At 45.9% G+C, this 57,671-nt stretch carries 34 protein-coding genes (1 of these 34 only partly in view); 23 read left to right on the forward strand and 11 right to left on the reverse strand.

Going from position 1 to position 57,671, the window contains the following annotated elements; translation table 11 throughout:
* Nucleotides 1-309: 309 nt before the first annotated feature.
* From AC07NA_RS10860 to AC07NA_RS10885, 6 genes are all read left to right on the forward strand, one after another.
* Nucleotides 310-3,402 carry a SusC/RagA family TonB-linked outer membrane protein gene (locus AC07NA_RS10860; protein ID WP_494897591.1) on the forward strand — a complete coding sequence of 1,031 codons (3,093 nt, stop codon included), beginning with the start codon at nt 310-312 and terminating at the stop codon, nt 3,400-3,402.
* Between the two features lie 17 nt (nt 3,403-3,419).
* Nucleotides 3,420-4,931 (forward strand): RagB/SusD family nutrient uptake outer membrane protein, encoded by a 1,512-nt coding sequence (locus tag AC07NA_RS10865; protein WP_494897592.1) that lies wholly within the window; start codon nt 3,420-3,422, stop codon nt 4,929-4,931.
* Nucleotides 4,932-5,016: 85 nt separating this feature from the next.
* Entirely contained in the window at nt 5,017-6,477 is a 1,461-nt protein-coding gene (locus AC07NA_RS10870; RefSeq protein WP_494897593.1) for a GH39 family glycosyl hydrolase, read from the forward strand.
* Nucleotides 6,478-6,482: 5 nt separating this feature from the next.
* Nucleotides 6,483-6,797: an L-rhamnose mutarotase gene (rhaM, locus tag AC07NA_RS10875; RefSeq protein ID WP_494897594.1), complete on the forward strand. Its 315-nt coding sequence runs from the start codon at nt 6,483-6,485 to the stop codon at nt 6,795-6,797.
* A 32-nt stretch (nt 6,798-6,829) separates the two neighbouring features.
* Nucleotides 6,830-9,820, forward strand: a complete 2,991-nt coding sequence (locus AC07NA_RS10880; protein ID WP_494897595.1) for a glycosyl hydrolase — start codon at nt 6,830-6,832, stop codon at nt 9,818-9,820.
* Between the two features lie 7 nt (nt 9,821-9,827).
* Nucleotides 9,828-11,261 (forward strand): arabinose isomerase, encoded by a 1,434-nt coding sequence (locus tag AC07NA_RS10885; RefSeq protein ID WP_494897596.1) that lies wholly within the window; start codon nt 9,828-9,830, stop codon nt 11,259-11,261.
* A 406-nt stretch (nt 11,262-11,667) separates the two neighbouring features.
* Here AC07NA_RS10885 and AC07NA_RS10890 read toward each other — a convergent pair whose 3' ends face one another.
* Entirely contained in the window at nt 11,668-12,609 is a 942-nt protein-coding gene (locus AC07NA_RS10890; RefSeq protein ID WP_494897597.1) for a helix-turn-helix transcriptional regulator, read from the reverse strand.
* A gap of 95 nt (nt 12,610-12,704) precedes the next feature.
* On the opposite strand from AC07NA_RS10890, the gene AC07NA_RS10895 reads away from it, so the two are divergent.
* From AC07NA_RS10895 to AC07NA_RS10915, 5 genes are all read left to right on the forward strand, one after another.
* Entirely contained in the window at nt 12,705-14,963 is a 2,259-nt protein-coding gene (locus AC07NA_RS10895; protein WP_494897598.1) for a TonB-dependent receptor, read from the forward strand.
* A gap of 46 nt (nt 14,964-15,009) precedes the next feature.
* Entirely contained in the window at nt 15,010-16,377 is a 1,368-nt protein-coding gene (locus tag AC07NA_RS10900) for an HmuY family protein (RefSeq protein ID WP_494897599.1), read from the forward strand.
* Nucleotides 16,378-16,604: 227 nt separating this feature from the next.
* Nucleotides 16,605-18,338 (forward strand): alkaline phosphatase D family protein, encoded by a 1,734-nt coding sequence (locus AC07NA_RS10905; protein ID WP_345210356.1) that lies wholly within the window; start codon nt 16,605-16,607, stop codon nt 18,336-18,338.
* A gap of 198 nt (nt 18,339-18,536) precedes the next feature.
* Entirely contained in the window at nt 18,537-22,004 is a 3,468-nt protein-coding gene (locus tag AC07NA_RS10910; RefSeq protein ID WP_494897600.1) for a discoidin domain-containing protein, read from the forward strand.
* A gap of 351 nt (nt 22,005-22,355) precedes the next feature.
* Complete coding sequence (locus AC07NA_RS10915) at nt 22,356-24,884, forward strand: hypothetical protein (RefSeq protein WP_494897601.1); 2,529 nt, start codon at nt 22,356-22,358, stop codon at nt 24,882-24,884.
* A 134-nt stretch (nt 24,885-25,018) separates the two neighbouring features.
* Here the strand turns inward: AC07NA_RS10915 and AC07NA_RS10920 are convergent, their stop codons facing one another.
* Nucleotides 25,019-25,477, reverse strand: a complete 459-nt coding sequence (locus AC07NA_RS10920; RefSeq protein ID WP_494897602.1) for a hypothetical protein — start codon at nt 25,475-25,477, stop codon at nt 25,019-25,021.
* A gap of 206 nt (nt 25,478-25,683) precedes the next feature.
* On the opposite strand from AC07NA_RS10920, the gene AC07NA_RS10925 reads away from it, so the two are divergent.
* Both AC07NA_RS10925 and AC07NA_RS10930 read left to right on the forward strand, forming a co-directional pair.
* Nucleotides 25,684-26,904, forward strand: a complete 1,221-nt coding sequence (locus tag AC07NA_RS10925; protein WP_345210359.1) for a BamA/TamA family outer membrane protein — start codon at nt 25,684-25,686, stop codon at nt 26,902-26,904.
* Between the two features lie 91 nt (nt 26,905-26,995).
* Complete coding sequence (locus tag AC07NA_RS10930; protein WP_494897603.1) at nt 26,996-27,805, forward strand: lysophospholipid acyltransferase family protein; 810 nt, start codon at nt 26,996-26,998, stop codon at nt 27,803-27,805.
* Between the two features lie 31 nt (nt 27,806-27,836).
* Here AC07NA_RS10930 and AC07NA_RS10935 read toward each other — a convergent pair whose 3' ends face one another.
* From AC07NA_RS10935 to AC07NA_RS10950, 4 genes are all read right to left on the reverse strand, one after another.
* Complete coding sequence (locus tag AC07NA_RS10935) at nt 27,837-28,022, reverse strand: hypothetical protein (protein ID WP_494897604.1); 186 nt, start codon at nt 28,020-28,022, stop codon at nt 27,837-27,839.
* A gap of 264 nt (nt 28,023-28,286) precedes the next feature.
* Nucleotides 28,287-29,108, reverse strand: a complete 822-nt coding sequence (locus AC07NA_RS10940) for a universal stress protein (protein ID WP_345210362.1) — start codon at nt 29,106-29,108, stop codon at nt 28,287-28,289.
* Nucleotides 29,109-29,117: 9 nt separating this feature from the next.
* Complete coding sequence (locus AC07NA_RS10945) at nt 29,118-30,533, reverse strand: inorganic phosphate transporter (protein ID WP_345210363.1); 1,416 nt, start codon at nt 30,531-30,533, stop codon at nt 29,118-29,120.
* A 102-nt stretch (nt 30,534-30,635) separates the two neighbouring features.
* Nucleotides 30,636-31,766: a metallophosphoesterase family protein gene (locus AC07NA_RS10950; protein WP_345210364.1), complete on the reverse strand. Its 1,131-nt coding sequence runs from the start codon at nt 31,764-31,766 to the stop codon at nt 30,636-30,638.
* 180 nt (nt 31,767-31,946) lie between these two features.
* Between AC07NA_RS10950 and AC07NA_RS10955 the strand changes: the two genes are divergently transcribed.
* Nucleotides 31,947-33,044: a zinc-binding metallopeptidase family protein gene (locus AC07NA_RS10955; protein WP_345210365.1), complete on the forward strand. Its 1,098-nt coding sequence runs from the start codon at nt 31,947-31,949 to the stop codon at nt 33,042-33,044.
* 29 nt (nt 33,045-33,073) lie between these two features.
* On the opposite strand, the gene AC07NA_RS10960 is transcribed toward AC07NA_RS10955, so the two are convergent.
* From AC07NA_RS10960 to AC07NA_RS10970, 3 genes are read right to left on the reverse strand one after another with little or no spacing between them, the layout of a single operon-like run.
* Nucleotides 33,074-33,946: a transglutaminase family protein gene (locus AC07NA_RS10960; RefSeq protein WP_494897605.1), complete on the reverse strand. Its 873-nt coding sequence runs from the start codon at nt 33,944-33,946 to the stop codon at nt 33,074-33,076.
* 37 nt (nt 33,947-33,983) lie between these two features.
* Complete coding sequence (locus AC07NA_RS10965) at nt 33,984-36,536, reverse strand: circularly permuted type 2 ATP-grasp protein (protein ID WP_494897606.1); 2,553 nt, start codon at nt 36,534-36,536, stop codon at nt 33,984-33,986.
* 23 nt (nt 36,537-36,559) lie between these two features.
* Complete coding sequence (locus AC07NA_RS10970; protein WP_494897607.1) at nt 36,560-39,904, reverse strand: transglutaminase family protein; 3,345 nt, start codon at nt 39,902-39,904, stop codon at nt 36,560-36,562.
* A 385-nt stretch (nt 39,905-40,289) separates the two neighbouring features.
* Between AC07NA_RS10970 and AC07NA_RS10975 the strand changes: the two genes are divergently transcribed.
* The 4 genes from AC07NA_RS10975 (at nt 40,290) to treY (ending at nt 49,260) form a co-directional block, all read left to right on the forward strand.
* On the forward strand, nt 40,290-40,922 hold the full coding sequence (locus AC07NA_RS10975; RefSeq protein WP_494897608.1) for a hypothetical protein: 633 nt from the start codon (nt 40,290-40,292) through the stop codon (nt 40,920-40,922).
* 158 nt (nt 40,923-41,080) lie between these two features.
* Nucleotides 41,081-43,222: a glycogen debranching protein GlgX gene (gene glgX, locus AC07NA_RS10980; RefSeq protein WP_494897609.1), complete on the forward strand. Its 2,142-nt coding sequence runs from the start codon at nt 41,081-41,083 to the stop codon at nt 43,220-43,222.
* On the forward strand, nt 43,206-45,053 hold the full coding sequence (treZ, locus tag AC07NA_RS10985) for a malto-oligosyltrehalose trehalohydrolase (RefSeq protein WP_494897610.1): 1,848 nt from the start codon (nt 43,206-43,208) through the stop codon (nt 45,051-45,053). Before glgX ends, treZ begins: the two co-directional genes overlap by 17 nt.
* Nucleotides 45,046-49,260 carry a malto-oligosyltrehalose synthase gene (gene treY, locus AC07NA_RS10990; protein WP_494897611.1) on the forward strand — a complete coding sequence of 1,405 codons (4,215 nt, stop codon included), beginning with the start codon at nt 45,046-45,048 and terminating at the stop codon, nt 49,258-49,260. Before treZ ends, treY begins: the two co-directional genes overlap by 8 nt.
* Nucleotides 49,261-49,275: 15 nt before the next feature.
* On the opposite strand, the gene AC07NA_RS10995 is transcribed toward treY, so the two are convergent.
* Nucleotides 49,276-49,773, reverse strand: coding sequence for a hypothetical protein (locus AC07NA_RS10995; RefSeq protein WP_494897612.1), 498 nt, complete (start codon nt 49,771-49,773; stop codon nt 49,276-49,278).
* Nucleotides 49,774-49,910: 137 nt separating this feature from the next.
* Nucleotides 49,911-51,296: a serine hydrolase domain-containing protein gene (locus tag AC07NA_RS11000; protein ID WP_494897613.1), complete on the reverse strand. Its 1,386-nt coding sequence runs from the start codon at nt 51,294-51,296 to the stop codon at nt 49,911-49,913.
* Between the two features lie 170 nt (nt 51,297-51,466).
* Here AC07NA_RS11000 and AC07NA_RS11005 point away from each other — a divergent pair, with 170 nt between their 5' ends.
* The 5 genes from AC07NA_RS11005 to AC07NA_RS11025 form a co-directional block, all read left to right on the forward strand.
* The gene (locus AC07NA_RS11005) at nt 51,467-52,216 is read left to right on the forward strand and encodes an SDR family NAD(P)-dependent oxidoreductase (protein ID WP_494897614.1); all 750 of its coding nucleotides are present in this window, start codon (nt 51,467-51,469) and stop codon (nt 52,214-52,216) included.
* 65 nt (nt 52,217-52,281) lie between these two features.
* Nucleotides 52,282-52,863, forward strand: a complete 582-nt coding sequence (locus AC07NA_RS11010; RefSeq protein WP_494897615.1) for a TetR/AcrR family transcriptional regulator — start codon at nt 52,282-52,284, stop codon at nt 52,861-52,863.
* Between the two features lie 470 nt (nt 52,864-53,333).
* Nucleotides 53,334-55,712: a TonB-dependent receptor plug domain-containing protein gene (locus AC07NA_RS11015; RefSeq protein ID WP_494897616.1), complete on the forward strand. Its 2,379-nt coding sequence runs from the start codon at nt 53,334-53,336 to the stop codon at nt 55,710-55,712.
* Between the two features lie 26 nt (nt 55,713-55,738).
* A complete protein-coding gene (locus tag AC07NA_RS11020; RefSeq protein ID WP_494897617.1) occupies nt 55,739-57,028 on the forward strand; it encodes a RagB/SusD family nutrient uptake outer membrane protein in 1,290 nt (429 codons plus the stop codon).
* A gap of 5 nt (nt 57,029-57,033) precedes the next feature.
* Nucleotides 57,034-57,671, forward strand: partial view of a SusC/RagA family TonB-linked outer membrane protein gene (locus tag AC07NA_RS11025; RefSeq protein ID WP_494897618.1) — the 5' end (the start) only. Its footprint extends 2,428 nt past the window's final position; 638 of the gene's 3,066 nt are visible here — the first part of the coding sequence; it begins with the start codon at nt 57,034-57,036; its stop codon lies off the right edge, out of view.

Raw genomic sequence — 57,671 nt, forward strand, 5'->3', positions numbered from 1 at the left:
TATCAAATTGTTAATTTTTTTATGGCGGCTTGTGCCTTCCTTATTATATAGTTGCATCTGGTATAATGTATTGAAAATAAGCTATTTGGTGTCGAATCAAAATCTACAGCTGTTTTGTCAAATCCTCCATTTTTAGCGGCTTGCCATTCAAATACTTTTGGCAGTACCAATTAGCCAAATAAACAGCTACTGCCTTTTGGGCAACCCAATTTGTAAATAAAAAAATAGTAACGCCTATGGTGAAATTACCAGTGCTTCAATATTTCAGTACCTAAAAACGATAACCAATTTTCAAAAAACCAATAATTTATGAACAGTAAAGCTTTACTTGATAGTGCGGGCCGAATGCTTGCAACTTTAGTGATACTACTATGGTTTTGTGCGCCTTCAATAGCGCAAACAACATCAGCAATTTCCGGAACAGTAACTGATTCAGTGGACGCGCAGCCCATTATAGGGGCAACGGTAACAGTGGTGGGCACTACCGGCGGAACCCAAACAGACGTTAACGGGCACTTTTCTATCAGCGCCGCCAGAGGCGCTGTACTTTCGGTACGCTACATTGGCTACAACGAACGCCGTGTAAGTGTAGGTGCCGATACTAAGATCAATATTAAAATGAGCACCTCTATGCAGGGCCTCAAAGAAGTGGTGGTACTTGCTTACGGTTCGCAGCGCAAGGCGGATATCACGGGTGCGGTATCGCAGGTTGATCTGTCGAAATCGCAGGGAATACCGGCTTCAAACGTGGGGCGATTATTACAGGGGCAGGCACCGGGCGTGGTAGCCAAGCAAACCAGCGGGCAGCCGGGGCAGGAGCTACAGGTTGAAATACGTGGTAACAGCTCATTGGGCGCAAACAGCGATCCGCTTTATGTGGTAGATGGTTTCCCGGTAGGTACCAATGTGGGTAACTCCTTAAACTCAAATGATATTGAGAGTATTACCATTTTAAAGGATGCCGCCTCAACTTCGGTTTACGGATCGAGAGGTGCCAACGGGGTTGTGTTAATCACTACCAAGAGCGGTAAAAAAGAGGGCAGTAAATTGAGCGTAACAACCAATAATGGTTTTGCCAACGTGCCCGATTCGCGCCGTGTGCATGTACTCAACGGACAGCAATTCGCGCAGTTTCAAAAGGATGTGTTTTCTGACAAGATCAGGTATTTTCAAAAGCGCGAACCTTTAGAAAGCGAGATCCCCGAGGATTTCAGATTTCCGGATCAAACCAAAACATCAACCGACTGGTACAAAGAGATATTGAACCAAAATGCCCCGTTTAGCGATTACAATGTATCGTTAACCAATGGCGGCGAAAAATCAAGTTCGTATATCTCACTGGGCTATCTTAGCCAGAGTGGCGCGCTTATCAATACCGGCTTTAACAGGGTTACCGCACGTGCCAATTTAGATGGCAGGCCGAGCAAATACATTAACCTTGGTTTGCACCTTTCGGGTGCTTATTCATGGGCAAAAAACAGTGATGCCATTGCAGGCGGCTTCGGCAGCAACATTGTTGACCAGGCCTTGCTGATGGATCCGCGCGAACCGGTATACAACGAAGACGGTACTTACAATAGCTACATTGGCGGGCACGATAATATCTTCGGTTTCCCTAACCCGGTACAGCGCCTCAAGGAGGAATTGCATAAACAATATAAAAGCAACCTTACGGCTAATGCCTATATCGATGTTAAGCCAATAAAAGGAATCTCTATCAGAACCAACATTAACGGGATGATAGATGATATGCGTAACCACGATTTTACGCCGTCAACCATCGCGGGCTTTAACAGTCCGCCACCACGCCAGGCAAGAGGCGGCGAGTATTTCTATAACGGGTTAAACTACGGGATGGATAACCTTGTAACCTACACACCCGAACTTAAAGATCATAAACTGGAAGTTACCGTAGGACACATCTTTCAAAAAAATACGCTTAACACAGGCAATGCTACCGGCAACCAGTACCCTGATGATTTGGTAGAATACGTATCGGCCGCGGCGCAGCGCGATGGCAGTTCGGGTATGTCGGCATTTACTATCGAGAGTTTCCTGTCGCGTATCAACTATTCTTACAAAGATAAATACCTGTTCACCGCGGCGTTTAACCGCGAGGCAAGCTCCCGTTTCGGCAGTAATAACCGCTGGGGTAGTTTCCCGTCGGCATCAGTGGGCTGGCGTTTATCGCAGGAGAACTTCTTCCCTAAATTTACCTGGCTGGATGACTTTAAGCTAAGGGCCAGTTATGGTATCACCGGGAATAATAACATCGGTAATTATACGTCACAGGCTAATATCAACACCAGTAATTATGTGTTTGGCAATACCGTGGTGCCGGGCGCTACCATCGGTTCGTTCCCTAATACCAATTTGGGCTGGGAGCAATCAAAACAACTGGATATTGGTGTGGATGTAAGCGTGCTGCAAGGTAAAATAAGCCTGAATGCCGAGTACTACAAAAAGCTGACCACCAATATGCTGCTTGGTGTAGAGATACCTGCTGTAGCCGGTTTCGGTAACATTATCACCAACATAGGTAAGCTGCAAAATAAGGGTGTGGAACTGGGTATCAACTACCGCGATAAATACGGTAAGGTAACCTTTAACACCGGTTTCAATATCTCCTTTAACCGCAATAAGGTGCTCGAAATTGACGGCGACAGGAACGCCCTTTTAACCGGCGCTTTTTACGATGGTTATAACATCAGCGAAGTTGGGCAGCCAATTGGTATGTTCTATGGTTTTAAAGTGCTGGGCATTTACCAAAACCAGGCGCAAATTGACGGCTCGCCGCATAACCCTAACCACATACCCGGTACCTACCAGTACTTTGATGGCAACGGCGATGGCGTGATCAGCTATGATACGCAGGATATGGTGGTGATAGGCAACCCTAACCCTAAGTTTACCTGGGGCTGGAACTGGAATGTTGGCTACAAAGGTTTCGATTTGAGCATGTTGCTTAACGGCTCGTATGGTAGCCAGATTTACCGTGCGGTTGAAATGAATTTGGCCAATATTGATGGGGTGTTTAACGTGTTAACAGATGTGCAAAACCGCTGGCGTTCCGAGCAAAATCCGGGTTCGGGTAAATGGCCGGGTTCAAATACCTATTATTTCACCCGCGAATCAAATTCTAAATATGTATACAGCGGTAACTATATGTGGATCAAAAATATCACGCTGGGCTATACCATTCCGCGGATTAAGAATTTCTTTGATGCCAAGGTTTTCGTGAGTGTGGATAACGCGTTTTTGTTCACCAAATATCCGGGTAATAACCCCGAGATCAACGCTGCCCGTACCAATAACGGTAACGATGTGATCAGTCCCGGCCGCGATGGCGAATCGTACCCGGTGCCAAGAACCATATCCATAGGAACCAGAATCAATTTCTAATTCAAAAACCTGACACGATGAAAAATCTACATAAAATAGTGATGCTGATGGGCTTTTTGGCTGCTGCGTCATCATGTAAAAAATCATTCCTGGATCTGTCTGATCCTACCCGTAAAACGGCCGATAAGTTCTATCAAACCGAAGAGCAGATAAAGCAGGCGGTAAGCGGCGCGTACAGTTCCCTGCAAGACCACGTGAACAGCCAATACGTATTTGCCGAAATGTCGTCGGATAATACCACCATACAGCTCAACCCTTCGGACAGGGGCCAAACCGACCGGGTGGAAGCCTTTGAGTTTTGGAATGTAACGGCAACCAACGTAAACATTGCCGATCTGTACAATCAATCGTACAACGCGCTGTACAATGTCAACTTCGCGCTGTCGCGTATTGATGGCGTAGCTGCTATAAGCGCTCAAAAAAAGGCGCAGTACAAAGGCGAACTGCAATTTATCCGTGCCTATTATTACTTTAATTTGGTGCGCTATTTTGGTCCGGTAGTATTAATTACCGAACCATTGGCCAGCTCGTCAGATGCTTTTCAAACAGCACGCAGCAGCGAGGCCGATGTGTACGCGCAAATAATTAAAGACCTTACCGATGCATCAACCAACCTGCCGTTAAAAAGCGAGTATGGCGCGGCAGATGCAGGCAGGGCGTCAAAAGGCTCGGCATTGGGCTTGCTGGGCAAGGTATACCTCACCATGAAAGATTACCCGAAAGCCGAAACCACCTTGAGGCAGGTATTGGGCCTGGGTTATTCGCTGGTCCCCATATATGCCAATGTGTTTGCCATCAACAATAAAAACAACAGCGAATCATTATTCGAGATACAGTACCAGGGTGGCAACGCGTTGGGCGAGTGGAGTAGTTTTCTGTATGCCTTTGCGCCGCGAAACTCGGCAGGCGCGGTAACCGGTTTCCCTACCAGTAACCCGCAGGGTTGGAACATCCCTACCAAAAACCTCATCAGCGAATTTGAGGCCGGTGACGAACGAAAAAGTGTAGCTTTAAAAGAAGGTTATACCAATGCCGCCGGTACATTTGTGCCTATCCCTTTTGTAAACAAATACAACCACCCGCATACCATTGAAGGCCGTACCGATGATAACTGGCCGGTGCTAAGGTATTCGGATGTGCTGCTGATGCTGGCCGAAGCAATAAACGAACAAAACGGGCCGGGTAACGCGTATACCTATATTAACCAGGTAAGGAAAAGAGCTGGTTTAGGTGAAATCTCGGGCCTAAGCCAGGAAGCTTTCCGTACCGCCATCAGGCATGAGCGCCGGGTTGAGCTGGCTTTTGAGAACGACCGCTGGTTCGACCTGAAACGCGCTTATACCAACGCGCAAATGGTTACCTTGTTAAACGCCCATGGCCAGGCCGAAAAAGCTTCGCCAACGGTAGACAGGGGCGGGGTGCCGTTTACCGGCAACGATTATAAATTTGATGGGTACGAAGCGCTGTATCCTATCCCCGACAGGCAACTGTTTTTGGATAAGAACTTGACGCAAAACCCGGGTTATTAACATAAATTGAATTGTTTGGTTCAAGGAAGGGAGTTGCCGATGGGGGTCGGCGCTTCCTACCTTTTAATAGCTACAACATCTACCTATGAAATTACTTTTTACATCAGCTTTTTTAATTGCAGGCCTTGCATGTGGGGCGCAATCGCTCCGGGTTGATTGGAACGCCACCGGTACTGTCACCAAATCAACTGCTACTTTACAAGTGGTGGGCAACCCTATGCTGCGACCAAAAGGAGCCATGCACGATGGGGCGTTTGCCGCTTTACGCAGTTTAAATGCCGACTATGTGCGCTATGTGCCCTGGTTCCCTTACCCTAAACTGGCTGTGGCCGAACTGGAGCCGCCAACAGCAACCAAAACCTCGTGGGATTTTAGTCTGATAGACCCCATGACCATTGATTTTTTAGAGAATACCAAGGGGCATTCGGTAATGATGAATTTTAGTACCATACCGCAATGGATGTTTAAAACCGATAATCTGGTAACTTATCCTGCCGACCCAAACCAGGTAAGCTGGGGTTATGGCGGCGGTACCGAACTGCGCGACCCAACCTTAAAAGAACTAACCGATTATTATGTGCGCCTAATTAGCTGGTACACCAAAGGTGGCTTTACCGATGAGCTGGGTAAATACCATAAATCGGGCTATCATTATAAGTTTGATTACTGGGAGGTACTCAACGAGCCTGACCTGGAACATAGCATGTCGCCCCAAACCTATACTAAAATATATGATGCCATAGTTACCGCCCTTAAGCCCATAATGCCTGCAACCAGGTTTGTGGGCATGGCGGTAGCTCTTGAAAAGCCCGAATGGTTTGAGTACTTCCTTAACCCGGCCAACCATAAGTCGGGCATCCCGATAGATATGATCTCGTACCATTGCTATGCCGCGGCCAATCCTAACCAAAAGTTTGATGCCTATGAATACAGTGTATTTGACAAGGCCGAAAGCTTTGTAAACTCGGTTGGCTACATCGAAAACATTCGCAAACGCTTAGCGCCAAATACCCGTACCGATATTAATGAGCTGGGTACTTTTGTGAGCGAAGAAATGCGCAACAAACCTATTGATCCGGCTTTCTGGAATTTATCTGCCGGGGTATACGCTTATTTCTTTATCGAGCTGTCAAAGGCGGGTATTGATGTGATCGGCGAATCGCAACTGGTGGGTTTCCCTACGCAATTCCCGGATGTGAGTATGATCAACCATGAAAACAATAAGCCCAATGCCCGTTACTGGGTTTTAAAACTGATAAAAGATAACATTAAACCGGGCAGCACCATGATAAAAACAGGTGTTGACGGCGACGGCGGAGCCGATATGCTGGCGCAGGCCTATTTAGCAGGTGGCGAAAAGAAGGTGCTGCTGCTCAACAAACGCAATAAAACCATCACCCTAAAACTCCCTGCCGAATTTAAGGGTGCTAAAGTAAATACGATAGATGGTGATTCGGGCGATAATGAAGCCATTGCATCGGTGATCGGTAATGATGAAGTGGTGCTTAAGCCATTCGCGGTTAAATTAATTACAGTTGGCAAGTAAGCGGTATGAAGAGGATCGCCTTTAAAATGAAATTGAAACCCGGCGCCAAAGAGGAATATGCCAAAAGACACCAGGCTTTATGGCCCGAGGTAAAAGCCCTGCTTAAAGCACGTGGGGTGAGTAACTACAGCATATTTTATGATGCCGAAACCGATATTTTATTTGCTGTACAACAGGTAGATAAAACTATATCCGCTTATAACACTGCCCACGAAGCGATATTGCACACCTGGTGGAATTACATGGCAGATATTATGGATGTAAATGCGGATAATTCGCCCGTTATTGTAAATTTAGAGCAGGTGTTCCATTTAGATTAATCAAATCAGTCAACCCAATATAAACGAGCATAATGTTTAAAAAACTTATCATTCTTTTCAGTTTCCTTTTTTGTATTTCAGTAACAGCAAATGCTCAGTTAAAAGCTATTAAAGCCGGATTTTTATCGCCCCCCGATAAGTACAAACCCGGCGTTTACTGGTATTTTATGGATGGCAACATGTCGGCAGAAACCATTACTAAAGATCTGGAATCGATGAAAAAGGCGGGTATCGGCAACCTCATCTTTTTAGAAGTTAACGTGGGCGTACCAAGCGGTCCGGTTGAGTTTTTAAGCCCCCAATGGACAGAGCTTTTTGTACATGCCGAAAAAGAGGCGCGCCGTTTAGGTATCGAAATTACATTAGGTATCGGCCCCGGGTGGACAGGCAGCGGCGGTCCGTGGGTTAAAGGCAAACAATCTATGCAGCACTTGGTAGCCAGCGAAATAGTTGTTACCGCGGGCGATAAAAAGAAGATCGTACTACCTGTACCTCCGCCAAAGAAACCCTTTTTCGGCGAAGGCGGACTTACCCCCGAGTTTAAAAAGGAATGGCTTGAATATTATGAGGACGTGGCCGTTTTAGCCTTCCCGCTTACGGAGCAAGCTAAACCCATTGCTGATTTTGAGGAAAAGGCCTTGTTTTACCGTGCGCCCTATAGTTCGGGTGTGGTGAGGTCATATTTGGCACCTCCGTCAACAGCTAATGATGATAAAGCTATCGCCAAAAGTAAAATACTCGATCTTACCACAAAAATGCAACCCGATGGAACCCTTAGCTGGACACCGCCCGCAGGCAAGTGGAAAGTGATGCGCTTTGTAAGTCGTAACAATGGTGCCATTACCCGCCCTGCACCTGTACCGGGTTTAGGTTTTGAGAGTGATAAGTTTGATACCACCGCGTTGAATGCGCATTTAAATGCTTACATAGGTAACCTGCTGAAAAAGATAGGCAAAATAGAAACCACCACCCCCGGTGGTTTAAAACGCCTGCACATGGATAGCTGGGAAATGGGCGCGCAAAACTGGACAGGTACTTTCCGAAAGGAATTTACAAAAAGACGCGGGTACGATCCGTTAAAGTATTACCCGGTTTATGAGGGCAACATAGTAGGTAGCCTGGCCGAAAGTGAACGCTTTTTGTGGGACTTAAGGCAAACCTCGCAGGAGTTGGTTTTAGAGAACCATGCCTGGCATGTTAAGGCTTACGCCAAAAAACATAACATGTCGCTGTCAATTGAGCCCTATGATATGAACCCGACTGCCGATTTGGAACTGGGCGGTGTGGCCGATGTACCGATGGCCGAATTTTGGAGCAAGGGTTTTGGCTTCAATTCTACTTATAGTGTAATTGAGGCTACTTCGGTGGCGCACGTTATCGGTAGTTCGCTGGTACCGGCCGAGGCTTTTACCGCGCAGGATAACGAAGGATGGAAACAGCACCCTGCATCAATGAAAAACCAGGGCGATTGGGCGTTCGCGGCAGGTATTAACCGCTTTGTGTACCACACGTTTCAAAACCAGTTTCTGCCCGATTCATTAAAACCCGGCGCTACCATGGGCCCCTACGGTGTACACTGGGACCGCAGCCAAACCTGGTGGCCAATGGTGAGCGCGTACCACAGCTACGTAACCCGCTGCCAGTATGTTTTACAGCAGGGCCGTACCGTGGGCGATGTGCTTTATCTTACACCCGAAGGTTCGCCGCATGTTTTTGTACCGCCATCATCTGCCATAGTGGGTGATACCATTGGCGACAGGCGCGGCTATAATTTTGATGGTTGCTCGCCGGGCCAGTTGATGAAAGCTACCGTGAAAAATAACCGCATCGAGTTCCCGGGTGGAGGTAGCTATCGTTTGCTGGTGTTACCTGTTTATGAAGCCATGACACCGGAACTACTGGCCAAAATTGGCAGCCTGGTTAAGCAGGGCGCTACAATTGTAGGCAACCCGCCTTTACGATCGCCGAGTTTGGTAGGCTACCCTGATTGTGATAACCGGGTTACGCAATTGGGCAAACTGATATGGGGAGCAGCCAAAGTGCCGGCCAATACCGTTCAGTACAAGTACGGTTTAGGAACAGTAATTTGGGGCGAGGCAATCAGCGCAAAGCCCGATCATTTATACCCGGCCTATGATATCACAGCGGCAATACTGAAAGCCAAAGCCATCGCGGAAGATTTTACAGCCAACGGCGATCTGCGTTATACGCACCGCACCGGCGACGGGTGGGATATTTACTTCGTATCCAACAAAACCAATAAACCGGTGAATACCGTGGCGCAGTTTCGCAGTGTAAAAGGTGCCCCCGAATTTTGGGATGCCATCACCGGGAAAGTTAAAAGCGTAAGTGAATTTACAGCAGATAAAGGTATCAGTTCGGTGAGGATCCAACTGGATGCTTACGAAAGTGTATTTGTGGTATTCGCCAAAGAAAATATCGCGAAACCATCAGGCACAAACGCCTCTGTATCTGCCCAAACATTGCAAACCTTAAGCGGCCCCTGGGATGTAAGCTTTGATACCAAATGGGGCGGCCCGGCACATACCGTATTTGAAACCCTTACCGATTGGAGCAAAAATGTTGATGAAGGCATCAAATATTACTCGGGCACGGCTGTATATCAAAAGAAATTCGATCTGTCAGCCACGGTTCAGGGGCCTTTATACCTTGATCTTGGTGATGTGAAGAACATGGCAAGGGTAACCCTGAACGGTAAAGACCTCGGCATTGTGTGGACAGCGCCATGGCATGTAGATATAGCTTCCGCCGTGCGCGAAAAGAATAATGAACTGAAAATAGAAGTGATCAACCTTTGGCCAAACCGCTTAATAGGCGATGAAAAGAAACCTTACGACGGTATTGTTAATGATAAATGGCCCGATTGGCTGCTGAACGGTAAACCACGCACCAGCGGCAGGTACACTTTTACATCAACCAATCAATATAATGCTAATTCACCTTTGTTGCCATCGGGGTTAACAGGGCCGGTAAAACTTATCCAATATATAAATAACAAATAATATAAAAATGCATACACAAACTAAGGTGAAAGTTGGCTTATTCGGGATAGGGCTACGGGCATATTGGGAGCAGTTTACAGGTTTAGAAGAACGATTAACAGGATATGTTGATGTAGTGGCCAAAAGTATGGAAGCCTTTGATGCCGAAATTGTTAACCTTGGTTTAATTGATACGCCCGAAAAGGCTTTTGAGGCAGGGTATACTTTTAAATGTGCCGATATTGATATCCTGTTTCTGTATGTATCTACCTACGCTTTGTCGGCCACGGTTTTGCCGGTGGTGCGCAAGGCCAATGTGCCGGTTATCGTGCTCAATCTTTCACCCGAGGCCAGTATCGATTATGCGAGCTTCAACAAGCTGAACGACAGAACCGCCATGACGGGCGAGTGGCTGGCCCATTGCTCATCGTGCTCGGTACCTGAAATTGCCAACGTGTTTAACCGCAGTAAAATACCTTTCTACCAGGTAACGGGGATGCTGAAAAACGATCCGCATGTGTGGAAAGAGGTGGAGGAATGGGTGGATGCCGCCAGGGTAGCCCGCGTAATGTATTACAACAGGCTGGGCATAATGGGCAATTATTATGGCGGCATGATGGATATTTACACTGACCTTACCCTGCAATGCGCCACCTTTGGAGGGCATATTGAAATTATTGAAGTAGATGAATTATCGCACCTGCGCGAGTCGGTAACTGCCGAAGAAACCGCTGCCAAAATACTCGAAATACAGCAGGAGTTTGATGTACAAGCAGACTGCTCGCCCTACGAACTCGACCGTGCCGCACATACCGCCGTAGCGCTTGATAAACTGGTGGCTAAACATCAGCTGGGCTCGCTGGCGTATTACCATAAAGGTACCGGCAATGCAGCTAACGAAAATACGGTTACGTCGGTCATTCTTGGTAACTCTTTGCTTACCGGTAAAAACATCCCTGTAGCGGGCGAGTACGAAATTAAGAATGCCCAGGCCATGAAAATTATGGACAGTTTTGGCGCAGGCGGCTCGTTTACCGAATATTACGCCATGGATTTTAACGACGAGGTAGTACTGATGGGACACGATGGCCCTTGTCACCCCAAAATAGCCGAAGGCAAAATTAAGGTGAAGCCATTGCAGGTTTACCACGGTAAAGTGGGCAATGGTCTGTCGGTAGAAATGTCGGTAAGTTACGGGCCGGTTACCCTGCTTTCGGTAGTGGAAACAGGCGACGGTACGCTCAAATTACTTGTAGCTGAAGGTGAATCCGTTCCCGGTGAAATACTGGAGATAGGCAATACCAACAGCAGGTACCGTTTCCCGCTGGGTGCCCGCAACTTTGTAGAAGCTTGGAACCGCCAGGGCCCCGCGCACCATTGCGCCATAGGCAAAGGCCATATCGCCTCGAAGATCAAAAAACTGGGAGATATATTGAATGTGAGTACGGTGCAGGTTTGTTGAGGAAAAGCTTTTTAGGTAGGGGTATCTGTAATAGCGATTAAACCCCTTCCTCCTCCTTCCCGAGGGAAGGAATCGCACAAGGCCTGCGCTTTGCAATTGTTGAATGCCACACCCTGCTGTTACTTGCGCTGATCTGTGATCAGTGCTTAACATGGGTAGGCGATTGCATCGCCCTCTTCTATATTCGCATTGCAAATGCGCTCGCATTTTAAGCGCTCGTTGCAAACGAGCGCAAGAATAAAAAGACTATAAAAGTCATGCTGAATTTATTTCAGCATCCCATAAGCAGGGTAAACACTTTGCTTATGGGATGCTTTTCCAATGGGGTGCCGAAATAAATTCGGCATGACGAGTCGAGCAAATCGGTCTTCCCAATATCTGTGTTACAAACGAACACGCTACCTCATCAATCCGGCTTCATTTTACTTGGTAGCATTTTAAACTTCTTTTTAAAGGCTACAGTAAAATGCTGTGAGTTTTTATAGCCAACGGCTTCGGCTACCTGGCTTACTGTTTTGCCTTCCTGCAACAGGCGGTAGGCTTTGTTCATGCGTATTTCGGTGAGGTAACCGAAAACGGTATAGCCAAATAGTTTCTTAAAGCCTTTTTTGAGCTTAAAATCATTAAGACCGGTTTTGCGGGCCAGCTCAACCAGCGAGTAGGGGTTGCGCAGGTTTTGTTCTACAATATATTTAGCCTCGTTTAACCGGCCGATATCTTTATTCTTCAGGATCTCCTCGTTGGCCCGGATCTTCTCCATACGTTCCATTTGCATGGATAGGAGATCTAAAATACGGGCTTCAATGGCCATGCGACGGATATGGGCAGGGCGGTCGCTCCTTAGCATATCCTGTATAATGGTTTTGGTACGGTTATCACCCAAATCGGTAGAGAGCAGGGTATAGGGCTGATCTTCTACGGCTAAATGTTGGGGTAGTATTTTTTTTACAAAGTTGTAGGTGAGGCAAATGGTGAATATTTTGGCATATTCCTCAATACGCATATTAACGTTGGTGGTAGCACAATAAAAGGTTTGGTAAACGCCCTTTTTCAATGTTCGCCCTTCCGAATCCGGGTCGGGATAGAAAGTAAGGCTACCATCCAGTACAAAGCTCATCACCCAAAAAAAGTTATCGGAGCTTAAGTTCATGGTGTGTGGAGTATCGGGTTTAAAATCGCCTAAAAACAAGGCAACGCCATCAAACCATAACTCTTTTAATTGCAGGTTAGCGTAATGCCCGAACGTTGAATCACGTTCTGTAAAGTGCTTATCTGTAATGAAATCATCAGGGTAATCCAGCAAAAGTACCTCCCCGTCGCTTTGGGCCGAGGATAATTGAAACTCCATAAAATCCGTCTCGCGTTATTTAAAATCCGTTTCCCGTTATCTACGTTATGGGAATATCGGCAAATTTGCAGCATTATTTTTAATTAGTCTAAATAATGTTTAAATATATTTCGGTTGTTCTTTTTTACTTATTGATCATCCCCGCCACATTATCCGCACAAAACGAAACCGGAAGCCTGCAAGGCACAATTTTAACCAGCGATGGTAAACCCGCGCAAGGTGTATCCGTTCAGTTACTAAATTCGCCTTACGGTGCCAGCACACAGCAAAACGGTAAATACCTGCTCAAAGCCAAACCCGGCAATTACACCGTACAATACAAAGCATTAGGTTCGGTTAGTCACCAGGAAGAAGTAACCATTAGCGCAGGCAAAGTAACCACCCGGCCCGATGTGGTTTTAGAGATTACTTCCGTACAGCTAAAAGATGTAGTGGTTACCGGGCAATACGCGCCGCAATCATTAAAAAACTCGGTGTACATGGTGCGCAATATTACTGCCGAGCAAATCCGCTTACGCAACCCGGCAAAGGTGCAGGATGTATTGGTAGACCAATTAGGCATCCGCTTCACTAACGACCTTACTTTAGGTACATCGGATATTACGCTGATGGGCGTATCGGGCCAGCGGGTAAAGATCTTGCTGGATGGCGTTCCCCTGCTTGATCGCGGCGACACGCGCGAAAGCCTTAACCAGGTAGATATCAACACCATCGACCATATTGAATTGGTGGAAGGGCCGATGTCTGTAAGTTACGGCAGCGACGCATTGGGCGGTGTGATTAACCTCATTACCAAGAAAGGAACGGGCGGCGAAAGTCTGCGAGCTACTGCCCGTATACAGGAAGAAACAGCCGGTAAACAATACAAGGGTTTTGACGGCAGCGGTATCCATACAGAAAATGTGGGCCTTAACTGGGAGCATAAGGGCTGGCAGCTATCGGGCAATTTTACGCGCAATAATTTTGATGGCGCCCGGTTAGGCTGGATGCCTAAAGACCAGTATTTGGGTAACGGCGTTGTGGGTTATCGTACCAATAAATGGCATGTATGGTACCGGCTTGATGGTACCGACGAAACCTTGCGTAACGATGGCCCGGTTAACGTAGAGACTAATGTAAGGATAGATCAGCACTTTTTAACTAACCGCTGGATGCACCAGCTACAGGGCGAGTGGCAACTGAACGACAGGCTGAGCTTTAACGGCGCGGCATCATATACCGACTACAGCAGGCGTACGCAAACCAGCAGCCTCAACGTACTTACCGGCGATCGCCGCCTTACCCTGGGCCCCGGCGAGCAGGACAAAGCGGTTTTCGATACCAAGTTTTTCCGTGGTACGGCGCAATATAAGGTGAGTGATAAGGTATCGTTACAACCCGGTTTCGAGGTTAACTTAACAGGCAGCAGCGGCGCGCGCATATTGGGTACGCCTGCTATTAATGATTATGCTTTCTTTATCTCGTCAGAGATCTTGCTTGGCCGGGCCTTAAGCCTGCGACCGGGTGCAAGGTTCACCAAAAACTCGGTGTATGATGCGCCGCCGGTGATACCGTCATTAAATGCCAAAATAAAACTGACGAGCGACCTTGATCTTCGCCTGGCTTATGCCCGTGGTTACCGTTCGCCGGCATTGCGCGAGCTTTATTTTAATTTCTTTGATGCCAGCCACTCCATCCGTGGTAACGAAAACCTGAAGGCCGAACACTCTAACAGCTTCAACGGTTCGTTCGCGTGGCGGGCAATTACTATTGGCGATGTAAGCATCCGCTCCACAGCAGGTGGTTTTTATAACCAGTTTGATAACCTCATCACTACAGGTTATGACCCGGCCGATCCATCGGTAATGACCTATATCAACATTGATAAATACAAAACGACGGGCGGTACGTTCGAGAACACCATCAGCTACAGAAATTTAGATGCCAAAATCGGCTTTTCTTATACCGGTGTATACAATCGTTTGCAGGAGGATGATAACAGCTTGCCCGGCTTTACCTGGTACCCGGAGGTGAATAGTAATTTGATGTACCACTTTAAAGGTATCAAAACCGATGTAAGCCTGTTTTACAAATACAACGGCAAGCTACCTGCTTATGAGTTAAGAACAGTTGAGGGTGTAACCAGCATTCACCTGGCGCAGCGGGCGGCATTCCACACGGCCGATCTTACGGTGAATAAATTCATCAGCCGCAATATTTCAATAGGCGGTGGTGTGCGAAACCTGTTTAACGTAACCTATGTAAACAATACCTCTACCGATGTAGGCGGGGCGCACAGCACCGGCGGACCGGTACCCATAGGCTATGGCCGATCTTACTTCCTCGGTTTAACCTTTCAATACAGTAAATATTAATTATTAACATAAAAATTACCAAACAAGTATTAATCAAGTACATTCCATGAAAAAAGTATCCTATTATTTATTCGGCTTTATCTTATTAACCGCGGCTTGCAAAAAAAGCGATCCGGCATTGCCGGATAATCAGCTTGCCTTTACCGCGGCTACACAAGGCCTTGCATCTACCGATGCCTCTATCGATATTACGCTTAACCTGGGCCGCGCTACTGACGTAGCCGTACCGGTAGCTGTTGAACTGCAATCAGCCGGTGTTACCTACGGTACCGAGTTTACCACTGTGCCTGCCGCGGCATCAAACACCCTTAACTTAACTATACCTGCGGGCAGCAGTTCAGCTACCTTTAAAGTGGTTAAAAAAGACGGTGTGTTTTTAAACGGTACCGAGTCGGTTAGCTTTGTTATTAAATCTGCTGGTTCACCTGTGGTATTAGGTTCAACCAATACCTTAAAACTGAGCTTCTCATCAATCGTATCAACCGGTTCTGAGTTAACATTGCAGGGTGGCGAAGGCGCTTCGGCAGCAGTTAATTCGGTTTATGTTGATTTGAGCGCCAACGCGCAATCTTCAGTAAAACGCATAAGCTGGGATCTTGGCTTTTACAATGGCGACGATTTCAGGGTGATATTGAACAACACTTCAGCAGCTTCTGTAGTGGCTGTAGATAAAACCGATATCAACGCGGTTTCAGCAAGCGATATCACTATTACTGATCTTGAACTGGGCTTTGGTAAAGGTACCTTCAATATTTTTGATGATGTAACCGGCGATCTTACCAAAACCGCTATCGCGCAAGTATCAGCAACAGATGCATCAAACAAAGTTTATGTAATTAACCGTGTTGGTGGCTCCGGTACTACTGCCGCCGCTGCCGATTTGATGAAAGTACGCATATTACGCGCTACTAATGGTTACACCTTGCAATACGCCAAACTGACCGAAACTACTTTTAAAACGCTTACTATTACTAAAGACGCGGCTGCGAATTTCAACTACATCAGCTTTGAAACTAACGCGCCGGTAACCGTTGAGCCTGCTAAAGACCGTTGGGATATAGTTTGGGGTTACAGCGCGTACTTTACTACCGGTATACCTTATGTATTCTCTGATCTTGTATTCACCAACTACCTGGGCGGTACGCAATCGGCAGAGGTATTAACTACCACCGTAAGCTATGATGCTTACGCTGAGGCAAACATTGCAACTACAACATTCAACAGCACCCGTAACACCATTGGCGCAAACTGGCGTGCTACAACTGGTACCGTAGGTGTAAAAACCGACCGTTTCTACGTAATTAAAGATTCAGCCGGAAACGTGTATAAACTGAAATTCATCAGCTTCACTACCCAGGATGGCGGTACACGCGGATATCCGAAAATACAATACGCTTTAGTTAAAAAAGCTTAATAAGCCATTAGCTAAAAATAAAATCAGACTAATACCCCGGGGCGGTTCTTCCTTTAAAGGAGGGCCGCTTTTTTGTTTTTGGGGATGATTGGCAGATACGCTAATGGTCACAATATTCGCTATTTCAACTTTACAAAAGTAGTAGCTAAACTTAATCAAACCATTACCCATAATTCACATCACGGCAATGTGTGCTTCTTAACTTCGAAGAAACATAAACTGCTCATATGGATAAGGAAAATTTACTTAATAAATTAAGTCGCAGAAACTTTATACGCAACTCGGTAATTGCAGCCACAGGCGCCGTGCTGTTGCCTTCAACAATCATCAGCTGCCGCAAAGGCGATAACGACCATGTAGAATACAATGGCCAGGGATTTAACGAAGGTGTGGCCAGTTTTGACCCATCACAGGATAGGGTGATCTTATGGACGCGTTACACGCCTGCTGCCCAGGAGCAGGGCAATCCCGAAATATTTTTAGATGTAGCTAAAGATAAAGACTTTAAAAATGTAGTAGCAAGTCAGGCTGTAATTGTAGATGCCAACAGCGACCATACGGTACATGTTGACGTAAGCAAGCTGACATCCAACACCAAATACTATTACAGGTTCCGAAGCGAAAAAACAAAGACCATATCTATCACCGGTGAAACCAAAACATTGCCTGCCGCGGGCGAAGCTACAGCAGTTAAATTGGCTGTTGTTTCCTGCGCTAATTTCCAGGCGGGTTTATTTAACGTTTACGGTGCCGTTGCCGAATCAGATGCCGATGTTGTAGTGCACCTGGGCGATTATATTTATGAATATCAGGCGGGCGGTTATGGTACCAACGGTACTACCGCTACATTGAACCGTGCACATAAACCGGCCGGTGAAATTATTAAGGTAGATGATTACCGCGAACGTTACAGGCAATACCGCAGCGATGAGCAATTGCAAAAAGCGCACCAGTTAAAGCCATTCATTTGCGTTTGGGACGACCACGAGGTTGCCAATGATGCCTATAAAGATGGTGCCGAGAACCACCAGCCTAACGAGGGCGATTTTGCTACCCGTAAAATGAGCGCTATACAGGTATGGCACGAGTATTTGCCTGCCCGTGTGCAGGATAATGCCAAGATTTACCGCAACTTCGAGATAGCCGGTTTTGTAAACCTGGTGATGCTGGATACCCGTATTATTGGTCGTGATAAGCAATTGAGCTATACCGATTACTTTACCCAAACAGGTTTGGATAGCGCCAAGTTTTTGGCCGCCTGGCAAAACCCGCAACGCAGTATATTAGGCCAGGAACAAAAGAACTGGCTGGTTTCAAAAATAAACGGCAGCAGCAGTAAATGGCAGGTGCTGGGTAACCAGGTTTTAATGGGTAAAATGTTTATACCGGCCGAGCAACTGATACTTACCGCGCAAATTGCGGCAGGCAGTACCGATCCGGCTTTGTTTGCCCAGTACAACAAAATACTTACCGAACTGGTAACCATTAAAACCCGCTTACTGCAAGGCGATCCTACATTAACCGCCGCCGAAAAGGCAAGGGTACAAACCGTGTTGCCTTACAACCTTGATGCCTGGGATGGCTATCCGGTAGAGCGTGAGCTGATCTACGCCGCTGTGAAAAACAAAAAGCTGATCTCGCTAGCCGGCGATACCCATAATGCCTGGTACTCTGTACTGTCGGATAGTAGCGGCAACAAAGCAGGTACCGAGTTTGCTACATCTTCGGTTAGTTCGCCGGGTTTTGAGGCCATTTTTGGCGACAACCCACAAACGCTGGCTGGTTTTGAACAGGCTAACGCTTTGCTGATAGATGACCTGCAATATGTTGATGCCTCAAAACGTGGTTTCGTAATGGCTACGTTTACGGCTACAGAAGCTAAATCAGAATGGAAATATGTGAGCACCATTGCCACTAAAAATACCGCGACGGTTACCGCTAAAACAGTTACCGAATCATAAGTAATTGCGATGCTAACATAAAAGACAAGCGGCCGAAGTAATTTTCGGCCGCTTGTTTTGTTAAATGCTAATCCTCTGTCAGCTCTCCTGATACCAATTTATAGTTGTAAAAAAGATGTTACATTATTTCGTTCCGGATTATAATTTATTTGAGTTTTAGCGTAGATTAGGGCGGGCCAATATTCATGGTCTAACTGAATGAACCTAATTAGTTTAGCGCGTTTACATGGTAAGCGTTCCCCTAAAAAAGTCAGTAACTTTTATGTTGGCTGCCTCGTGTTTTTATTGTTGGCACCAACCATGGTATTGGCGCAAAAAGATGTGTTAACCCAGCATAATAATTTGTACCGCACCGGCTGGTATCAGCAGGAAACAACGCTCAATACCAAAAACGTAAAACGCGGCAACTTCGGCAAAATATTCAGCCGCACTGTTGACGATCAGGTATACGCCCAGCCCTTGGTTAAACTCAACGTAACCCTGCCTAAAGCAGGGAATAAGAACGTGCTTTTTGTAGCCACGGTAAACAATACCGTGTATGCTTTCGATGCCGATTCGGCCAATGTTGCCGACCCTTACTGGACGGTGAACCTCAATCCTAAAAACTCCCGTGCGGTTAAAAACACCGATATGACGGGGGCCTGCGGCGGCGGCTACCGCGATTTTTCGGGCAATATGGGTATTGTAAGTACCCCCGTGATAGATTCAACAACCAATACCATTTATATAGTTGCGCGCAGCCTCAACACAACAACCAACGTTTACGAGCAATATATCCACGCGCTTGATATTACCACCGGTGCAGAAAAGGCCAATAGCCCCAAACTCATCACCGCGCAAATTAACGCCGATGGTGATGGCAGTGTTGGTGGTAAGTTGAGCTTTGATCCGCAGAAGGAAAACCAGCGCTGCGGTCTGCTGCTATTAAACGGTAATATTTATTTAGCCTGGGCTTCGCATTGCGATTGGGGGCCTTATCATGGTTGGGTAATGGGCTACGATAAAACATCGCTCGCACAAAAAATAGTATACAATACCACCCCGAAAGGCTATAATGGCGGTATCTGGATGAGTGGTGCCGCGCCATCGGCAGATGAAGATGGTAACTTATATGTGGCCGTGGGTAATGGCTCGGTAGGTGTGGGCGATGACTTTGCCGACGTAACCAACCGTTCGGAAAGCGCTATAAAGTTGAAGCCAGAGAACGGTACACTTACTGTAAAATCCTTTTTCACCCCTAATAATATTGATGAACTGGAGGCTACCGATCTTGATTTCGGGGTGACCGAAGTAATGTTGATACCCGGCACCAAAGTAGCCATGACGGCCTGTAAAGATGGCAAGATCTACGTGCTCGACCGTGATAATATGGGCGGCTACAATGCCGACAGAAATAATCCATTGCAAACTATCGATCTGGGTGTGAACGCGCATTTGCGGTCGTCGTTCTCTTACTACCGGGGCGAGAAAACCGAGTTTGTTTATTCATGGTCGGAGAATGGTTTGCTCAAAGCCTTTCCATTCGACAGGAGCAAAGGCATCTTTGATCTCGACAAAACCGTCAGCAGCGGCGCGCAGGGGCCAACAGGTAACAGCGGGGCTTTCTTGTCGGTATCCTCAAACGGATCGAGAGATTCTACCGCCATATTATGGACAACTTACGCCGCCAATGGCGATGCCAATCAGTCGGTAAGGCCGGGTATATTGCGGGCTTTTGATGCCAATGATGTAACCCACGAATTATGGAATTCATCGGCCTACCAGGAAGATATTGTGGGTAATTACGCCAAGTTTAACTGCCCTACCATCATCAATGGTAAAGTGTATTTGGCTACGTTCTCAAACAAAGTAAACGTATACGGGCTTACCAAAACACCGCTCGATACCTGTAATTCGCCCAACATCGCCCTAAATAAAAAAGCAGTTGCCTCATCAACCGAAGGGATTGAAGAAACAACCGAGGATAAGGCCTTTGATGGCGACAACAATACAAGGTGGGCAAGTGAATCGGGTGTTGACCAGGAAAATATTTATGTGGACCTGGGCAGACGTTACGACCTGTGCCGTGTAGTTTTAAAGTGGGAAGTTGCCCTGGGCAAAAACTTCGATATCCAGGTATCTGACGATGCCGTGAAATGGACCACCATAGCCGCCATTAAAAATAACGAAGACTTTGACGACTATATCCCGGTGAAAGGCACAGGTCGTTATGTGCGCATGAATGGTACCGAACGCGGTAGCCCGTATGGATATTCGTTATATGAGTTTGAAGTATACGGTACCCAAAGCGAGGGCGATTGCGCCGCGCCAACCAACCTGGAGAAAGTAAATATTTACGAAAATTCGGCTGTGTTGAAATGGGCGCCAGCGCCCGGCACAGGCTACAATGTAGAATATAAGGCCGTTGCCGCCGCCAACTGGACTACCGCGACCGCAACAACCAATACCATCACCATTCAGGGGCTGGCATGTGCTACTGATTACCTTTTCAGGGTGCAGGCACTTTGCGTGGGCGGCGGTAAAAGCACGTATTCAACGGTGGTATCTCTATCAACCATTGCCTGTACTACGGTATGCGGCGCTTTGCCAACCCGGTGGTCAACCCAGGATATTGGCGATGTGGGTATAGCCGGATCGGCCTGCTATAACACCGAAGTATTTGAAGTAAGCGGATCGGGCCGTAACAAAGCACTTAATTCGGATGCCCTGCATTTTGCCTACAAAACGCTGGTTGGCGATGGCGAGATAAAAGCACGCGTGGTAAGCATTGAGCCCGGCGCGGCAGCCGGTATCATGATCCGTGAAAGCATGGCGCCCGGCGCTAAGTACGCGTTTATAGGTTTACTGAATGGTAGTGCCATTTTTCAAACCCGTTTAAGTACCGGTGCCAATAGTATCACCACCACGGCAACGTCCATAAAAGCACCGTACTGGATAAAGCTGGTAAAAATAAAGTCGCTTTATACGGCTTATATTTCTGCCAATGGCGTTAACTGGATAGCTGTTGGAAAACCCGCCGAACTCGCTTTCGGGCAGGGCTTGCCGGTTTACGCGGGCTTATCTATTTCGAGTTACAGCAATACCACGCTTTCAAAAGCGAGCATAGATAACTATATGTTTTCGGGGATTATGGAGCTGGAGCTGAAAAGCTTTACTGCCAGCCTTACGCTAAGTAAAACCGTAATGCTGGAGTGGGTTACCACCCTCGAAAATAACATCAGCAAGTTTGTTATTGAGCATAGTGAGGATAACATCCATTTCACCGACCTGGCTACCGTTAACGCGGCGAACAGCGGTAAATTCATGAAGACCTATACTTACGAGGCGCTTCAGCCCAAAAAAGGGAATAATTATTACAGGTTACGGATCATCAGCCTTGATGAAAAAACAAGCTATTCGGCACCTGTATATGTACGCCTGAGCGATTCAACATCGCCTACCCTATACCCGAACCCGGCGAAAGAGAAGATCAATATAGCGCAGGGTAACGAGCCTATCCGTTTTGTAAAGATCTACGACATTAACGGATCGCTCATTAAAACCATAAATAACGAGGCTGCCAACAGCCAGGTGGTAACGGTATACAATTTATCCTTAGGGGTATACATAGCCGAAATACGAACGGCAACCGGTGTTTACCGCAAAAAGTTTATCGTAACAGATTAACGATGTATGGCAGTGTATTTTATAGATCAGGTATTATAAATACACTGCTTTTTAAAGCGCAGCTATAGCCTGGTATTTTCCGTCCCCAAAGCTTTTCATGGCTTGTTCATTTTGTTCATTTTTGGTATTTTAAAACTTATAGGAATATTTAGCCCTTTTGCTAAATCAAATTGGCATTTACTCTCTTATAATTGTCATTAGGTTGTATCAACATATGCACAACTAAGGACTGCCACCCTTTTTATATTATTTTATATTGATTTAAGCTGCAAAACGAAAAAATTACAAGGTCAAATTGTGGACTTGCCACGATTTGATATGGGCACGATTAGGAAAGACAGAAGGGGATTTATGGCACGTATATCAATTTATCATATAGAATTACTTAAGAAGGAAGTGCTTAAGCATGCCGGGTTAACGCATATTAATCCGGGTGATTGCAGGATGATCTCCTTTAAGGTGATCCAAAAAACAAAACACCGCATCAGCGAAACAACGATAAAGAGGATATATGGCTTCGCTTTTTCAAAGTTTCAGCCATCGTTGTTTACGTTAGATTCGTTGGCCGAGTTTTGCAATTATCGCGACTGGGAGCACTGGCAGAAACAAGAAGAACCCGTAATAGACGAAGCATTGCCTTTTACATGGTCTGTCCTGAAAAAGAATGCGGAACGCATTACCGGCCATACCATTCAAACCCTGCGCAACAGGGCTGGCATACCCTTCCATTACACCATCTGCCGCGATTTTATAGATCGTCACATGATCAAGTTTGCACGATCATACCAAAACGCCACGGTAATTACAGCACCTGCCGGTTACGGTAAAACCATAGCGATATGCCGCTGGCTCGAAAAACGGCTGGAAGAACGCGAATCTGCCGATACTTACCTGTTTTTTAATTGCGTTTCGCTCATGAGCGCGCAGTTGGGCGGTAAAGACCTCCATAATTGGATGCAAGAGTTGTTAGGGTATGGTAAACAGGAAGATATACAAGCACCGGAAGATATTGAGGGGCGCGGTACAGGTAATTTCTATTTTATTGTAGATGGCTTTGACGAACACCTATTTAGGACGGGATTGTTCAATACCTTGCTGGCTCAAATTACAGAGGTATTCAGTACCTACCGTGAACGTCGTTTTTTTAAACTGGTGCTTACCATGCGCTCATCAACCTGGCTTAATAACCGCGATGAATTGTTTGCAGGGCCGTATAACTGGTTCACCGGTTTTGTAACCGAAAACAGTTCAATTAACGTACCCTTGCTAAACGCTGCCGAGATCACCAATATTTCGGCACGTATTAACCCGGCAAGCATGGAGAATGCCAATCCGGTTACGATAGCCGAAAGTTTCAGGAATCCTTTGTTTCTCGAATTATATTACAGGCAGCACCCGGCCGATTTTTCTTTTAAACATATCGATCATACTTCGTTGTACGACCTTAATGCCCTTTTTGTGCTCAATAAGGTGTATTTAAGTACCCTTTCGGATGATAAGGTACTGCTTGGCGATGAAATTGTAAGCCAGCTTGACCTAACAGCTAATGAAGACGGTGTAGATAAACGGAAGCTTTTAGCCGGGATGCCCCTGCAGCAGGAGCGTGCCTATTACGAATTGCTGGGTATAGGCTTTTTAAGGGAAGTGCATGAGCCCGGCACAAATAACGATCATACGAGGGTACAATTCGGTAACCCGCATTTTACTACACATAGTATTGCCCGTGCCTGGTTAAAAGATAACAGTGAGCGATTTGATGACACACTGATAGAAAAGATAAACACTGAACTCGAAAACAGCCCTTACCGTTTGTCGGTAGCCAAGTGGTGTATAATTCATGCCATAAGAACGGGGCAGCAGGATAGTTTCGGTAAAATTACCGGGCTTAAGCTGGAACCCGATGAAAAGGCAGACCTTGTGGTTTTCCTGGGCGATCTTTTGCGCAACGAGTTCAAACTCTTTAACAGGAGCGAGTTGCTGATCAACTATTTCGGTCGTCCGTTCAGTAAAGAAATGTTCGAGTATTTTTTCGGGATGGAGCTCATCAATTCGGACTATAAGAATACGCTGCGCACCCTCCTGATGTTTAACCTGCCCGATCATAGACGGATATTGGTGAACACCGCCCTGGGGATCATCGCCCTCATCAACCTCGATCTGGAGGAACTGGAAAGCTGTATAGGTACGTTGAGGGATATCAGCAATGATGCCTATAACCGTTTCCCGGTAAATCCGCTGGATTGCCTCTATGCACTGCTTCAATATTTTAAATACGGCATTGTAAATAAGGATGTACTGGCGGCCATCACACGTTTGCCATACAGCATGCCATCGTCGCAGCGCCAACTGGTGCGTAGTGCTTCAAATGATATGCTTTGTTTGCTGGCCTGTTATACGGGTTATCTTTTTAATAATCCGCCAAAGCTGCTGCGGTTGGTTGAAAAGGTGAACCATGGTTATCGCGGGGTGCCGGTTAGTAATGCGCGCGATACTTACGCTTTCTTTATTTACATAGCACAAGCCGATGCCTATTTCAGGATGGGGGAGGCAGACAAGGTTGTAGCTATTTACGAAGCATTGCAATTCGACTACCGGGATTTTACAATGACACCATTCATGAACATACTGAGGGCCTGTATGAAAATTAAGATGCTGGTAATTACCGGCCAGGAACACCTGATAATGCCTGAATTGGCTTACGTGGAAGATATAGCGGAGCAATCGGGTAGTAAGATCTCGAAACTGTACACCATGGCGCTGCTGCTGAAAAACGGTATCTTCCTTTCAGAATACCCCGAATTTAAAGAGCAGTTCAGCTACGATATCCGCAAAATAAGCAGGGATAACGCGTTATTGCAGGAGAATTTTATTGAAGAGTAGGGTGTAGCCTTGCAAATTTTGTCAATTGCGAGGGATGAAGCAATCTCGTCGCGTTCTGTACTCCTATATAAACCATCGTCATTGCGAGGAACGAAGCAATCTCTACGTAGGTTTTGATTGTGTTGTAATCAACGTTAGTCTGCTCTTGGGCGCAGGGCCCCATTACTTTTGTAGCCACAAAAGTAACAAAAGGGCTTGTCCAGCAAAAGGCTTCTTTGCTGCACTTGGCCATGCCCTGCAAACCGTGCAGAACTTTGGGCTGGAACTTTTGCCCTGCCGCTCATTTCCTCCCCACATGCAACAAGTTCGCTATGCCCGCCTTTGCGCTCTTGGCCTTCAACGTTCTGCCCGCTTTCGTCCGAAGCTGTTTGCTGACGGGGAAGATGGACACTTCTCCAAATGAGATGACAAAGGAAAATCAGATAAAAGGCATGGCCTGTCACCCTGAGCCTGTCGAAGGTTGCGTGGGTGATGGCCTCTGCGCACGATCCTTCGACAGGCTCAGGATGACCCTTTATGACCACTTCTAAAACCCTGTCATGCTGAGGAACGAAGCGCATCTGATCGCCCACCTGCATGTGACGGTACTTCACAACGTTCAGAATGTCCCCATTCCTCTAACATCTATTATTAAATCAGCATTAATTTTATCGCGTAAACAATTTTACAAATGGCGTGTTAAAATAGCACATCAGCAGCGCGACTATTGATCTTTTGGGCACAGGGGTGCCGGGTGATGATAGCATGGGGGAGGGTACCACGTTAGCTTTATGGTGCAATATTAAATCAGCTCATCTTCATGATTAAAAAATTACTTATCATCATATGCCTTTTTCCGGCTATAGCGTTCGGTCAGGCCGCGTCAACTATTGTTGCCGACACCGTATCAAAACAGGATACCGCAAGGCAAACAGATCTGATTGATATTGCCCGTTCGCTTATCAGTATCAATCCTAAAAAGCCAAAGATCAAAAAGAGCCAAAAGGTATACTTTTCGGTATTGCCATTCGGCGGTACGGTTCCCGGTGGTAATGGCAGGGCCTTGGTTACCAGTACTACAGCGAGCATATATTTCGGCCCATTAAAAACTACTACAGCGTCTACAGCTACCTTCGCGCCATACTGGAACTTTAAATCGCGCTATGGTTTGCCGTTGCGTACAAGCGTATGGCTGCCTAATAACGAGTGGACTATTCAGGGCGATATCCGTTTTTTGCGTTATCCGCAATTGACTTGGGGTTTGGGTACCGCGCGTACCAATAGCGATAACGTATTGGTAAACTACAATTATATCCGTTTTTACCAAAGCGCGCTGAAACGCATCAGGCCTTACTTTTTTGCAGGTATAGGTTATAATCTTGATTTCCATTCTGGGATAAAAAGTGATGATGTAAATAAAGATCTTAAACAATTTACTAATTATGCTTATGGTACGGCGGGAAGTTCGTTATCATCCGGAATTTCCTTTAACGCGCTTTACGATACCCGGAATAATACCATTAACCCACTTCCCGGCGCTTACGCAAATATTATTTATCGTGTAAACCCTGATTTTTTAGGCAGTAACGACCATTGGACGTCATTATATATTGATGTTCGCAAATATGTTCCTATGAACCCGGGCAAACCATTGCAACAAAACACACTTGCATTCTGGTCGTACCTGTGGACGGCTTTTAATGATAAGGTGCCTTATCTTGATCTACCAAGTGTAGGTTGGGATCCTAACAACCGCTCGGGAAGGGGTATCGATCAAAACCGTTACCGTGGCCGTACTTTGTTTTATTTGGAAAGCGAATATCGCAGGGATATTACCGATAATGGATTGCTGGGCTTTGTAGTATTTACCAACGTAAATACGGTTAGTGGTTCGGGTACGCTTTTCAAATCATGGCATCCGGCAGTAGGTTCGGGTCTGCGTGTTAAATTCAATAAAGGTACCAGCACCAATATTGGTATTGATTATGGCGTAAGTAAAGGCTACAACTCTATCCTGCTGAACATCGGCGAAGCGTTTTAATTTTAAGCGAAGATTGCCTTATTGTAAATGTTAACCCTAAGCTTAACAGCAATGGAGGCGTAACTTTACACGGCACGCTTACTTTTACCGAATGGCAGTGATAAGCAAGAGTGATGTGGTAAAGGCAACAGGTACAGGTAATTTCCCCGGGTTGGCTTCGCTTTTAATGCGGTTGATCAAAATAGATGCTTTCAACAGCATGATGGAACAAGCCGGTGATTTGGATGGCGTAGCATTTACAAACTTTGTACTCAAGTTTTTAGGTATAACCATAGAAATTGACCCTGCCGATCTTGCTAACATCCCGAAATCGGGCGCATTTGTGGCGGTTGCCAATCATCCTTATGGCGCTGTTGAATCACTTGCTTTGCTTAATATATTGGTTTCAAACAGGGCCGATACCTTGTTTATGGGCAACTTCTTACTAAAACGTGTGCCTAACCTTGCAAACTATATCATCGCCGTAAATCCATTCGAAGCCATAAGGGACAGTTCCAGTATTAGCGGACTTAAAAATACCCTTGGTAAATTGAAAGAAGGTACGCCCGTAGCTATATTCCCGGCCGGTGAAGTATCTGCATTCGATTTTAAAACCCGTAAGGTGAACGATAGGGAATGGCACCCGGTGGTTGGTAAATTAATAGCCAAAGCCGGCGTACCCGTGCTGCCTGTATATTTTCATGGTAATAATGGTTTGGGCTTCAGCTTGCTTCGATACATTCATCCCTCACTCCAAACCGCTATGCTGCCTGCCGAATTGTTTAACAAGAAAGGATTGGTATTGCGTGTGCGCATAGGTAAGCCTATTTGCCCGCGTGAGTCTGTCGCTAATAATGGTTCCGAAAATTTGTTATCCCTTATCCGTACTCAAACCTACGCGCTTAAGGCAGCGGCTTTATAAGTCCGAAGTTTATTTTAGGTTAGAAGATAACTTATTGTTCTTTATCGGCGTCGCTGTTTTTATGCGATTCCTGTTCTTCGGCATCTTTTATTTCCGTTTGGATGATCGTCTTCTCCAACGATTTCTCGTCCTTTTGGTTGCGCATGATGAGCCATACCAGCAGGCCGACGGCAAGAACAACTACAACGATTAACAGGGGATAATTGATCTGTTCCATGATAGGGTTTCAATTGAGGGTAGACGTCGGGAAGGGATCAACCTTAAACCTGCTGCCATCCAGCGCCCGACTATGCAGACATCACTATCCGCGGTTTTTCATGTGTTTAACAGGTTTTACTGTTATAACCTGCCAGGGTAAGCAACGTTAATCTCAAATTTGTCGATAAAGAACGGTGGCAGGTTCCCTTGTTGACGGCGCAAAGATAAAATGACGGTATTAGGCAAATAATAAGGTTATGTTATGAAAAGGCACTGCCTGCAATTATTCGTGCAGTACCAGTATCGCCTTAACCGATTTATTCATCACCTGGTTTATTGTACTACGGGTAAACAAGCTGTACACTACATTATGATGGTGTTTTACCAGGCAAAGTATATCCGGATCGTGCGATTGAATATATGACATGATCCCTTGGGTAGCGCTGCTGTTTTCAATATAATTAAACTCCAGTTCAGTATGTTTGATCAGATCGCGCAGGCGGGCCTCCCCGGTTTTAAGATGTTTATTATCTGAACCTTCTTCAACATATAATACCTGCATTTTAGCCGAGCCAAATGCCTGTATCATTTCGTTAAGCGCGTTTACATCAACAGCCGATAAGCGGGTTTCAAAATCGGTTGCCAGGGTGATCATCGGTACTCTGGCAAATTTGCTTTCCATCGGGATGATGAGGGTTGGCATCTTTATTTTATCAACCACCATGGCCGCGTTGCTACCCACAATGCCGCTGATACCCGTAGCGCCGGTAATGCCCATTACTAACAGGTCAACCTCGTTAGCATCGGTATAGCGGGTGATGACCGTTTTTAGATAGCCAACATCGCACAGCGTAGTTACTTTGACGCTTTCATACGCCGGGTCTTCTGAAAGGGGCTTAACCCATTCTTTCAGCGCCTCTCTTTTATTATTGTAATAACTCTCTATAAAAATAGCGTTATAGGTGCTGTTATTAATACCTTCGGTAGGGTGTATGGCATGTATAGCGCATACCTCACGGCCAAGTATGCTGGCCAGTTCCATAGCATAGGCCATAGCGTTCGCGGCACAAGGCGAAAAATCGGTGGCAACAAGTATCTGTTTCATTTTAGGTTATTAAATGAACAAGTGGAAAAACAGGAACAATAAAAATGCTAAAATAATAGCAACTGGCAAAGTAAGTACCCATGCCAGCCCTATACTACGTAAAGTTTGGTTATTAAGGTTGCCTTTACCGCCCGAAGCTACCATAGCGCCCGCTATACCGCTCGATAATACGTGCGTGGTACTCACCGGCAAACCGAAGCCCGTGCTTAAACCAATGGTTGAGGCGGCTACCAGTTCAGATGTTAAGCCCTGCGCGTAGTTAAGGTGCTCGTTGCCTATCTTTTCGCCAATGGTTACTACAATGCGTTTCCAGCCTATCATGGTGCCAAGCCCCAGCGATATGGAGATAATACCGATCACCCATATCGGCGCGAAATCGGTTACGTGCTGCAATTCGGTTGAGGCCGCTTTTAGTGCTTCTTTTTCTTTATGTGTAAGTTTCAGGTTGTCATCGGCAGCAAGTGCCTTAATATCTTTAATTACCAGTTCTACCTGTTTACGGTAGCGGTAGGTTTTAGCTACTTCTTTCTCGTTCTTTTCGGCCAGCGATGCTTTAGCCTGTTTAACGGCCGCGGTTAAGGCGATAAGTTCGGCATCGTTATTTGTACCTGCCTTGTCGGCTATAACCTGTTCGGTTTGGTGCAATGCCGCGAATACCTTATCGTTCGCTACGGCATGGTTTACCGCGAAACGTGCGGGTAAGAATGCTATCAGGATCAGCATAAATAAACCTACTCCTTTTTGGCCATCATTACTGCCATGAAAAAAGCTCACCAATGTGCAAGTAGTTACCAGCAATAAACGGATAGCAATAGGCGGACGATCATTTTCGCCTTTAGGGATATGAAACAGCGCGTGCGATTTGGTAACGTGCTTAAGAAACAGCATCAGTAAAGCCGCCACGCCAAAGCCGATAACCGGCGATAGTATAAGCGATGAACCAATTTCGCCTGCTTTTTCCCAGTTAACACCAGGGCCCTGGTAGTAAAAGGTAAAGGCCAAACCGCCGCCAATCATGGCACCTATCATGGTATGCGAACTGGAGCAGGGAATACCGAGGTACCATGTTCCTAAATTCCAGATGATGGATGAAAGCAGTACCGAAAGTACCAGGCAGGCACCCACGCTGATGGGCAAGGTCATCAGTGAATCGAGCGGTACCAGTTTAAGTATGCCCATGGCAACGGTAACCCCCCCAAGGCACACCCCTAAAAAGTTCCATAAGCCCGACCATGGAATGGCGTAAGCAGGGCGCAGGGCTTTGGTATATATTACCGTAGCCACCGCGTTAGCGGTATCATGAAAGCCGTTTACAAATTCGAAACCTATAACGGCCAGTATGCAAATAATAAAAACGAATAAAAGGGAACCTCCGAGATCAATATCACCTAAAAACGGAAGCGCTGCCAAAATGGGAGAGTGCATATGTTGAATTAGTGGCGGCAGGCTGTGGTGCCCGTACCGCATTACCAAATAACAACAATACAGTTTGCTTTAATGATAAGCCGATGTTAGCAATTTGTTACGTTATTGTTTACTTGATGCTAAGTGATATTCAGCAAGTTTCACAGAGAACGAATCGGTTAAGGCAACAGCTTCGGGTGTAACTACATAATAGTTGCCGCTTAATGATAATCCATCGGCAGTTTTTTCAACGGCAATTTTTAAAAAGCCATGCCGGTCGTCGCAATAGGATTGCAGCGTTACATTGTCGAATAAGGGGTTATTCCCCGTGTATTGCGGATTATCGGTTAAAGCAAGAGCGTTTAGTTCGTCAAACCCACCTCCGCCTGCAACAATGTAGGGTACAACTACACCATCCGCATAAATTTTACGAAAACGCTGGTAGTTGTGCACATGTCCGCTGAACACAACATCGGGTTTAATGCCGGTTTCGGTAAAAATATCTTCCAAAAATTCGATCATTTGCATGCTCGACCCATGGTTGGTATCGGCAGAATAAGGCGCGTGGTGAATGCAGATGATCAAAGCCTTTTCCGGTCTTTCTTCATTCGCGTTAATGAGTTCCTCAATGAACCATGCCTTTTGCTCGGGAGTGATAACACCATACTTAGGCACATTACTATGCAGACCGATGATATTAGCCAGGGGCGATGTCAATGTCCAGTACACATTAGGCTGAACCATGCTCTTGCGGGTTTTGGCCGTATCAAAGGCAATATCACGTGGTTCGGTATCGCAAAACACGGTAGTAAAAGCATCCAGACTGTGGTAAGGAACCGGGTTGGCCGGGTTTATATCCGTATCATGATTGCCCGCTATGGCGAATATCGGCCCCGGGTAACATTTGTACGGAGTAAAAAACTGCTGCTCGTAGTTTTCGGCTTCGCCGTGATGATAAACGATATCGCCTAAATGGTACAAAAACTTAGGCTGATCTTCCGGCAGTTCATTATACTGTTCGGCCATGGCCGCTGCCATTAATGCCTGCATATCGGGGTTGCGTGTACCGCCGGTATCGCCCACCATGTGGAACACGAGTTTTTGGCTGTTTATTTCCGGCTGAACTGTTTCGAGCGATAAATGGTAGGGGTAAGCGCCTGTTGGTGCCGGCAGCGGCTGAAACTTGTAGGTATCATCCGGCTGGTGACGCTTAAAAACAGGTGTTGTATATTTTGATGAAGAAGATATGCCCATATTATGCCGCAAAGTTAACTTATTGATATTAACATGGAGTTAAATCAAATAGTATGCTTGAGGGTGCCTGATTGCTGTATAAAAGTATCTATCCCAATTTTTCTATTTCTTAAAACCTTACGCTCTTAAATTGTGTTAACACCCAGGTTGTTCATGTAAAGAGCTGCCTTAAAACAGATTATGAAATTATTTAAATGTACCAATTGCGGTCAGCTACTATATTTTGAAAACAGCATTTGCGAGTGCTGCAAAAATGCTTTAGGCTTTATTCCGGAAGAATTAACGCTGGTTACACTGGCGCCGGTTAATAACGGTACATATACTTTGTACGCCGGTAAAAAGTCGTTACTGGGTGGTTTGCTCAAAAATAAAAAGCAGGCATACAAATACTGCCAGAATTTTCAGTTTGGTGTTTGTAACTGGCTTATCCCGGCCGAGAGCACCAGCGTTTTTTGCAAGGCCTGCGAACTTAACCACATTGTGCCAAACTTATCCGATCCGGAACATCAGCGTAAATGGCAGCTTATTGAGATAGCCAAACACCGCGTGGTTTATACTTTGATGCAGCTGAAGCTGCCATTGGTTAGCAAATTACAGGATATACAAACCGGCCTTAGCTTCGATTTTTTAACAGATGCCGATGCCATGCAGCGGGTATTAACAGGACACGAGAACGGGCTGATCACCCTTAATATTGATGAGGCCGATGATGATAAGCGCGAACTGTCCCGTAAGGAGATGAACGAACCTTATCGTACGCTTTTAGGGCATTTCAGGCATGAGATAGGGCATTATTATTGGGACAGGCTGATAGATAACAGCCAGTTTATTGACGAATACCGCCAGTTATTTGGTGATGAACGCGAAGATTACGCGCAAGCCCTTCAGCGCCATTACAACGAAGGCGACGCGGCCGACTGGAACCTGAACTACATCAGCGCCTACGCCAGCGTGCATTCGTGGGAGGATTGGGCCGAAACATGGGCGCATTACCTGCACATTATTGATACGCTGGAAACCGCCGATGCCTTCGGGATCAGCGTGGCGCCGCGCATTGCCAGCAAAAGCGACCATGCGAACGCCATGATAAAAACCAATCCATATTTGCAGCAAAACTTTCAGGAATTGTTGAACATGTGGCTGCCCTTAACCTTCGCCATGAACAGTATGAACCGCAGCATGGGCAATCATGACCTATATCCGTTTATCATTCAGCCAAAAGTGGTGGAGAAGTTGAGCTTTATACACAAGGTGTGTTACGCATCAAGGGTGAATTAACTATTTTGACGTTGATGTAAGCCGGTAATTTATATGCGGCTTACATCAACATTGACATACATACGTTGCCCGGCACCGCTGTAAACAATGCCTTTTAGTGGTACTACATCGGCAAAATCGCGACCAATGGCGGTACGGATGTGGCGGTCGTTAACGAGCAGGTTGTTGGTGGCATCAAATTCCGTCCACCCAACTTCGGGGATGTACAAGGCGATCCACGCGTGCGAAGCATCGGAACCAAATAGTTTTGGCTTGCCCGGCGGCGGCAGGGTTTCAATATATCCGCTTACATAGCGGGCCGCCAGGCCGATGGAACGCAGGCAGGCTAACGAGAAGTGGGCAAAATCCTGGCAAACACCTTTTCTATGCAGAAAAACTTCTTCCAGCTTGGTGCTGATATCGGTAAAGCCGGGGGTAAAATCAAAATCGTTAAATATTCGCGAGTTGAGGTCGAGCATGGCATCCATAATTGGCCTGCCGGGTGTAAAAGATGTTAAAGCATACTCCTGTATCCCCGGAATAAAAAAAACGTGGTCCGATTCGAGGTAGAACTGCCTGATACCGTTTTCGGCGGCAGTGCTGCGCAGCCAGCTTACCACATTTTCCCAGGGCATAGTGTTTTTGGGTACGGTATTGATCCATACGGGCTCTGCTATTTCAACCTCGCTTTTAATTTCAACACTCAACTTCTGGTGAAATTCTTCTATTGAAAAATAGATGAACTTGTTGTTGAAAAAGTCTTCCCGCGTAGCTAAAAAATGAGGCTCGGGATGAATTTGGTAATGCACCTTTTCTACCTGTTGAAAATTATGATCAACCGGAACCTGGTAAACCAAATTATGGCATAACGATGCCGGGAGCTGGTATTCGTACCGGGTAATATGGGTTATCTGATATTTCATAAGCTTCGGAATCTGTTATTTGTTACAGGTGCAGGTTTCATAACTCGGGCAGGGTATTATTGCTTTTTACAAAACTGTACTGGCTTTGGGTAGGGCTAAAATAGCTTTCGTATATTATGGTTGATGCCTGCCCCAACAGGTTAATAAGGTGCTGTAAGAAATGACTCAGCTCTTTTTTATTATGGTTGTTTATGCCATTTGCCGATACCATTTTGTTGATATCGCACAACCTTAGCATCGTCAGCGCTTCCAATAGCTTTCTGTGCGCCGGGCTTAAGCCTTCCTCACGATGACTGTCGGGCAGTTGCGAAAGGTGCTCATCTATTTTGGCTATCAAAAAAACTACCGCTTTGGGGTTGTCTTCGTTGATCAGCAATAAATTAAGCACACCCGGCAATTGCAAAGTTGAGCGGTACAGGTAGCGGTAGGTAACCAAACTTTCGTTGCACATTAATACCAGCTCCAGCAGTTGTTTTTCTACCTCTGGTGCTACATTATTGGCAAGCGCGGCCTGTAAAATAATGCAGGTATTGATGGATGACTCTAAGAATCGGCCGATATTAAGCAAACGCCAGCTGGATGCCCTCGTCATGTTATCGTTATTGAGGCCGATAAAAGCCATGAGTTTGATAATGAACTGATCGAGGTGATGATAGATCTTCCGCAGATCGTCGCCGTTTTCTTTCATCAGCTCAAACTCTTCGGATATACTGTCCAAAATACGCCAGGTATCGAGACTTAAGCGGTCGCGCACGGCATAGCCATTGGTAAGGAACGATTGCAGCGATTGCGCCAGCGAACCCGCCCGCCCGGTTTCAACCGCGAGGGAAAGCAGCTCTTTTTCGGGCTGGCGTAATTTACCTTGATCTGCCGATGCGAAACCCGGCAGGGTACCCGTTAAAGCGCTTAAGCTTTTAAGCAGTATTACAAGGGTTTGGTTAGTTTCGGGGTGCACTTCGTCATCGCGCTCATTGTAAATTTTGAGCACTATGCGCATCATGCGTACATTGCTTACAGCCCTGTCCAGGTAACGGCCCAGCCAAAACAGGCTTTCGCCGGTACGGCTCGGTAAAATATTTTTAACCTTCCTTAATATAGGCTGGTTGGTGGTTTGCTTTGTTTGGGCCTGCGGCGATGGACCGAGCACCCAGGTATCTTTACTAATACCGCCCGATTGGTTGGAAATAATAAATTCGCCCTTGGTAGGGAAACTACGCGACAGGCCACCCGGCATAACATGGTAAGTTTGCTTATCCATATCGGCCACAATGTAGCTACGAAAAACCGCGTTGCAGGCTTCCAGGTTATTTCCCACCAGCGATGGTGTGGTGCTAAAGCTCACCACCTCCTGCGCCACGTATAAATATGGGCGGGTGTTGATCTCTCTTCTAAGCTCGTCAATCTGTTTGCGGCTTAGTTCGCTGCCTATGTATGGTAAATTTTCGTTGCTGCGGTAAATGGAGCGCACTATCAGGAATGGCAGGTTATCCAATACGTATTTCTTTTCCTTTTCCTGCCCGCACCACCAGGTAGCTACCGATGGCAATATCAGTTCTTCATTCAGCAGGTGCTTGCACAGGCGCGGCAAAAAGGCCATCAGTCCCGGGTTTTCCAGTATGCGACAACCCAGCGGATTAATAATGGTCACCTTTTTTTGCCTTACGGCTTCCATCAAACCAACTACGCCTAAATGCGAATCGCCCATAAATTCAAGCGGGTCGCAAAATATATCGTCAACTCGGCGTACTATTACGTCTACCTTTTCAAGTCCGCGTAAGGTTTTTAGCCATACATAGCCATCGCTCACGGTTAAATCTTGCCCAAAGGCGAGGGTAAAACCTAATGAGGATGCAAGGTAAGCGTGCTCAAAATAGGTTTCGTTAGCCGTACCCGGCGATAGCAATACCACCCGCGGGTTCTCCTTATTTTGTAAGGAAAGCTTGGTAAGCGTGTTTTTTAATGTTTGGTAATACGACGAAATTTTACGCACCTGGTTCTCACGGATCAGATCGGGGAATACCCTCGTCATGGCAGCCCTGTTCTCCAGCGTATAACCCGCGCCCGATGGTGCATCGGTACGATCGTGCAGTACCCATATCTTGCCTAAAGGTCCACGCACCAAATCTGCCGAGTATTGCAGCAATTGAAACTTGCCCGGTATCTTTACCTTATCGGCCTGCCTTAAAAATCCCTTGTGCGAAAATATCATCTCAAAGGGAATAAAACCCTCTTTAATGAGCTTGCGTTCGCCGTAAATATCCGCTAAAATGAGGTTCAGCAGTTCGGCACGCTGTATCAGTCCGCGTTCAATACTTTCCCATTCCTGCTGGCTAAAAACCATCGGCACAGGGTCGAGCTTCCAGGGGCGATTAATGCCGTCGGGATCGCTGTATACGTTGTAGGTTACCCCGTTGTCGCGCAGTTCCTGGCTTATTTCCCGGCTGCGCTGCTCCATCTTTTCAATACCCAGCTCATCGTAGGCGTGGGCAAGCTTTTTCCAATGTTCACGTACCACACCCTCGGGCGCGGCAAGTTCATCAAAAGAAGGTTTGGCCGTATTGCGCCCTTGTTGCAGGTAAGTCTCGATCATTTTCCAAATCTCTCAAATTTCCGTTATAAATTTTTGGCATTTTTATATCGCCTTAAATCCATAGTGTACGGATACTCGGGGCTCACCACCTCATTGGTAATGGTGTATTGTGGCAGTATGTTCATTTTGGTAACAAAGCGCCCGCCCGCCGTTGGCTGACTTGTAGCCGGTTCAACAAGGTTAACTGAATGACCAAAATCAAAAAATCGTGAAATAATGCGCGATTCGGCCTCGTAGCTGTTTACCGGGAAGGTATCATAACTGCGCCCGCCCGGGTGCGACACATGGTATTGACAGGCCGCTATGGATTTCTGCGTCCAGGTATCAAAAAGGTCGAACACCAATGGAGTATCAATACCAATAGTTGGGTGCAATGCCGATGGTGGCTGCCATGCCCGGTAGCGTACTCCGGCAATGTATTCGCCCTGTACGCCGGTGCTCTTCAACGGGATTTTCAATCCGTTGCATAAAAAGGTATAGCGCGAATCTGTAAGGCCCGATATTTTTACCTGGATGCGCTCTAACGATGAATCAACGAAGCGGGCAGTACCCGTGCTCGACATTTCTTCGCCCAGTACATGCCATGGCTCAATGGCCATTTTTATTTCAATGTTGATATCATCAACCTGTAACTCGCCCAAAAATGGGAAACGGAAGCTGAAGAAAGGCTCGAACCACGAAATATCAAAGCCATAACCGGCATCGCGCAGGCTGTTAACTACCTCCGTCATGTCCTTGTAGCAATAATGAGGAAGCAAAAAGCGATCATGCAGTTCGGTACCCCAGCGTACCAGTTTATGGTTGTACGGCGTTTTCCAAAACCAGGCCAGCAGGGTGCGTATCAGCAGGAATTGTACCATGCTCATGCGGTAATGCGGCGGCATATCAAATCCCCTGAACTCCAGTATCCCTAAACGGCCGCTTGATGAATCGGGCGAGTAAAGTTTATCGATACAAAACTCCGAGCGGTGCGTATTGCCCGTAATATCCGTTAAAAAATGACGGAAGATACGGTCGACCAACCAAAAAGGTACCTCGTTCTCGCTGCGATCGGGCACCTGCTGAAAGGCGATCTCCAACTCGTATAATGTTTCCATACGGCCTTCGTCAACCCTTGGCGCCTGGCTGGTTGGGCCGATGAACTGGGTAGAAAACAAGTATGATAAACAAGGGTGATGCTGCCAGAACGTAATGAAGCTGCGCAGAATATCCGGGCGGCGCAAAAGCGGACTATCGGCAGGTACTTCGCCACCCAGCGTTACGTGGTTACCGCCGCCAGTACCGGTATGGCGGCCGTCGATATTGAATTTTTCGGTAGCGAGTTTTGATTCGGCTGCCTTTTTATAAAGTATCTCGTAATTCTTAGCCAATTCCCGCCAGCTGCCCGCCGGGTGAATATTCACCTCGATAACGCCGGGGTCGGGGGTGATCATCATTTTGGTGATGCGGTTATCTGACGGCGGATCGTAGCCCTCTATCAGCACCGGCATTTTTAGTTTTTCGGCAGTACGCTCAACTGCATTGACCAAGTATAAATAATGCTCAAAATAACTCGTAGGCGGAAAGAAGATGAACAACTTGCCCTGCCTTACCTCAACCACCAGCGCGGTTTTAAAAATTGTTTTGCTGTTATTAAAGCGGGTGCCGGTTTGCGGTATCAGGTCGGCACCTTCGGGCAGCGCATCTACGTCGGCAAAAAGGCTTCTTTCGGGTAGTACTTCCTGTTCTTCAGGGTCAAAGTATTGTACCGAATCCAGAGGTAAACGCAAACCTACCGGTGAGTTACCCGGTACCAAAAACAGGTTTTGCCTGCGGAACGACCATTTACAGCTTTGCCAGTTGCTTTTATCTAAGTCCCACTTAATGGGTACAACATAACCAACCGGCTCATTAAGCCCGGTATTGAGCAGCTCGGCCAGTTTCTGCCTCTCCAAAGGCGATTTCAGGTCGACCTTAAGCGGATCGATATTTACAGGGGTTTTGCTCTCTTCCCACAAAAAATAAAAAGGATCTTCGTAAGTAGGGGTAATGTTTTTGGTGTCGATGTGCAGCTCCTGCGTCAGTCCGCGCATGAAGCTCTTGGCATCTTTGGCAGTCAGGCCATAATCTTTCGACAGATCGGCCATCAGTTCATCATTGTTCCACAAAGGTACATTATCCTTACGCCAATAACAGGCCAGCTTCCAGCGCGGCAGTGGCTCACCGGGATACCATTTGCCCTGCCCGTATTGCATTAAGGCACCCTCGCCATATTCATTCTTCAACTTATGGAACAGGATGTTCGATAAACGGCGTTTATGTTCGCCATCGGCAGCTGAATTCCATTCGGGGGCTTCGTTATTATCTATGGATACAAAGGTTGGCTCGCCGCCCATGGTAAGGCGTACGTTGTTGGCCGCAAACTCTTCGTCCACCTTATCGCCAAGGGTCATTATATCTTCCCATTGCTCATCCGAAAATGGTTTGGTTACCCTCGGTTTTTCTTCGATACGGGTAATGGTATTTTCAAAGTGGAACTCGGTTTCGCATGGCTCTGCCATACCACTGATAGGCGCGGCACTCTGCGGATCGGGTGTACAGGCCAGCGGGATATGCCCCTCACCGGCAAATAAACCCGAAGTAGGGTCGAGCCCCACCCAGCCAGCGCCGGGCAGGTATACCTCCGTCCAGGCGTGCAGGTCGGTAAAATCCTGCTCGGGTCCCGACGGGCCATCCAATGATTTTATATCCGGTTTCAACTGTACCAAATAGCCTGATGCAAAGCGGGCGGCGAGGCCGAAATGCCTCAGCAACTGCACAAACAGCCATGCGGTATCACGGCACGAGCCCGATTTTAGTTCCAGTGTTTCCTCGCACGATTGTACACCCGGCTCCATCCTTATATTATAGGAGATCTCCAGGTAAAGCATCCGGTTAAGGGTTACCAAAAAATCCTGGGTAATGGCGTTCTTTTTGAGCAGGTCGCTGGCCTTTTCGGTTAACTCCATCAACAGCGGACCGCTCTCGGTAATTTCGAGGTAGGGTACGAGATTCTTTTTTAGCGTTTCTTCATAGTCGAAAGGGTAATGGTTGGCGTATTCCTCCACAAAAAAGTCGAAGGGGTTAATCACCACCATATCGGCAATTACCTCAACATCAATAACAAATTCGTTCACCTTCTCGGGGAAAACAATACGGGCCAGGTAATTACCAAAGGGATCTTGCTGCCAGTTTATAAAATGTTTTTCGGGTGATATTTTAAGAGAGTAGCCTTTTATCATGGTACGCGAGTGCGCAGCGGGCCTTAAACGGATAACTTGCGGTGATAGCGTGATATGCTTATCGTACTTGTAACTGGTAAAATGACGAATTGCTACTTTTATTGACATAAATAGTGGTTTGTGTTATAAAAATACCCTATTAATAATGAAAAGTGCAATAAACTAATTTGTTTTTTATTGATTTTTAAAACAAATGGTGAAAAATGTACAATTTGTTTACATAAATATCATCTGCGGGATGCGTGTTGGTGTATAATGCAATGCAAATACTTTACATTTTGTTAATGAAAATAAAATAATAGCTGAATTTTTTAATTAGTTTGAATTTAAGCACAAATAAATGGCTGGATTTTATGAAATGGCATTATAAATTGATGTTAATATTAAAATAATAAATATTAACAGGACGGATTAAACGGAAACGTACTATTTACGTCTATACCGGTATCATTATTAATATTTCGCCTAAATGAAACCTCTCTATCACAAACTCATGGCACTACTGTGCTTATGTTTTACCATATGCTGTAGCCAAAACGCGCAATGCCAAAATGCCGGTATCGAATACGAACCCGTAGGCGGCTACAATGCCTTTAACCAGGGTAAGGGTATAGCGCTGGTACTGCAATACGGTGCCGATATCCCTTTAGATAATTTGAGCTTCAATTACCGGTCAACCTCAACGTATGGCATCGGTGTTTTAAAAAAGTTAGATGATTTTACGGTCAATTTCAATATAAACTACCATGCTTACCCGGTGAAATTCAGGTCGCGCGGATTGGTAAACAATACATTTGAGGTAATGGGTTTTTACTTTGGCGGCGCTTATGATAAGCTATTGTCGAACAATTTTAAACTTTACGGGGGGCTCGATCTTGGCGGCTGGATAAAACGGTTTGATGATTTGGTAGATACATCAACCGATTGCGGCTGCGAAACCAATAATGCCAATTACTATTTTGCCCCTAAAACCGGCTTTACCTACCTCATGAACAACAGGATAGGCCTTGGCTTGGAAGCCAAATATAACCTGCTGTTAACCGGCCACGATTATGTAACGGGCGAAAATGGCGGTAAATTATTCAACTCCTTTGCAACTTCGGTAATGATATCCTATCATTTTTAAGAAGATTGATTTATAGTTTTAAATAGGTGTAAAGCTTCTTTTTGAAGCGTTGCGCGTATTTCCTTTAAATAAACAACGTGTTGTTGGGAGGTAATTCTCTATCGCGAAGCCAATAATTACAAAACAATATAAATAGTTGTTCCTTTTATAGTGCAACTATGAAAATCACTACTTATCCGGGTAAGCCATACCCGCTTGGTTCTACATGGGACGGAAATGGCGTTAACTTTACTTTATACGCGGATAACGCGACCGGTGTTGAACTTTGCCTATTTGATTCGACTGATAGTAGCAAGGAGATCGCCTGTATACAATTATATGAACGTTCGCACCAGGTATGGCACGTTTACCTGCCCGATATAAAACCCGGCCAGTTATACGGTTACCGTGTGGATGGGCCTTTCGAGCCATCTAACGGGCATCGTTTTAACCGCAATAAGTTATTGATGGATCCTTACGCCAAGGCCATTGCCGGTAGTATTGACTGGCACGATTCGCTTTTTGCGTATGAGATAGGCAGCGAAGAAGAAGACCTGAGTTTCAGCGAAAGCGACAGCGCGAATTATATTCCAAAATCGGTAGTGGTAGATAATGCTTTTGATTGGGGCGACGATCAGTTGCCGCGCACCCCATACCATCAATCCATCATTTACGAAGCACACGTACGCGGTTTTACCATGACCTGCCCGGAAATTCCGGAGGAGATCAGGGGTACATACGCCGCGCTGGCACATCCTGCCGCTATTAATTATTTGAAGGAACTGGGTATCACCGCTATTGAGCTTATGCCTGTACACCAATTTGTTAACGACCGCAGCCTATTAGAAAAAGGGCTGCGTAACTATTGGGGATACAACACCATAGGCTTTTTCGCGCCCGATGTACGGTACTCATCAAGCGGAGTACAAGGGCAGCAGGTAGTTGAGTTTAAAAACATGGTGAAAGAACTGCATAAGGCAGGTATTGAGGTGATACTTGATGTGGTATATAACCATACCGGCGAGGGTAACCAAATGGGCCCTACGCTTTCTTTTAAAGGGGTGGACAATTCATCTTACTATCGCCTTACCGAAGATGATAAGCGCTTTTACATGGATTACACCGGCACCGGTAATACGCTGAATGCCATGCTGCCCAACGTGTTACGCTATATTATGGATAGCCTGCGCTACTGGATAACGGAGATGCATGTGGACGGTTTCCGGTTTGACCTTGCCTCAACGCTCGCGCGTGAATTGCACGAGGTAAACCGCCTGAGCGCGTTCTTTGATATTATTCACCAGGATCCGGTTATTTCGCAGGTAAAGCTAATTGCCGAACCCTGGGATATTGGCGAAGGCGGTTACCAGGTAGGCAAGTTTCCGCCGGGATGGGCGGAGTGGAACGGTAAATACCGCGATTGCATACGCGATTACTGGCGTGGTGCCGATAGCATGCTGGGCGAGTTCGCGCAGCGCTTTACCGGCAGCCCCGATCTTTACCAGGATGATTACCGTCGCCCTACGGCCAGCATCAACTTTATTACCGCGCACGATGGTTTTACGCTGCACGATCTGGTAAGCTATAACGACAAACATAACGATGCCAACGGCGAGGATAATAACGATGGCGAAAGCCACAACCGCTCGTGGAATTGCGGTGCCGAAGGCGAAACGGATGACGAAGCCGTGATTGCCTTAAGGCAGCAGCAAAAGCGCAACTTTTTTGCTACGTTGTTATTGTCGCAAGGGGTGCCGATGATTGTAGCAGGCGATGAAATGAGCCGTACACAGCAGGGCAATAACAATGCTTACTGCCAGGATAATGAAATTTCGTGGCTTAACTGGGCCGCAGCCGATAAGGAGATGCTGGAGTTTACCAAAAAGCTGATCCAGTTTCGTAAAGACCATCCGATTTTCCGCCGCCGCCGCTGGTTCCAGGGGCAGCCTGTTATGGGGCGCGGGTTAGAAGATATCGCCTGGTTTTTACCCGAGGGAACCGAAATGACCGAAGAGAACTGGAGCCATGATTTTGCAAAATCGCTGGCGGTTTTCCTTAACGGCAAAGGTTTGCACTCGGTTGGCCCCAAAGGTGAGCGTATTTTGGATGATGATTTTTATATCATTTTCAATGCCTCTCATGAACCTATCGATTATAAACTTCCTGAAGCAAAATACGGCAAGATCTGGAAAAAGATAATGGATACCAGCGTGGGCGATTTTACCGAAGAAACCCATAAAGCCGAAGAAGTGATACGTGTTGAAGGGCGTTCGGTAGTGTTGTTAAAGCATCATTTTGCACACAATGAAACAAAAGATTAACCCGGCATACAGATCAATAGGTGTTAATTTTAATACGATGGGCGAGGCCGAAGTTTTGCTTTGGTCGCCCGCGGCTAAAACCGTAGGACTAAAAATTGAAGGTAAAGACCGTATTCCGCTGAAAAAAGCGGAATACGGTTACTGGAAATTAAGCACCAAAAAGCTAAATCCCGGCGATAGTTATCAGTTTATACTCGACGGTGAAAAGGAACTGCCCGACCCCGCATCGCTTTCGCAACCCGATGGTGTACACGGCGTATCACAAGCCATCAACCTCAAAAATTTTAATTGGACTGATACCACATGGCAGAATTTGCCATTGAGCGATTATATCTTTTATGAACTGCATACCGGCACCTTCACCTCCGAAGGTACTTTTGCCGCCATTGAGAAAAAGCTTGACCATATAGTTGAATTAGGCGTAACCGCTATTGAACTAATGCCGGTCGCCCAGTTTCCGGGTGAACGTAACTGGGGGTACGACGGGGTATTCCCATACGCGGTACAAAACAGTTATGGCGGTGCCGATGGTTTGCGCCACCTGGTAAATGCCTGCCATAATAAAGGTTTGGCGGTGGTGCTTGATGTGGTGTATAACCACATGGGGCCTGAAGGGAATTATTTTAATGAATACGGCCCATACTTTACCGAAAAATATAATACGCCCTGGGGCAATGCCATCAATTTTGATGATGCCTGGTGCGATGCCGTAAGGCAATATTTTATCGAAAATGTACTGATGTGGTTTCGGGATTTTCATATCGATGCCCTGCGTTTGGATGCTGTGCACGCCATAAAAGATTTGAGCACCAAACATATTCTGCAAGAAATAAAGGAACAGGTTGATGTGCTGATAGCGGCATCGGGCAGGCAGCATTACCTGATCGTGGAGCTTGATCTGAATGATCCTAAGTTTATTAACCCTTTGGCAAAGCAGGGATATGGTATGGATGCCCAATGGATAGATGAGTTTCACCACGCGCTGCGGGTAACGGCCGGCGAAGAACGTACCGGTTACTATTCGGATTTTAATGGTATTGAACATTTGGCGAAATCCTACAAAGACGCGTACGTGTACGATGGCATTTACTCGTCGCATCGTTTAAAAACATTTGGTGCTAAGGCAGAGCTCAATCCGGGGGAACAGTTTATCGTGTTCTCGCAAAATCATGACCATGTGGGCAACCGCATGCTGGGCGAGCGTACAAGTAAGCTGGTTAGTTTTGAAATGCAAAAACTGATGACGGCGGCAGTTATGGTTAGTCCGTACTTACCCATGTTGTTTATGGGCGAGGAGTGGAGCGAGCCAAACCCTTTCCTGTATTTTGTAAGCCATACCGATAAGGATTTGGTTGAAGCGGTAAGAAAAGGCCGGAAGGAAGAATTCAAAGCCTTCCATGCCGAAGGTGAGGCACCCGATCCGCAAGCGGATGATACCTTTAATCGCTCTAAACTTCAATGGCCACTTAGCCATAAGGGGCATCACCAGGTAATGTTCAATTACTATAAGGCGCTTATCGCTTTGCGTAAATCGCACGCGGCACTGTACCAACTTAACCGCGAAAATTTAGAGGTAGAAGCTTACCCTAAAAACAACACGCTGTTATTGCATCGCTGGCATGGGAACGAAGAAGTGTATTGCCTGATGAACTTTTCGAAATCAGTACAGCAATTGCAATTGCCTAACGATGATAAAGAATGGCGCTTATTGCTTGATAGCGCCGCGCCTGCATTGAACGGCCCGGCTAAAGCGGCTAACCTGCCAAACAACGAAAGCGCGGTAACATTACAACCTGAATCGATAATTATTTATACCAGTAACCATGTTTAATCCTGTTGCTACCTATCGTATACAGTTTCATAAAGGTTTTACTTTTGATGATCTTGATCGTAATATCCCCTACCTGCAAAAACTGGGTATAAGCACCTTGTATGCTTCGCCGGTTTTTGAGGCCACGCCGGGTAGTACGCATGGTTATGATATTGTGAATCCGCACCGCATCAACCCTGAAATAGGTACACTTAAACAGCTGAAAGCCCTCAGCAAAAAGTTAAAGACGGCAGGTATTAACTGGCTGCAGGATATTGTGCCCAATCACATGGCTTTTCATCCCAATAATGCGTGGTTAAACGATGTACTTGAGCGGGGAGTAATGTCGGCCTATGCCAATTTCTTTGATATGGCAGGCACATCGGCATTGTTTGAAGGTAAAATAATGGTGCCCTTTTTAGGTTCGTCATTAGTGGATGTGATAAAAAAAGGCGACCTCCAACTTGCTATAGTCAACGGACGATTATCACTTAGCTATTTTGACAGCGCTTATCCGCTTAGCCCGGCATCTTATTTATCGGTACTAAAAACAAAAAGGGATAAACCCGATGCGGTAAAACAACTGGTAGCAACAATAGAACAGGTTGTAAAAGAAACAGAGCCGGGTACTTATAACCAGTTATGGGATGACGCGCTATCGCAATTGTCTGTAGTTTGTAAGGATGGTTCTGTTACAGATTATCTGGACGATTGCATTCAAACCATTAATAAAGACAAACCCAAACTGCGCAAACTGGTCGAGGAGCAATTGTATCGTTTATGCAGTTGGGCCGAAACAGATCACACTATTAACTTCCGTAGGTTTTTTACGGTGAACGGGTTGATATGCCTCAATATTCAGGATGAAAAAGTGTTTGAGGATTACCATCAGTTCATCAAAACCCTGCTGAACGAAGGTGTGTTCCAGGGGCTACGGGTTGATCATATCGACGGCTTGTATGATCCTACGGCTTATCTGAATAAATTAAGGCAATTAGTTGGTCCGGATGTATATATCGTAATAGAGAAGATACTGGAAGAAGGGGAACAGATGCCGGTAAACTGGCCCGTGCAAGGCACTACGGGATACGAATACCTGGCCGATGTAAACAACCTGTTCACCAACAAAGGCAGTGAAAAGATCTTCAGCACTTACTACGATAAATTAGTAGGAACTAATGTACCTGTTCAGCAGCAGATATGGGAAAAGAAAGCCTATATTCTTAACCACCATATGGCCGGTGAACTGGATAACTTAACCCGGTATTTTTTTGAGCTGGAGCTTGCGGAAGGCAAGGAGTTACAAGGTGTACCGCCGGAATTGATGAAACAGGCTATCGGCGCTTTTTTGGTGCATTGCCCGGTTTACCGTTATTATGGTAATGGTTTTCCGCTAAGCAAAAAGGAGGCAAAAGCGGTAGAGGCAGTTTTAAAGCAGACCATAGTTCGCTATCCTAACTTATCGCCCGGTATTGAAGTGCTGAAGTTTGTTCTGCTGCAAAAGCCAACGCAGGGCAATGCGGTATTCAGCAACAATGTTTCGCAATTTTACAGGCGATGCATGCAGCTTAGCGGCCCCCTGATGGCGAAAGGGGTAGAAGATACGCTGATGTACACATACAATAGGTTTATAGGTCATAATGAAGTTGGCGATGCGCCCGATGCTTTCGGCAAACCGGTAAAGGCTTTTCATGAAACGATGGAGATGGGGCAGCAACAATGGCCGCTATCGCTCAACGGCACCTCAACCCATGATACCAAGCGCGGTGAAGATGTACGGGCACGGCTGAATGTACTTACCGATATGGCTGATGAATGGATAGCCAAAGTACAGGAATGGCAGCAAATAAACGCCGGCCTAATACAAAACAACGCGCCCGATGCCAATGATGAATACCTCATTTATCAAACCCTGACAGGTGCTTACCCCATGCCGGGCGAAAACGGGGATGATTTTGCAGGGCGTTTATCTGAATACCTTGAAAAGGCATTACGTGAAGCCAAGCAGCATTCGGATTGGGCTAAGCCAAATATATCTTACGAAAAAGCTACCAAAAACTTCGCTGCCACGTTGTTAAACAAAGACGGCGCGTTTTGGAAAAGCTTTGAACCCTTCCACAAAAAAGTGAGCGATTTGGGTATTGTCAATTCGCTGGCACAGGTACTGCTCAAATTTACGTCGTCGGGTGTGCCCGATGTTTACCAGGGTTGCGAACGCTGGGATTTAAGCCTGGTCGACCCGGATAACCGTCGGCCTGTCGATTATAATTTAAATAAGGAATTGCTGGATGATCTGCAATCGATAAAGCATACAGGGTTACCGGCACAATTGTGGCAACAGCGTTACAACGCGCAAATTAAGCAGTGGCTCACACAGGTATTACTAAAAGAGCGAAAGGCTAACCCCGAGCATTTTGCAAAGGCATCATACATTCCGCTAAAGGTAAAAGGCAAGTACAAAAAGAACATACTGGCTTTTGCAAGGCGATATCAGCAGCAATGGTATGTTGTAGCCGCTCCGCTGCATATTGCGGAATTATGTAAGGAGCAGCAAAAGGAAATACCACAGATTGATTGGGCTAATACCCGGATCGTTTTACCTTATGATGCGCCGTCAAATTTCGAAAACCTGCTTACCGCGTCAACCGGGCAAACAGACGGAACGCTTGCCGTTAAGGAGATATTTGGAACCCTGCCGCTTGCCATATTAAAATTAAAACAACCCGTTAATAACCGTGGCGCGGGCATTTTGATGTCTGTTACTTCGTTACCGTCTGATTTTGGTGTTGGTGATATTGGCGGCACGGCAAAACACTTCGCGGAGTTTTTAAGCGGTGCCGGGCAAAAATACTGGCAGTTATTACCGGTTACACCTACCGGGGCGGATAATGGCTATTCGCCCTACAGTTCGTTTTCGGGCATGGCCGGTAATACCTTATTGATCAGTCCCGAATGGCTGGCTGATGTAGGCTTGCTCAGTGTAAAAGGACTTGATAAGTACCGCTTGTCATCAACCAATAAAGTTGATTATAAAAAAGCGGAACAAGTAAAATTGAGCTTGTTCCATACCGCGTGGTTAAATTTTAAAATCACAGGGATTACCTCCTTGCAACAGGAGTTTACCTCTTTTTGTAAAAAGGAAGCTGTTTGGCTGGATGATTTTGCCTTATATGTTGAACTAAAGCAAAGTTATGGCGGCGACAGCTGGAACAAATGGCCCGAAGAATACGCCAGTCGCGATGCCAAAGCCTTAAAACGCTTCAGCCGCAACCATGCCGATAATATAGACTGCCACAAGTGGCTGCAATTTGTGTTTTTTAAACAATGGGGTGAATTAAAAGACTATTGCGCTCATTTAGGCATCCGTTTATTCGGCGACCTGCCATTTTATGTAAGTTATGATTCGGCGGATGTATGGGCTAACCCGGAAATATTCAGTTTGGATGAGGCCGGTAATATGAAGATGGTAGCCGGTGTACCACCCGATTATTTTAATGCCGACGGGCAATTATGGGGAATGCCTGTATTTCGCTGGGACAAGCTAAAAGAACAGCATTACGCATGGTGGGTGCAGCGTATCCGTAAAAATATGGAGTTGTACGATCTGCTGCGGCTCGATCATTTCCGTGCTTTTGCCGCCTATTGGGAAGTGCCCGCGGTAGAGCAAACCGCCATCAACGGAAAATGGCAGCCCGGCCCGGGGGACGACTTCTTCAATATATTAAAACAACAGCTTGGCGATCTGTCTTTTATAGCTGAAGACCTGGGTGATATTGACGATGCTGTTTACCAGTTACGCGATGAATTTGACATGCCCGGCATGAAAGTGCTGCAATTTGCCTTTGGCGATAACATAGCGGTATCGCCCTATATCCCTCATAATTATACATCCAACTTTGTGGTATATACCGGCACGCACGATAATAATACCACCCTTGGCTGGTACCGTAAGGATGTCGGTAAAGCGGTTAAGAAGCAGTTGAGCCAATACGTGAATTTAAAAGTGAATAAGAAAAATGTTCACGAAGCGCTCATCAGGCTGGCCTATTCATCAGTGGCTAAAATAGCTATTGTGCCCATTCAGGATGTATTAGGGCTTGATGAAACTGCCAGGATGAACGTACCCGCATCGGTAACCAACAACTGGCAATGGCGCTTACAGCCTGAATTGTTAAACAAGCAGAAAAAGAAACTGTATGATTGGGCTAAGCTGTTTAATAGGCTTTAAGTAGTAGAATGATGCTTACTCCGTTAGGTAAAATATGGCAGCAGATTTTGAAACTTCACTACTGTCTTTCTCCGCAGTGGTATCGCCTATCAGTAGTTTTTCCACGTCGTTTTTCTGTTTATTTAATACTGCGTTCAATTCATATACATTTTTATCACCCAATTTAAGGTAAATGGGTTGCCCACCCGCTTGTTGAAGAAAATCTACATGTACAGATATTGTATTGTAAGCAAATTCCAGGTTGCCATAGGCAAATGGTGCTCTTATTGAAAAGGTTAGGGGCGTTATTTTTCCGGAAGCATCTTTTCTGTAAAACTCAATTTTATCAGTAGTGTACGCGCCGCTTGTATTTTCGTTAAGCAAGTCATCACCGGCACTGTTTTTAATAACTAAACGGAGACCAGGGCCAATTACCGGCGAACAGGCACAAATACCGGTACCGCCAACGTTTTCTTTTTTACAGCCTACGCTGGCAATAAACAATACAAGGCAAATGATAAGGAATTTTTTCATAGGTTAATTCAAATGGAAAAATGAACATTTAAAGCTACTAATAATTAAAATACTACAAAATAGAAAAGTGTTTTTAACTACATGGTAACATGGCAGTAGATTTACCCGTGCCAAAACAATTACAAGAACGGTGAAATTTACTTGCTTATCTCCTGCAACATACCCGCCGCGTTCTTGTTGTTCGGATCTATAGTCACAGCTTTTTTGTAGTTAAGCTGCGCGTTGGTTTTATCCTGTTTTTTAAGATAAGCCTCACCTATCAACTCATAACCATAAGCTATATCATCAGGCTTGGCCTGTAAGGCCACGGCAGTTTGAAACACCTTAATGGCATCATCCATTTTATTGCGGCGCAGCAGGTATTTGCCCGTGCTTATGAGGTCGCCTATCTCAAAGCTGAAATCATAATTATCCTGGTGATTAGCCTTTAGTTCACGGTAATAATCCAAACCCCGGTCAACATTGGCCAGCGCTTTTTCACGGATCTCCAGGTAAACAGATTTTTTGGGTACGATAACCGGTTCGTTAGCCAAAGCGGCGAACAAGGCATTTTTAATACCGTCTACCTTCATCTGTTGGTTATTGGTCATCATTACTACGGTAAATCCCCGTTTCAGGTCGCTGTATAATAGGGCCTCATAATTACTGTTGGAGCCCTGATGCCGGTGCCATAGCAGCGTATCACCCGAGAAACCGGTAGTGCCTACGCTGCTCTCGCCGTTAGGGAAGTTGATGGCCAGTTCTTTAAATGATGTTTTATCCAATATTTTATAATTGTGCAGGTATACCGACCATTGATAAAGATCTTGAGCCGTTAACCTTACCCAGCCCGTCATTGATTGCAGGTAGGGTGTGGTGTGAAAATTCTGGTCGAAGGCTTTGGCCATTTGCGGATTGCTCACCGGCAGATCAACCACCGCGCCTTTCATACCGCAGGGCTTAAATATGTTTTTAGTAATGAAATCGGCATAAGATTTTCCGCTTACCTTTTCTACAATCCGCATTTGCAGGTATACATTATAATGGTTGTATATATAAGCGGTCCCCGGTTCAAATTTCAGGGTTTTTAATCCTTTCAGATTAGCCCATACCAGGCTGTCGCTTTCTGCCGAAGTTGGTTCAAAACCCGGGATACCGCTGGTATAGGTAATCAGGTGCTTTACCTTTACGGTACCTGCCCATGCAGGGAGTTCGGGCAAAAATTTACTAATAGGATCGTCAAGGCTAAGCTTGCCCCGTTGATTCAGTAATAAAATTGCCGCGCCGTTAAATTCTTTACTCACCGAACCTATATCAAATTTATAAGCGGATGTTAATACATTAGCCTTGCTGCCATCGGCATAGCCTAATGAATTTTCATAAATGATCTTCCCATTTCGCGATACCAGTACGTTCCCGTTAAAGATGCCGCGGGTATGTGCAAGTTGCATAACCGAGTCCAGTCGTTTTTGTACCTGAACCTGCGCATGGGCGCTTAATGAGATCAATACGGCGACTATTGCCAAAATATGTTTCCTGATCATACGGTAGAAATGTATTACTAAATTAACCTAAAGACACCAAAAAGGGGGAAACGTTACAAGGGTTTTATTGATCTTCAATTGTCATTAAATTTTAATCTTATTTCTTTTCGGAACGAGTATTCCGTTATGTATCTATATTTGGACTGTTCATTCCTAAATAGAAAAATGACATGAAAAAATTAGCAGATAAAGTAGCAATCGTAACCGGCGCGTCCAAAGGGATAGGTGCTGGTATAGCTAAAAGTTTGGCAGCTGAAGGCGCTGCCGTTATAGTAAATTACGCTTCGGCAAAAGAAGGTGCCGAAAAAGTAGTGGCCGACATTGTAGCCGCCGGTGGTAAAGCCGTAGCTGTACAGGCAGATGTTTCAAAAGCAGCTGATGTTGACAGATTGTATGCTGAAACCAAAGCTGCCTTTGGTGAGGTTGACGTTTTGGTGAACAATGCCGGTGTTTATGAGTTTGGCGCTATAGAAGCCATTACAGAAGAACATTTTCACCGCCAGTTTAATACCAACGTATTGGGTTTATTGCTGGTAACCCAGGGCGCGGTGAAAAGCTTTGGCGACCGTGGTGGCAGTATTATCAATATCAGTTCAACCGTAACACGTATTACCCCGCCAGAAACCGCTGTTTACACAGCTACCAAAGGCGCGGTAGATTCTATTACCCAGGTATTATCTAAAGAACTTGGTCCTAAAAAGATCCGTGTTAACGCCATCAACCCGGGCATGGTTGAAACTGAAGGTACACATACCGCAGGTTTCATCGGCAGCGATTTTCAGAAACAACTTGAGCAACAGGTTCCACTGGGCCGTATCGGTTTGCCTGAAGATATCGCGCCTATCGCTGTATTTTTGGCTTCAGATGATTCCGGCTGGTTAACCGGCGAAATACTGATTGCCAGCGGCGGTCATCGTTAATCCTAAAAATCCTTAAAAAATCGATAGCTTTGTCCTGAAAAAACAGGACAAAGCTTTTGCTATTTATGGCCAGAACAAAAGAGTTTGATGAAAGTGAAGTGCTCCAGAAGGCAGTATGCCTGTTTTGGGACAAAGGCTATAACGGAACCTCCATGCAGGATCTGGTGGAAGGACTGGGCATCAGTCGTTCCAGCTTGTACGATACCTTTGGCGATAAGCACCAGCTTTACATAAAAGCGCTCGAAACTTACCAAAAAGGCTATGGCAGCCAAATGTGCGCGTTGATCAGCGAAGCACCATCGGCAAAAGCAGCCATGCGCGCTTTGTTCGACCTTATTGTTAATAACCTGCTGGACGACCAGCAACGCAAAGGTTGTTTCTTTGTTAATGCCGGTGTTGAACTGGGCGCTTACGACCAGGAAGTAAGCTCACTCATATGCCAGAACGAACAGCAATTAGAACAAACATTTTTAAAAGTAATTCACCGGGGACAGGAAAACGGGGAAATTGATCAGCGTAAAGATCCGCAGGCACTGGCACGTTTCCTGAGTAATACCGTAAAAGGATTACAGGTGTCGGTTAAATCAACTACCGACAAAGGTTTTTTTGAAGATGTTATCCGCACGGCACTCATCACGCTCGACTAAACCGGGGATTAATATAACGTGCACTTTAAATGCCATAACCCTCCATCTATATTACTATATATATAAGGTGTAATACCTACAAATAAAAAGCGCAAAGCCTTTCATACCTATATGAGAGGCTTTACGCTTTTATACCCCCATATTAAAAATCTTCACTCACCCGCATACCGGGTATTTGCACAGTCGGCAGGCTTATGGGCCAATACTTTTGGCAAAACCCCATCCCAAAGCACATTTATTTAACAACTCCACACTTTAAATAGTGTCGAATTCACAATTCGTTAATTTATATCTCCCCTTATCTTAATAAACAATGTTTAGTATTGCTTAACATTTAGCGGGCATTGAAACGGCTCTTCAGCTGATGTTATTAAAGCTGTACAAATTCATGTTTGTGAAAAAAACAGGTCTGGTTATAAAATTTTGAAACGATAATTATGAAGTTATTGCCAAAATGCATTTGGAAAACTATGTTTCTTTTTCTCGCATCCCTCGGAGGGGCGATGAATGTACGTGCCCAGGATACGCTGGTGGTTGACAGTGTAATCTCATCAAACCGGAGTGGTGTTGAGAATATTCTGCTGGGCAACATTGCCGGTTTAAGGGTTAAAAGCTGGACTGGTACACCGGGTGTACAATCCACTATAAATCTTCGCGGTTTAAATATTGACCCTACCGACAAATCAACCATGCCGCTTATCCTTATCGACGGCATCCCGATCATCGGCAGCCCGTCGGATGTAACAGGCATTAACCCACTCAGTTATTATTCGGCCGACCAAATAGAGCGGATCGAAGTAGTAAAGAATATTGATCTGCTTGCCGCTTATGGCGTTCAGGCGCCAAACGGGGCAATCAATATTATTATGAAAGAGGGTAAAACGGGCGCTATCCATGTAAGGGGTAACGCGTATGCCGGTGCCAACTTTGTGCCCGATAACAATTACAAAAAGGATGCCTTTTACAATTTCAATAACATGGCCCGCAGAGATGTATATGGCAACGGCGGCATTGTTAACGAACAAAATGTAATGGTAGACGGCGGCGGCGATTACGGCTCATACCTTTTCGGCTTAGCTAACTACCAGGATAAAGGTTATATCAAAGATTCCGGCTTTGGCCGCCAGTCGTTGTTCCTGAATGCTAAGTATAATATCTCTCCAAAATTTACGGCGCACTTTTATAATAACCTGGCGCTGGCCAACAGAAACGGCCGTTACGCGGGCGAGTTCAATCGCGAACTGCCGCTGCCGGTTATAAACGACGAAGGTTTTGTGATGGATAAGAAAAGGAACGTTGGTTTGGTTTCCTTCATGGGGCTTAGCTACCAGTTCAACCCTGCGTTTAAAGCCAGTTCAGTCGCATCATTATCTTATGAGGCCGCAAGCAGGGATGTGTATGTGCCATCTACCGTGTTAGACGGGAGTATTTATGCCGCGAGCGTTACCAGCAAAAGGCAACTCATCACCATTAATACCTCTGTAAACTACCTGCACCAATTTGCCGACTGGCTGAAACTGGATATGACCCTCGGCAACGAGCTCAGAACCAACGACGACAGGCTGACCTCGGTTGACGGGCAACGCAGTTTAGAAAGCGGGGGTTCAAACTTTGTAAAAGTAGTAACGGGTTATAACGCGGCTCAAACCAACGCGCTGTCTGACCACGAGATGGAAAAGATATTTTCTTTCTATGGTAAATGGAACTGGAAGTACAAGGAAGATCTGGATATTAACATGGTGCTGCGTACCGATGGTAGCTCATTCTACAAAAACAAATGGGCGCTTTACCCGGCACTGGGTGTGCATTACAACCTCAAAAATACCCTGAATATACCTGTAAAAGCGAATGTGGCTTACGGTAAAACCGGCATATTGAGCCGCCCCGAAACTTACCGCGGGCAGTTAAGCGGTTACGGTGATTATTACGGTGGTAACGAACTTGGTGTAGGCCAGCTTTATCCGGCTTTCGCTGACGCGAAGAGCGTAGGTGTTTACCAGTTTGATGCCGGCTTATCTTTCGATATCAATTCTTCAATAAATTTTTCAGTTAACTATTTCAATAAAATATACAAAGACTTTACTTATCAAAGATACCTGCCCAACATTAGCGGTATCGATTATCAATACGAAACCGGCGGATCACTGGGGCTTTCGGGGTTTGAATTTAACCTTGATGGCCAATGGATCCACACCCGCGATTTCAGCTGGACAACCAACTTTAACATAGCGGCATATAAAAACAAGGTAAGATCGTTACCTGCCGATATTCAAAATACCAGCCTTGCTTACCTGGGCGCGCTTTCAAAAGGCGACGCGGTTACCTCGCTCATAGCCTACGAAGGCAACCAGCAAAAAGTAATTGGTAACAGCGAAGCAAAAGGCTTCGGCGGTATCAGCAATACATGGAGTTATAAAAATATTTCGGCCGGCCTAACGGTTAGTTACGCGTGGGGAGCTGATGTATCGGCAGAATCATTCACCAGTACCTACTATGCCGATCAGGTTGGTAACACCTTCCCGCTGAAAAGCGCCGAAACACCTTACTATACTACCAGTACCGATGCTACCGGGCGTACCATTTACCAGGGGATCAGCAATATTGAAAATGCAAGTTTTGTACGCTTAAACAAGGCTGTCCTTACCTACCATTTCGGCTCAGTGCTTAAACGCCTGGTGTCTATCAGTGACATGGAGGTGTTTGTTCGCGGCGATAATTTGATTACCCTTTCAAAATACAGCGGCCTTAACCCCGAGGAAAATATAACAGGTATCCGCAAGCGCGATCTGAGCTACACAGGTACTCCATTCCCTGCATCACTTGTATTGGGCTTAAAACTGGTTTTGTAAACTGACGATATAAAAAAATGAACGATATGAAATTTTGGAAGCTCATCCCGGTCGTACTGCTGTGTGTCCTTACATCGTGCAAGGATTCGCTCACTACCGATTTAGAGAACAGAACAGTTGCCGAAGGATATTATGATTCGGCACAGAAGATAGAGCAGGCAGTTATTGGAGGTTATGTTGACCTCAGAAGGGCATTGCTGGCTAATTATGCATGGTTAATGTATGGCGAAGCCAGAACAGGCGATCTTACGGTAGCCGTTAACTACCAGCAGGCAGTAGCAAATCAGCAACTAACCTCAGATGACCGTTACGTAAAGCAACTTACCGACTGGGGCTACTTTTACGATGTTATAAAAGATGCTAACGATTTGCTTGATATTATTAATAAGGCAGATGCAAGTGTACTTAATAATAACCAGCGCAATTTATTTAAAGGTGAAGCCCTGGCGCTTAAATCGTCGGCATATTTTTACCTGGCCCGTATTTGGGGTGATATTCCATCTGCCGAGAAAAACAACTTTGGCGTACGCCTGAGCAATCAGGACGCTGTTAAGATGGCTGCTGCCTGGGCACTGGAAGCCAAAGGCCTTTTACCATGGATGCTGATCAACGATGACGGTATAGAAAGCGTTGCTTTAACCAATATCAGGTTTAACAAAACAGCAGCTACTTCATTGCTGGCACAAGAGCAGCTATGGCTGGGTAACGGCCAAAATGCTTATGACGTACTCAATAATACTTTTACCGCAGCTACAACCGATAGCTTATCTGCTTTCGGTTTATCGGTAGGGGTTGACAGGCGTACCGCGATCCCGCAAATTCCGCTGGATGAGAAAGTAGTACGCATGCCGCTGGAAAGGTTCAATACCATTTATCCAACCGGAGATACCAGGCGTAATATGTTCAACATTTCAACCGCTGATAATACCGCTACGCTGATAGTTAGCAATAAAGATATGCTGGAGCTTTTACCGTTACGTGAAATCAACCTGCTTTTCGCGGAAGCGGCCTGGCGCGGCGGACATCTGAGCGAAGCTAAAACCTACCTGATAAAAGCAGCAGCCGGCGCCAAAGAAGATTACAGCACATTAAGCGAAACAACCTTTGCCGATGCCCTGCTAACCGAACGCAGGCGTATGCTGCCGGGTACCGGTCAGCGCGTGTTCGACCTCATCAGATTTGGTAAAGTGAGCACATTCATCCCGGTATTTACCGACGCCGATGTGCAAAACGGGGCAGCTTACTGGCCATTATCGGCAAGTAGCCTGAAGGGTAATTCATTAAGTCAAAACAGTTATTGGTTATCGAAAAATTAAATATAATGAAGGCATTAATAAAAAGAGTTTTTCTTTTTGTAGTACTGGTGATTCCTGTAAGTGTGATCGCTCAAACTGTTACGACGGGTAAAGTAACCGATCAGCGGGGCGAAGCCGTGATAGGGGCTACCATAAAAGTACAGGGTAAAAACGGCGGCGCCATGACGGATAATTCCGGAACATTCCGCTTACCGCTTACCGTTGGCGACACGCTGCTTTGTACCTCTATCGGTTTTCAAAGCCTTAAAATAGTTTATAAAAAAGCAGCTGATTTAAACATCCATCTTACCGAAGATACCAAAACACTGGGCGAGGTATTGGTGGTAGGTTATAAAAGCCAGGCCAAACTGGAAATTACCGGTTCGGTAGCTTCTGTTAAAATGGATAAGATCACCGAAACCCAGGCAGCAGAATCATTCGAGTCATTATTGCAGGGTAGGGTAGCGGGTGTAAACATCCAGCTCAACTCCGGTGAACCGGGCGCGTCGCCTGCCATCATCATCAGGGGTTTGGCCGCGGTAAGCCGCGATGACGCTTCTGCAATTTCTGAACCCTTATATGTAGTTGATGGTATTCCCATCATTTCAAAAACAAGCAGCGAGTTTGCCATTACCAGTACCAACGTACTGGCCGATCTTAACCC

The organism is Mucilaginibacter sp. GW821-FHT07G05 (genome assembly GCF_059418565.1).

Bases quoted from the DNA above. Each gene is read 5' to 3' on its own strand.
- AC07NA_RS10860 (WP_494897591.1), top strand. From the start codon at position 310: ATGAACAGTAAAGCTTTACTTGATAGTGCGGGCCGAATGCTTGCAACT.
- AC07NA_RS10865 (WP_494897592.1), top strand. From the start codon at position 3,420: ATGAAAAATCTACATAAAATAGTGATGCTGATGGGCTTTTTGGCTGCT.
- AC07NA_RS10870 (WP_494897593.1), top strand. From the start codon at position 5,017: ATGAAATTACTTTTTACATCAGCTTTTTTAATTGCAGGCCTTGCATGT.
- rhaM (WP_494897594.1), top strand. From the start codon at position 6,483: ATGAAGAGGATCGCCTTTAAAATGAAATTGAAACCCGGCGCCAAAGAG.
- AC07NA_RS10880 (WP_494897595.1), top strand. From the start codon at position 6,830: ATGTTTAAAAAACTTATCATTCTTTTCAGTTTCCTTTTTTGTATTTCA.
- AC07NA_RS10885 (WP_494897596.1), top strand. From the start codon at position 9,828: ATGCATACACAAACTAAGGTGAAAGTTGGCTTATTCGGGATAGGGCTA.
- AC07NA_RS10890 (WP_494897597.1), bottom strand. From the start codon at position 12,609: ATGGAGTTTCAATTATCCTCGGCCCAAAGCGACGGGGAGGTACTTTTG.
- AC07NA_RS10895 (WP_494897598.1), top strand. From the start codon at position 12,705: ATGTTTAAATATATTTCGGTTGTTCTTTTTTACTTATTGATCATCCCC.
- AC07NA_RS10900 (WP_494897599.1), top strand. From the start codon at position 15,010: ATGAAAAAAGTATCCTATTATTTATTCGGCTTTATCTTATTAACCGCG.
- AC07NA_RS10905 (WP_345210356.1), top strand. From the start codon at position 16,605: ATGGATAAGGAAAATTTACTTAATAAATTAAGTCGCAGAAACTTTATA.
- AC07NA_RS10910 (WP_494897600.1), top strand. From the start codon at position 18,537: ATGAACCTAATTAGTTTAGCGCGTTTACATGGTAAGCGTTCCCCTAAA.
- AC07NA_RS10915 (WP_494897601.1), top strand. From the start codon at position 22,356: ATGGCACGTATATCAATTTATCATATAGAATTACTTAAGAAGGAAGTG.
- AC07NA_RS10925 (WP_345210359.1), top strand. From the start codon at position 25,684: ATGATTAAAAAATTACTTATCATCATATGCCTTTTTCCGGCTATAGCG.
- AC07NA_RS10930 (WP_494897603.1), top strand. From the start codon at position 26,996: ATGGCAGTGATAAGCAAGAGTGATGTGGTAAAGGCAACAGGTACAGGT.
- AC07NA_RS10935 (WP_494897604.1), bottom strand. From the start codon at position 28,022: ATGGAACAGATCAATTATCCCCTGTTAATCGTTGTAGTTGTTCTTGCC.
- AC07NA_RS10940 (WP_345210362.1), bottom strand. From the start codon at position 29,108: ATGAAACAGATACTTGTTGCCACCGATTTTTCGCCTTGTGCCGCGAAC.
- AC07NA_RS10945 (WP_345210363.1), bottom strand. From the start codon at position 30,533: ATGCACTCTCCCATTTTGGCAGCGCTTCCGTTTTTAGGTGATATTGAT.
- AC07NA_RS10950 (WP_345210364.1), bottom strand. From the start codon at position 31,766: ATGGGCATATCTTCTTCATCAAAATATACAACACCTGTTTTTAAGCGT.
- AC07NA_RS10955 (WP_345210365.1), top strand. From the start codon at position 31,947: ATGAAATTATTTAAATGTACCAATTGCGGTCAGCTACTATATTTTGAA.
- AC07NA_RS10960 (WP_494897605.1), bottom strand. From the start codon at position 33,946: ATGAAATATCAGATAACCCATATTACCCGGTACGAATACCAGCTCCCG.
- AC07NA_RS10965 (WP_494897606.1), bottom strand. From the start codon at position 36,536: ATGATCGAGACTTACCTGCAACAAGGGCGCAATACGGCCAAACCTTCT.
- AC07NA_RS10970 (WP_494897607.1), bottom strand. From the start codon at position 39,904: ATGTCAATAAAAGTAGCAATTCGTCATTTTACCAGTTACAAGTACGAT.
- AC07NA_RS10975 (WP_494897608.1), top strand. From the start codon at position 40,290: ATGGCACTACTGTGCTTATGTTTTACCATATGCTGTAGCCAAAACGCG.
- glgX (WP_494897609.1), top strand. From the start codon at position 41,081: ATGAAAATCACTACTTATCCGGGTAAGCCATACCCGCTTGGTTCTACA.
- treZ (WP_494897610.1), top strand. From the start codon at position 43,206: ATGAAACAAAAGATTAACCCGGCATACAGATCAATAGGTGTTAATTTT.
- treY (WP_494897611.1), top strand. From the start codon at position 45,046: ATGTTTAATCCTGTTGCTACCTATCGTATACAGTTTCATAAAGGTTTT.
- AC07NA_RS10995 (WP_494897612.1), bottom strand. From the start codon at position 49,773: ATGAAAAAATTCCTTATCATTTGCCTTGTATTGTTTATTGCCAGCGTA.
- AC07NA_RS11000 (WP_494897613.1), bottom strand. From the start codon at position 51,296: ATGATCAGGAAACATATTTTGGCAATAGTCGCCGTATTGATCTCATTA.
- AC07NA_RS11005 (WP_494897614.1), top strand. From the start codon at position 51,467: ATGAAAAAATTAGCAGATAAAGTAGCAATCGTAACCGGCGCGTCCAAA.
- AC07NA_RS11010 (WP_494897615.1), top strand. From the start codon at position 52,282: ATGGCCAGAACAAAAGAGTTTGATGAAAGTGAAGTGCTCCAGAAGGCA.
- AC07NA_RS11015 (WP_494897616.1), top strand. From the start codon at position 53,334: ATGTTTCTTTTTCTCGCATCCCTCGGAGGGGCGATGAATGTACGTGCC.
- AC07NA_RS11020 (WP_494897617.1), top strand. From the start codon at position 55,739: ATGAAATTTTGGAAGCTCATCCCGGTCGTACTGCTGTGTGTCCTTACA.